This window comes from Collinsella bouchesdurhonensis (genome assembly GCF_900155365.1).
GTDB classification, from domain to species: domain Bacteria; phylum Actinomycetota; class Coriobacteriia; order Coriobacteriales; family Coriobacteriaceae; genus Collinsella; species Collinsella bouchesdurhonensis.
In genome coordinates, this window is sequence record NZ_LT699742.1 from 81,729 (window position 1) to 139,399 (window position 57,671).

The 57,671-nt window shown below is 54.6% G+C and carries 46 protein-coding genes and 4 tRNA genes (1 of these 50 only partly in view); 28 read left to right on the top strand and 22 right to left on the bottom strand.

Annotated features, from left to right (window positions below):
* Positions 1–181: 181 nt before the first annotated feature.
* The 5 genes from typA to BQ9843_RS05355 all read right to left on the bottom strand — a co-directional run bounded on the left by typA (position 182) and on the right by BQ9843_RS05355 (position 3,761).
* Positions 182–2,020, bottom strand: coding sequence for a translational GTPase TypA (typA, locus tag BQ9843_RS05335; RefSeq protein ID WP_075844198.1), 1,839 nt, complete (start codon positions 2,018–2,020; stop codon positions 182–184).
* Positions 2,021–2,118: 98 nt separating this feature from the next.
* Complete coding sequence (locus BQ9843_RS05340) at positions 2,119–2,568, bottom strand: hypothetical protein (RefSeq protein WP_022386548.1); 450 nt, start codon at positions 2,566–2,568, stop codon at positions 2,119–2,121.
* A gap of 24 nt (positions 2,569–2,592) precedes the next feature.
* Positions 2,593–3,159, bottom strand: a complete 567-nt coding sequence (locus BQ9843_RS05345) for a J domain-containing protein (protein WP_075844199.1) — start codon at positions 3,157–3,159, stop codon at positions 2,593–2,595.
* A 383-nt stretch (positions 3,160–3,542) separates the two neighbouring features.
* A tRNA-Ala gene (locus tag BQ9843_RS05350) sits at positions 3,543–3,618 on the bottom strand.
* Between the two features lie 66 nt (positions 3,619–3,684).
* A tRNA-Ile gene (locus BQ9843_RS05355) sits at positions 3,685–3,761 on the bottom strand.
* Positions 3,762–3,943: 182 nt separating this feature from the next.
* On the opposite strand from BQ9843_RS05355, the gene BQ9843_RS05360 reads away from it, so the two are divergent.
* The gene (locus tag BQ9843_RS05360) at positions 3,944–4,444 is read left to right on the top strand and encodes a bifunctional nuclease family protein (protein ID WP_075844200.1); all 501 of its coding nucleotides are present in this window, start codon (positions 3,944–3,946) and stop codon (positions 4,442–4,444) included.
* A 106-nt stretch (positions 4,445–4,550) separates the two neighbouring features.
* Here the strand turns inward: BQ9843_RS05360 and gyrA are convergent, their stop codons facing one another.
* The 7 genes from gyrA to BQ9843_RS05395 all read right to left on the bottom strand — a co-directional run bounded on the left by gyrA (position 4,551) and on the right by BQ9843_RS05395 (position 15,566).
* Complete coding sequence (gene gyrA / locus BQ9843_RS05365) at positions 4,551–7,265, bottom strand: DNA gyrase subunit A (protein ID WP_075844327.1); 2,715 nt, start codon at positions 7,263–7,265, stop codon at positions 4,551–4,553.
* Positions 7,266–7,492: 227 nt separating this feature from the next.
* Positions 7,493–9,523 carry a DNA topoisomerase (ATP-hydrolyzing) subunit B gene (gyrB, locus tag BQ9843_RS05370; RefSeq protein ID WP_075844201.1) on the bottom strand — a complete coding sequence of 677 codons (2,031 nt, stop codon included), beginning with the start codon at positions 9,521–9,523 and terminating at the stop codon, positions 7,493–7,495.
* Between the two features lie 114 nt (positions 9,524–9,637).
* Positions 9,638–10,198 (bottom strand): hypothetical protein, encoded by a 561-nt coding sequence (locus tag BQ9843_RS05375; protein ID WP_075844202.1) that lies wholly within the window; start codon positions 10,196–10,198, stop codon positions 9,638–9,640.
* Entirely contained in the window at positions 10,182–11,252 is a 1,071-nt protein-coding gene (recF, locus tag BQ9843_RS05380; RefSeq protein WP_407641412.1) for a DNA replication/repair protein RecF, read from the bottom strand. The genes BQ9843_RS05375 and recF overlap by 17 nt, the downstream gene beginning before the upstream one ends.
* Positions 11,253–11,278: 26 nt before the next feature.
* Entirely contained in the window at positions 11,279–12,379 is a 1,101-nt protein-coding gene (dnaN, locus tag BQ9843_RS05385; RefSeq protein WP_022387168.1) for a DNA polymerase III subunit beta, read from the bottom strand.
* Between the two features lie 228 nt (positions 12,380–12,607).
* Complete coding sequence (locus tag BQ9843_RS05390) at positions 12,608–14,302, bottom strand: DnaA ATPase domain-containing protein (RefSeq protein ID WP_075844204.1); 1,695 nt, start codon at positions 14,300–14,302, stop codon at positions 12,608–12,610.
* Positions 14,295–15,566 carry an ATP-binding protein gene (locus tag BQ9843_RS05395; RefSeq protein ID WP_230205608.1) on the bottom strand — a complete coding sequence of 424 codons (1,272 nt, stop codon included), beginning with the start codon at positions 15,564–15,566 and terminating at the stop codon, positions 14,295–14,297. Before BQ9843_RS05395 ends, BQ9843_RS05390 begins: the two co-directional genes overlap by 8 nt.
* 293 nt (positions 15,567–15,859) lie before the next feature.
* On the opposite strand from BQ9843_RS05395, the gene rpmH reads away from it, so the two are divergent.
* The 9 genes from rpmH (at position 15,860) to BQ9843_RS05440 (ending at position 21,109) form a co-directional block, all read left to right on the top strand.
* Positions 15,860–16,003 carry a 50S ribosomal protein L34 gene (gene rpmH / locus BQ9843_RS05400; RefSeq protein ID WP_022387171.1) on the top strand — a complete coding sequence of 48 codons (144 nt, stop codon included), beginning with the start codon at positions 15,860–15,862 and terminating at the stop codon, positions 16,001–16,003.
* 15 nt (positions 16,004–16,018) lie between these two features.
* Positions 16,019–16,348, top strand: coding sequence for a ribonuclease P protein component (gene rnpA, locus BQ9843_RS05405; RefSeq protein WP_075844205.1), 330 nt, complete (start codon positions 16,019–16,021; stop codon positions 16,346–16,348).
* On the top strand, positions 16,341–16,574 hold the full coding sequence (gene yidD, locus BQ9843_RS05410; protein ID WP_075844206.1) for a membrane protein insertion efficiency factor YidD: 234 nt from the start codon (positions 16,341–16,343) through the stop codon (positions 16,572–16,574). The genes rnpA and yidD overlap by 8 nt, the downstream gene beginning before the upstream one ends.
* Before the next feature lie 28 nt (positions 16,575–16,602).
* Positions 16,603–17,373, top strand: a complete 771-nt coding sequence (locus BQ9843_RS05415) for a YidC/Oxa1 family membrane protein insertase (RefSeq protein ID WP_075844207.1) — start codon at positions 16,603–16,605, stop codon at positions 17,371–17,373.
* A 30-nt stretch (positions 17,374–17,403) separates the two neighbouring features.
* Positions 17,404–17,958, top strand: coding sequence for a Jag family protein (locus BQ9843_RS05420; RefSeq protein ID WP_075844208.1), 555 nt, complete (start codon positions 17,404–17,406; stop codon positions 17,956–17,958).
* Between the two features lie 101 nt (positions 17,959–18,059).
* Complete coding sequence (rsmG, locus tag BQ9843_RS05425; protein ID WP_083647939.1) at positions 18,060–18,821, top strand: 16S rRNA (guanine(527)-N(7))-methyltransferase RsmG; 762 nt, start codon at positions 18,060–18,062, stop codon at positions 18,819–18,821.
* 374 nt (positions 18,822–19,195) lie between these two features.
* Positions 19,196–19,996: a ParA family protein gene (locus BQ9843_RS05430; RefSeq protein ID WP_075844209.1), complete on the top strand. Its 801-nt coding sequence runs from the start codon at positions 19,196–19,198 to the stop codon at positions 19,994–19,996.
* Positions 19,997–20,039: 43 nt separating this feature from the next.
* A complete protein-coding gene (locus tag BQ9843_RS05435) occupies positions 20,040–20,858 on the top strand; it encodes a ParB/RepB/Spo0J family partition protein (protein WP_075844330.1) in 819 nt (272 codons plus the stop codon).
* On the top strand, positions 20,858–21,109 hold the full coding sequence (locus BQ9843_RS05440; protein ID WP_075844210.1) for a hypothetical protein: 252 nt from the start codon (positions 20,858–20,860) through the stop codon (positions 21,107–21,109). The genes BQ9843_RS05435 and BQ9843_RS05440 overlap by 1 nt, the downstream gene beginning before the upstream one ends.
* Positions 21,110–21,283: 174 nt before the next feature.
* Here the strand turns inward: BQ9843_RS05440 and rlmN are convergent, their stop codons facing one another.
* Entirely contained in the window at positions 21,284–22,336 is a 1,053-nt protein-coding gene (rlmN, locus tag BQ9843_RS05445; protein WP_075844211.1) for a dual-specificity RNA methyltransferase RlmN, read from the bottom strand.
* Positions 22,337–22,474: 138 nt separating this feature from the next.
* On the opposite strand from rlmN, the gene BQ9843_RS05450 reads away from it, so the two are divergent.
* The gene (locus BQ9843_RS05450) at positions 22,475–23,434 is read left to right on the top strand and encodes a D-alanine--D-alanine ligase family protein (RefSeq protein ID WP_075844212.1); all 960 of its coding nucleotides are present in this window, start codon (positions 22,475–22,477) and stop codon (positions 23,432–23,434) included.
* A 17-nt stretch (positions 23,435–23,451) separates the two neighbouring features.
* Positions 23,452–26,343, top strand: coding sequence for a helicase C-terminal domain-containing protein (locus BQ9843_RS05455; RefSeq protein ID WP_075844213.1), 2,892 nt, complete (start codon positions 23,452–23,454; stop codon positions 26,341–26,343).
* A 2-nt stretch (positions 26,344–26,345) separates the two neighbouring features.
* Here the strand turns inward: BQ9843_RS05455 and BQ9843_RS05460 are convergent, their stop codons facing one another.
* Both BQ9843_RS05460 and BQ9843_RS05465 read right to left on the bottom strand, forming a co-directional pair.
* The gene (locus BQ9843_RS05460) at positions 26,346–27,272 is read right to left on the bottom strand and encodes a WYL domain-containing protein (RefSeq protein ID WP_075844214.1); all 927 of its coding nucleotides are present in this window, start codon (positions 27,270–27,272) and stop codon (positions 26,346–26,348) included.
* Positions 27,259–28,293 carry a helix-turn-helix transcriptional regulator gene (locus tag BQ9843_RS05465; protein WP_083647940.1) on the bottom strand — a complete coding sequence of 345 codons (1,035 nt, stop codon included), beginning with the start codon at positions 28,291–28,293 and terminating at the stop codon, positions 27,259–27,261. Before BQ9843_RS05465 ends, BQ9843_RS05460 begins: the two co-directional genes overlap by 14 nt.
* Before the next feature lie 212 nt (positions 28,294–28,505).
* Between BQ9843_RS05465 and BQ9843_RS05470 the strand changes: the two genes are divergently transcribed.
* Positions 28,506–31,733: a hypothetical protein gene (locus tag BQ9843_RS05470; protein WP_075844215.1), complete on the top strand. Its 3,228-nt coding sequence runs from the start codon at positions 28,506–28,508 to the stop codon at positions 31,731–31,733.
* Between the two features lie 132 nt (positions 31,734–31,865).
* Positions 31,866–32,093: a hypothetical protein gene (locus BQ9843_RS05475; RefSeq protein ID WP_075844216.1), complete on the top strand. Its 228-nt coding sequence runs from the start codon at positions 31,866–31,868 to the stop codon at positions 32,091–32,093.
* A gap of 5 nt (positions 32,094–32,098) precedes the next feature.
* Here BQ9843_RS05475 and BQ9843_RS05480 read toward each other — a convergent pair whose 3' ends face one another.
* On the bottom strand, positions 32,099–32,716 hold the full coding sequence (locus tag BQ9843_RS05480) for a class B sortase (RefSeq protein ID WP_195906622.1): 618 nt from the start codon (positions 32,714–32,716) through the stop codon (positions 32,099–32,101).
* A 137-nt stretch (positions 32,717–32,853) separates the two neighbouring features.
* Complete coding sequence (locus BQ9843_RS05485; RefSeq protein ID WP_075844218.1) at positions 32,854–36,582, bottom strand: SpaA isopeptide-forming pilin-related protein; 3,729 nt, start codon at positions 36,580–36,582, stop codon at positions 32,854–32,856.
* 401 nt (positions 36,583–36,983) lie between these two features.
* Between BQ9843_RS05485 and BQ9843_RS05490 the strand changes: the two genes are divergently transcribed.
* Positions 36,984–37,055 (top strand) — tRNA-Gly (locus BQ9843_RS05490).
* A gap of 111 nt (positions 37,056–37,166) precedes the next feature.
* On the opposite strand, the gene BQ9843_RS05495 is transcribed toward BQ9843_RS05490, so the two are convergent.
* Together BQ9843_RS05495 and BQ9843_RS05500 are read right to left on the bottom strand one after the other, a co-directional pair.
* Entirely contained in the window at positions 37,167–39,407 is a 2,241-nt protein-coding gene (locus BQ9843_RS05495; RefSeq protein WP_075844219.1) for a DNA gyrase subunit A, read from the bottom strand.
* A gap of 48 nt (positions 39,408–39,455) precedes the next feature.
* Complete coding sequence (locus tag BQ9843_RS05500) at positions 39,456–41,453, bottom strand: DNA gyrase/topoisomerase IV subunit B (RefSeq protein WP_040219568.1); 1,998 nt, start codon at positions 41,451–41,453, stop codon at positions 39,456–39,458.
* A gap of 330 nt (positions 41,454–41,783) precedes the next feature.
* Here BQ9843_RS05500 and purB point away from each other — a divergent pair, with 330 nt between their 5' ends.
* The 3 genes from purB (at position 41,784) to BQ9843_RS05515 (ending at position 44,784) form a co-directional block, all read left to right on the top strand.
* Positions 41,784–43,130 (top strand): adenylosuccinate lyase, encoded by a 1,347-nt coding sequence (purB, locus tag BQ9843_RS05505; RefSeq protein ID WP_022387189.1) that lies wholly within the window; start codon positions 41,784–41,786, stop codon positions 43,128–43,130.
* A 146-nt stretch (positions 43,131–43,276) separates the two neighbouring features.
* Entirely contained in the window at positions 43,277–43,573 is a 297-nt protein-coding gene (locus tag BQ9843_RS05510; RefSeq protein WP_230205609.1) for a TIGR03905 family TSCPD domain-containing protein, read from the top strand.
* Positions 43,570–44,784 carry a hypothetical protein gene (locus BQ9843_RS05515; protein ID WP_075844220.1) on the top strand — a complete coding sequence of 405 codons (1,215 nt, stop codon included), beginning with the start codon at positions 43,570–43,572 and terminating at the stop codon, positions 44,782–44,784. The genes BQ9843_RS05510 and BQ9843_RS05515 overlap by 4 nt, the downstream gene beginning before the upstream one ends.
* On the opposite strand, the gene BQ9843_RS05520 is transcribed toward BQ9843_RS05515, so the two are convergent.
* Positions 44,785–45,390 (bottom strand): GNAT family N-acetyltransferase, encoded by a 606-nt coding sequence (locus BQ9843_RS05520; RefSeq protein WP_075844221.1) that lies wholly within the window; start codon positions 45,388–45,390, stop codon positions 44,785–44,787. It abuts the gene before it with no gap.
* A 157-nt stretch (positions 45,391–45,547) separates the two neighbouring features.
* Between BQ9843_RS05520 and BQ9843_RS05525 the strand changes: the two genes are divergently transcribed.
* From BQ9843_RS05525 to BQ9843_RS05555, 7 genes are all read left to right on the top strand, one after another.
* Positions 45,548–46,273, top strand: a complete 726-nt coding sequence (locus BQ9843_RS05525) for a response regulator transcription factor (protein ID WP_075844222.1) — start codon at positions 45,548–45,550, stop codon at positions 46,271–46,273.
* The gene (locus BQ9843_RS05530; RefSeq protein ID WP_075844223.1) at positions 46,273–47,949 is read left to right on the top strand and encodes a HAMP domain-containing sensor histidine kinase; all 1,677 of its coding nucleotides are present in this window, start codon (positions 46,273–46,275) and stop codon (positions 47,947–47,949) included. Before BQ9843_RS05525 ends, BQ9843_RS05530 begins: the two co-directional genes overlap by 1 nt.
* A gap of 75 nt (positions 47,950–48,024) precedes the next feature.
* Positions 48,025–48,903: a phosphoribosylaminoimidazolesuccinocarboxamide synthase gene (locus BQ9843_RS05535; protein WP_040219577.1), complete on the top strand. Its 879-nt coding sequence runs from the start codon at positions 48,025–48,027 to the stop codon at positions 48,901–48,903.
* A complete protein-coding gene (locus BQ9843_RS05540; protein WP_040219578.1) occupies positions 48,904–49,491 on the top strand; it encodes a hypothetical protein in 588 nt (195 codons plus the stop codon). It begins immediately after the preceding gene.
* Positions 49,492–49,576: 85 nt separating this feature from the next.
* On the top strand, positions 49,577–50,857 hold the full coding sequence (locus BQ9843_RS05545) for an aminopeptidase (protein ID WP_075844224.1): 1,281 nt from the start codon (positions 49,577–49,579) through the stop codon (positions 50,855–50,857).
* 39 nt (positions 50,858–50,896) lie between these two features.
* Positions 50,897–50,969: transfer RNA gene (locus tag BQ9843_RS05550), tRNA-Lys, on the top strand.
* A gap of 557 nt (positions 50,970–51,526) precedes the next feature.
* On the top strand, positions 51,527–53,221 hold the full coding sequence (locus tag BQ9843_RS05555) for a phospho-sugar mutase (RefSeq protein WP_075844225.1): 1,695 nt from the start codon (positions 51,527–51,529) through the stop codon (positions 53,219–53,221).
* A 95-nt stretch (positions 53,222–53,316) separates the two neighbouring features.
* Here BQ9843_RS05555 and BQ9843_RS05560 read toward each other — a convergent pair whose 3' ends face one another.
* Positions 53,317–53,796, bottom strand: a complete 480-nt coding sequence (locus BQ9843_RS05560; RefSeq protein ID WP_075844226.1) for a hypothetical protein — start codon at positions 53,794–53,796, stop codon at positions 53,317–53,319.
* A 280-nt stretch (positions 53,797–54,076) separates the two neighbouring features.
* On the opposite strand from BQ9843_RS05560, the gene BQ9843_RS05565 reads away from it, so the two are divergent.
* Positions 54,077–54,508: an Hsp20/alpha crystallin family protein gene (locus BQ9843_RS05565; RefSeq protein ID WP_022387200.1), complete on the top strand. Its 432-nt coding sequence runs from the start codon at positions 54,077–54,079 to the stop codon at positions 54,506–54,508.
* Positions 54,509–54,595: 87 nt separating this feature from the next.
* Here the strand turns inward: BQ9843_RS05565 and BQ9843_RS05570 are convergent, their stop codons facing one another.
* Positions 54,596–55,426 carry an MBL fold metallo-hydrolase gene (locus BQ9843_RS05570; RefSeq protein ID WP_268258801.1) on the bottom strand — a complete coding sequence of 277 codons (831 nt, stop codon included), beginning with the start codon at positions 55,424–55,426 and terminating at the stop codon, positions 54,596–54,598.
* 55 nt (positions 55,427–55,481) lie between these two features.
* On the opposite strand from BQ9843_RS05570, the gene tilS reads away from it, so the two are divergent.
* The gene (gene tilS / locus BQ9843_RS05575) at positions 55,482–57,023 is read left to right on the top strand and encodes a tRNA lysidine(34) synthetase TilS (protein ID WP_195906623.1); all 1,542 of its coding nucleotides are present in this window, start codon (positions 55,482–55,484) and stop codon (positions 57,021–57,023) included.
* Between the two features lie 172 nt (positions 57,024–57,195).
* On the top strand, positions 57,196–57,671 hold the 5' portion of the coding sequence (gene hpt / locus BQ9843_RS05580; RefSeq protein WP_022387203.1) for a hypoxanthine phosphoribosyltransferase. It continues 73 nt past the right edge of the window; only the first 476 of its 549 coding nucleotides appear in the window; it begins with the start codon at positions 57,196–57,198; the stop codon falls past the right edge of the window.

Here is a 57,671-nt window from a genome sequence, read left to right on the forward strand (position 1 = left end):
CCGCCATACATCGCCCTCAGGAAGGACGACATGAACATATCTAAACACCGAAACGCACGATTACCCGCCACACATCGTTACCAAACGGGGGTACAACCGTACGCTTCGACGCAAAAAGGGCGGCCACCGGCATCTCACCGGTGACCGCCCTTTCAATAAGACGGACCGTGTCCGAACAACCCTACTTGCTCATATTGGCAGCGCGAACGGCGGCCTTCTTACGATCGATCGCATTGAGCAGACGCTTACGCAGGCGAATGTGCTTGGGCGTGACCTCGACCAGCTCGTCGTCGACGATGTACTCCAGCGCCTCCTCGAGCGTGAAGGTGCGAGGCGGAACCAGCTGGACGGAAATATCGGACGTGGAAGAACGCTGGTTACCCAGATTCTTGGTACGCGCAATGTTGACCACCATGTCACCCGGCTTGGAGCGCTCGCCCACGAGCATACCCTCATAGCACTCGGTGCCTGGCTCCACAAACAGCTGGCCGCGCTCCTGAAGCGTTCCGAGAGCATAGGCAACTGCCTTCTCGGTAGTCATCGAAATCATGGCGCCGTTGTTGCGGCCGCCGATATCGCCAGCGAAAGGACCATACTCAAGGAAGGTGTGATAGAACACGCCCTCACCGTGCGTAACGTTCATGATGCGGTTCTTGAGGCCCATGATGCCACGGGTCGGGATCTTGAACTCAAGATGCGTAACCGTACCGCTGGCGTCCATGTTGGTCATGATGCCACCGGCATTACCAAAGACCTCGACGACCTTACCCGAATACTCGTCGGGGCACTCGACAACAGCCTGCTCCACCGGCTCCATCTTGTTGCCGTTGGAATCCTGCTTAAACAGCACGCGGGGACGACCAACCTGGAACTCAAAGCCCTCGCGACGCATAGTCTCCATCAGAACGGAGAGATGCAGGATGCCGCGGCCGGAAACCTCGACGCCGGTCTTATCGGGCAGCTCCTCGATCTTCATGGTCACGTTGTTCTCGCGCTCGTTAAACAGACGCTCCTTGAGCTGACGGCCGCCGACGATGTCGCCGTCACGACCAACGAGCGGGGAAGTCGAAGGCTCAAAAACAATGGAAAGAGTCGGGGGATCGATCTCGATGGGATCAAGCTCAACGGGATTCTCGGGGTCGGTGTAGACGTCGCCGATATCGGTGGAATCAATGCCCACGACAGCGGCGATGTCGCCCGCGCCAACTTCTTTGCACTCAGTGCGGCCCAGATAGTCGAAGGTGAACAGCTGCTTGACCTGAGCGGTCTTTCGCTCGCCATCATTCTTGACCACAAGGATGTTGTCGCCGTCATGGATAGTACCGGAGTACACGCGGCCGATGCCAATGCGTCCGACAAAGTTCGAGTGATCGATGGTCACGCACTGCATGGCAAGAGGGCCATCCACATCGACCTCGGGAGCGGGCATGTCGTCGACAATCATGTCGAGCAGCGGATACATGTCCATGTTGCCATCGTTGGAGTCAAGGCGGGCAAAGCCGTTCATAGCGCTTGCGTAAACCACGTGCTCCATGGCGAATTCGAGCTGTTCGTCGGTAGCGCCCAGGTCGGCCATGAGGTCGAGGCAGTCGTTATACGCCTTCTCGGGATCGGCGCCAGGACGGTCGATCTTATTGATGACGATCATGATAGAAAGGCCGGTGTCGATAGCATGACGCAGCACGAACCTGGTCTGGGGCATAGGACCCTCAAACGCATCGACCAGCAACAGGGCACCATCGGCCATGCGCAGCACGCGCTCGACCTCACCGCCAAAATCGGCATGGCCCGGGGTGTCAAGAACGTTAATCTTCACGCCCTTGTACTCGATAGAGATGTTCTTGGCCAAGATAGTGATGCCGCGCTCGCGCTCCTGGTCGTTGGAGTCCAGCACGCGCTCCTGCACCTGCTGGTTGGCACGGAAGGCATCCGTTGCACGCAACAGCTTATCGACCAGCGTGGTCTTGCCGTGGTCAACGTGAGCGATGATCGCGATGTCCCTCAAGTGCTCTACACGCATACAGTTCCCCTTTGTCTACTATCGACATAACATGCAGCCAAAGCATAGGCGCTTCGACTGCGATTCGGCATAAAAAACTTCTCTATAGTAATAGAGTTTTATAGCAATGGAGGTTCTTCACCTGCGGGTTCAGGGTCGCTCCACATAAAGTTTTCGCCCTCGCCGGCATGTGAGAACAAAACATACGCCGAATAGGCGACGTCCATGCCGCATTCAAAGAAGCTCACCATGATGGCATCCTCGTAGCAGCCGTCGATATCGACGGCGCCCGTGTAGGCGATAGCATAGCGTTCGATGGGCCCCACGCCCTCTTCGCTGTAACCCTGGGCATGACCCTGCACAAAAGCCTCCGCAGCATCCAGACATTGTTCTTCACCGTCATCGGTAAATGCCGCCTGGAAGCAGTTGCTCTGAGCGTCCTCTATAGCCAGGACAACACCGGGGTCCTCCCCTTCAGCAAGGGAATCAAGATAGGCCCCCAACAGGTTACACACCATGCCATCGAGGGCTTCGGATACCGATCCGGTATCGCTTGGATTTTGTGCCATCGAGCAAGTCCCTTCCTGTTTGTCTTAGAGCTCCTGTGCCTGCTGGGCAATCTCCCGTGCACGGTCGCGCGTTCGCAGCAGCTCGAGAGAGCGCTGCTTTAATACACGGATCTGATTTCCGAGCATCACCACATCAACCCCGCCCCATAGGACAAGCATGGATGAAATGGAAAAGGCCAGCGCACCAACTGTACCACGAAGACGCGAGCTTACGAGTGCGACAACAAGGGAGATAACGAGCATGGTGATCCTGCCTTGACGCCGCTCCCTCATCGTGCGAAGGGAGGTAACCACCGCAAGACGCGCCGTCTCGGCAGCACGGGCGCGGATAGTCGCTTCGATATAGATATCTTGAGCCGTGGCGGTTGCAGAAGTAGATGCCGGGCGTCTTACCGCACGACCCCGCAAGAGTGTATCGCGCGCCTCGTTGATAACACGCATTTGCTGCTCCGCACGCTCGCGCAGACGTTTGCTCGTGCCGTACTTATCGGGATGGAGCATTTGAGCAAGCTCGCGATAGGCTGCCGTGATTTCATCTTGAGTAGCATCGCCCTCGAGCCCCAGCGCCGTCAATGCCTCTTCCCGCGTCATAGCACCTCCTAAATGCAACGATGTATCGATAGTAATTGTCACATAACGCCGGCACGAGCTTACGCGCGGCAGGTTTCTCCACTCAAAGGGTGGACAGACGCATGAGCTTTATATCTCCGGAGAATGGCGCACTCACGGGGTTCGATCCCGTGCACGGGTAACAAAAAAGCCGCAACCTCTCGGCTGCGGCCTTAATTTCAAATGGTGGAGGTTAGGGGGATCGCGCGCGGCGGGCCGCGCGGTGCGCTGCGGCGCGTGCGCGCCTTGCGTGCTGCGCTGGCGAACGCTTTCGCGTTCACTCAGCTCCGCACCCTCACGGGGTTCGATCCCGTGCACGGGCAACAAAAAAGCCGCAACCTCTCGGCTGCGGCCTTAATTTCAAATGGTGGAGGTTAGGGGGATCGAACCCCTGACCTCAGGCTTGCAAAGCCCGCGCTCTCCCAGCTGAGCTAAACCCCCACATCAGTAATAAACACCCCAGCGGCGACTCGGCTCTCGCTGGGGTGTCTATTGCGAAAGAAAAGGTGGTGGACCTGACAAGATTCGAACTTGTGACCTCCCGGTTATCAGCCGGACGCTCTAACCAACTGAGCTACAGGTCCATCGCGCGGTGACTATATTAGCCCAGGCCGTTTTTCTAAGTCAACGACTTTTTTAAAAAATTTTTTAGTTGGCTCATATATCGAAATCGCACGCGCTTTCCCCTTATTTTGGGTACTATTACTATCCGATTCAAGCAGGTGAAATATTCCTATCCCATCATCGTCTATAAGGAGGTGCCATAATGATCCGCGTTGATATCGAAACCATCGTTATGGCCGCCGGTCCACATCCGTCCCTCATCGTCCTACGCGAGCGCGAAACCTCAGAGTCAAACGAAGCCCCTCTTCGCGCCCTCTCCATCCAGACTGGGTCCTTCGAGGCCGCTGCGCTGAGCCAGGGAATTGACGGGAAGAACCCCGGACGACCTATCACACACGATTTCACCGTCAATGCCGTTAAAAAGCTTGGCGCCAAAATCGCTCGCGTTGAGATTTCCCACATGGAAACCCCGGTTTTCTTCGCCAACGTCATCATTCTCGATCAAAATGGCAAAGAGCACGCAGTCGATGCGCGCCCAAGCGATGCACTCGCTTTTGCTGTGCGCGTAAACGCCCCCATCTATGTTGAGGACGACATTATGAACCGCGCGGGCACCTTCTCATACCAGACCGACACGAACGATGAGGCGGAGCAGCAAAAATTCGACGAGTTCGTCCACACGCTCTCCCCCGACGACTTCTAGTCGACCCAGCTTTCTTACAGCAACATAAACCCTCGCCTCAAACACGAAGGGCCCATCCAATGGATGGACCCTTCTTTAGTCATCTTCTATGTCGACGATAAACCGGCTATTCGTCAATCAAATCCCCGGCAGGCTCTTCTGCCGCGCCATCGTCGCCAGAAGCCTCCTCGGGCTTTTCCTCGGCCTCTCCGGAAGCCTCAGCCTTCTCTGTAGCGCTCTCCATACGCGCAACGGCAGTCACGCGGTCGCCATCCGCCACAGTCATCATCTTGACACCCTGTGTCGCGCGACCAGTCTGAGAAATCTCGTCGGTCTTCACGCGAATCACCGTGGCTCCCTCGGTGACAATAAACAGCTCATGCTGCGGCCCCACGGTCTTCATTGCCGCCAGCTGGCCCTTGCGGTCGGTCATCTGAATGGTGAAGACGCCCTGGCCGCCGCGGTTTTGCTCAGGATAGTCGGCGACCGGAGTTCGTTTGCCAAAGCCGTGCTCGGTGATGACAAAGAGGTCGCCCGTACCGTTGGAAACCTCCATGCCCAGGACACTTGCGCCGTCTTTCATAGTGATGCCGCGCACACCGCTGGTATCGCGGCCGGTGACACGCACTTGATCCTCGCCGAAAACGATAGCCTTGCCCGCGGTCGTCGCCATGATGATCTTGTCGCCCTCGCGCACGCGGCGAACGTTGAGCAACGCATCGCCATCTTTTAGGTTGATGGCGATAATGCCATCGCGACGGCTGCGGTCGTAAGCGCTCATAACTGTCTTCTTAATCATGCCGCTGCTGGTTGCAAACAGCAGATATTCATCTTCGGGGAACTCGCGGCAAGAAATCACACTGGCAATCTTCTCGCCCTCTTCGAACGGCAGCAGGTTAACGATCGCCGTTCCGCGCGCCTGACGCGAACCTTCGGGAAGCTCGTGAACCTTAAGGCGATACACCTTGCCACGGTTGGAGAAGAAGAGCACGTACTCATGAGTACTGGCGATAAACATCTCTTCGATGACATCGTCTTCTTTCAAGCTCACGCCCGTGACGCCCTTGCCGCCGCGCTTTTGAGCACGATAGGCAGCCACAGGAATACGCTTGACGTAACCGGTATGGGTGATGGTGACGACCATATCCTCATCGGCAATGAGGTCCTCTACATCGAGGTTGCGCTCCGCCGCTGCGATCTTGGTGCGGCGCTTATCGCCAAACTTACGGGAGATCTCGCGCATCTCCTCTTTAATCACACCCAGAATCTTCTCCTCATGGGCAAGAAGGTCCTCGTAGTAGGCAATGGCGCGGCGCAGACCGTCCAGTTCTTCTTGGATCTTATCGCGCTCAAGACCGGTCAGGCGACGCAGCTTCATCTCAAGAATGGCGGTGGTCTGTTCGGTCGTGAAACCAAAGCGCTCGATCAGGCGAGCAGAAGCCTCGGAATCGGTACGCGAAGAACGGATAATCGAGATTACCTCGTCGATATGGTCGAGAGCCATGAGATAGCCCTCGAGGATGTGCGCGCGAGCTTGAGCCTTCTTAAGGTCAAAGCGCGTGCGGCGGGTAACGACATCAACCTGATGATCGATGTAGTACTGCAACATCTCGCGCAGGGAGAGACACTTGGGTACGCCGTTGACAAGCGCCAGGTTGTTGGCGCCAAACGTGGTCTGTAGCGAGGTGTACTTATAGAGGTTATTGAGAACAACCTGCGGGATAACATTCTTCTTGAGCTCGATGACAAGACGAATACCCTTCTGGTTCGACTCATCGCGCATATCGGAAATACCCTCGACGCGCTTCTCGTTAACCAGCTGAGCGATCTTTTCCTGCAGGGTGCCCTTGTTGACCATATAGGGGATCTCGGTGAACACCAGACGGTTGCGGCCCGTCTTGGTGGTCTCGACATGAGCCTTGGCGCGCACGGTGATGGAACCGCGACCAGTCTCATAGCTTTGACGAATACCGTCGGAGCCCATGATGATGGCGCCTGTCGGGAAATCGGGTCCCGGCATGATTTGCATGAGCTCGTCGACCGTCGCGTCTGGATTGTCGATGAGGTAGCAGGTCGCCTCAATTGCCTCGGTAAGGTTGTGCGGAGCGATATTCGTCGCCATGCCAACAGCAATACCCTGGCTGCCGTTGACCAGCAAGTTGGGGAAACGCGCCGGCAGGGCAACAGGCTCTGCCAGGGATTCGTCGTAGTTGGGCTGCCAGTCAACGGTGTCCTTTTGCAAATCGCGCAGGAGCTCCATGGCGGGTTTCGCCAAACGGCTCTCGGTGTAACGCATGGCAGCCGCGGAGTCGCCATCGATGTTGCCAAAGTTGCCATGGCCGTCGATGAGCGGGGTGCGCATCGAGAACCACTGGGCAAGACGCACCATCGTTTCGTAGACCGCCGAGTCACCGTGCGGGTGGTACTTACCGATTACTTCACCGACGGTCCAGGCAGACTTCTTGTGCGGGCGGTTGGGATAGATACCGCTCTCGTTCATCGCGTATAGGATACGACGGTGAACCGGCTTCAAGCCGTCACGAACATCCGGCAGGGCGCGGGCGGTGATGACCGACATCGAATACTCGATGAAGGACTGCTTCATTTCCTGACCGAACTCGGAAATCTGCAGCTGACCACCGTTGATATCCTCGCCGGCATCGGTACCGCGGTCCACGGCACCAAAGCTCTCCTCGAGCTCCGCGTCATCATCCTCTTCTTCGTCTTCGGCGTCGGGGTTATAGGAGTCGGGATCTCCGTCCTCTCCCTGTTCTGCCCGCGCGAGCAAACGGCGCAGATCGTCGGGCATGCCCTCCGACTGCTTGTTGTCGTTATTGTTCATATCTTCCGCCACGTACTACCTCCTTGGTTGGTCGTGGTTACGTTCATTCATGCAGCTGCTCAATCAACCCGTCCCAGAACTTTCACCGAGAGAAAAACGCTATCCTCCCGACAACGAAGACGGGTTTTCCAGGTGCCCGAGATTGCCTTGAAAGAGGAGGGAAGCGTACTTAGGTACGCGACCGTCGATTGAAGAGCAAGGTCGGGTGCCTGGGAAAGCCGCGCAGGTTAGGCATCCAGGAAGCGAGCGTCGTGGGCATGCTTCTCGATATACTCACGGCGATAGCTAACCTCGGAGCCCATGAGCTCTCGCACGGCGCGGTCGGCAGTGATGGCATCCTCGATAGTCACGCGCTGCAGAATACGGGTCTTGGGGTCCATGGTGGTCGAGGCAAGCTGCTTGGGATCCATCTCTCCCAGACCCTTGTAGCGCTGAACGGTGTAGCCCTTGCGCTTCTTGGTGATCTTGCCGCCCTCGGCCCTACCTTCTTCATCGCCATCGTCGGGGTTGAGGCCAAGACTGCGGATGGTATCGGCCAAGATCTCGTCTTCGGGCTGCCTGCCGTTGGGATAGACATAGTGAATCTTGTTGCGCACCTTGATGCCAAAGATCGGCGGGCACGCCACGTAGACATAGCCGGCATCGATCAACGGACGCATGTACTTGTAGAAAAACGTAAGCAGCAGGATACGGATATGGGCGCCGTCGACATCCGCATCGGTCATGATGATGATCTTGTGGTAGCGGGCCTTGGTGATATCAAAATCTCCGCCATCGCCCGAACCCGTAGTCACGCCGCAGCCAATGGCCGTGATGAGCGACTGAATGGTGTCGGAGGAGAAAGCTCGGTGATCGCCCACGCGCTCGACGTTCAAGATTTTGCCGCGCAGGGGCAAGATGGCTTGGATGTCTCGGCGGCGGCCGTCCTTAGCGGAGCCACCTGCCGAGTCGCCCTCTACAATGAAGAGCTCGGTCATCTCGGCATCACGCACCGAGCAGTCGGCAAGCTTTCCAGGGAGCGACGCGGTCTCGAGTAAGCTCTTGCGGCGCGTCGCCTCGCGTGCCTTGCGTGCCGCGTTGCGAGCTTTGGATGCCTGCTGGGCCTTCTTGACGATTTCACGACCCTGCTTGGGGTGCTCCTCAAGGTAATCGGTCAGACCGTCGGTGACGATCTTGAGCACCAGCGTACGCATAAAAGAGCTGCCGAGCTTAGCCTTGGTCTGACCCTCGAACTGCGGGTCGGCAAGCTTGACGGAGATGACGGCAGAAAGGCCCTCGCGCACGTCATCACCTGTGAGGTTGGATTCTTTCTCCTTGAGGATGCCCTGCTTGCGTGCATAGTCGTTGATCACACGTGTAAGCGCGGTGCGGAATCCTTCGAGATGCATACCTCCCTCGGGGGTGTAGATATCGTTGGCAAAGCTCATGACCGTCTCGGAATACGACGTATTCCACTGCAGGGCAACCTCGACATCTCCCATCCTATCAGTAGGAACTCCCTCTTCGGACGTTCCCTCGATATAGATGGGGTCCTTTAGGGCCTCAGGGACATCCTTGCCCTCATTGAGGAATTTGACGAAGTCGATAATACCTCCGGCATAGCAAAATTCCTCTACGCGCGGTGTGCTCTCACGCTCATCGGTGAGGACGATCTCGAGATTCTTATTCAAAAACGCCGTTTCCTGCAGGCGATTATGCAGGATGTCGAAGTCATAAACGGTGGTCTCGAAGATCTCCCCGTCAGGCCAGAAGGTCACGGACGTACCCGTTTCCTGGGAAGTTCCAACTTCCTTCATCTTTTCCACGGTATTGCCACGCGAGAACTGCATCTCGTAGATTTTGCCATCGCGCCTAACCTGTACGACCATCTTCTTTGACAAGGCATTAACAACCGAAACGCCAACGCCGTGCAAGCCACCCGACACCTTATAGGCGGAGTTATCAAACTTGCCGCCGGCATGCAGGATGGTCATAACGACCTCGAGAGTCGGGATCTTCTTGACCGGGTGCTCATCCACAGGAATACCGCGGCCATTGTCAACAACGGTGATGGAGTTGTCAGCATGCACCGTCACCAAAATCTTGGAGCAATACCCCGCCATGGCCTCGTCGACCGCGTTATCGACGATCTCCCATACCAGATGATGCAATCCGGAAGAGCTCGTCGAGCCGATATACATACCCGGACGCTTGCGAACGGCCTCAAGACCCTCAAGGATCTTAATTTCGTTGCCATCGTATGACTCTTCTTTAGCCACGCGCCAACTCCCTCTCTTTACGCAAATAGAGATAACCTTGCATATTCTAGCCTACATTCAGGGTCCTACATAAGGTACAAATAGCGCTCTGGGGCCACCAGAGGCCGAATATGGCTATTTCGTTGATTTGCGGGTCTTGTCTAGCGAAAGCCCCGCGCCCATCGCAGATTTAAGCGCTCTTTGAAGACCTTCATCCTTGATATGGGAAACACGAGCATCGATTGCGGCAACATCGGCAGAGGAAAGTTCGGCTCGAGGCAGACCTGCGCAAGGCGAGGACTTGACCTTGTTCGCAACGGAAGATGCCGCGCGCGGGGCTTCATATCCCTTTCGGGACAGTTTGAACACCAGAGCCGAGACGCGCACCCCACACGCCTCCATACGCGCACGGATAATCTCGCGCAAAACGGTGAGTTCGTTGACCCACGAGGAGCCGTCGACGTACACGATGAGCTCCCGCGTCTCGGGGACAAAGTGCAGGCCGCACACATGCTGACCCTCGCGCGTGCGGGCGCAAACGGTATTCCAGGCACGGTAAACCTCCCACGCCCGTTCTGCCTCTAAAAATGCTTCGCGCTTGGCAGGGGTTGCATCGTCGTAAATGCGGCGCCTCTCCTGCTCGAGGATGCTTCCGAGCCCCTGCGTGGCGCCAAAGCGATCACTTCTTCTCGCCATCGATATGCACCACCTTCGCGCGGTCTATAACATCGTTGGAAAAATAGCCCAGATTCGTCGTGGTGATGATCGTCTGAATCTCGCCTCGCACAAACCCGGTTATCGCCTCGCGGCGGCGCGCATCGAGCTCGCTCATCACGTCATCCAGGAGCAACATGGGGTATCTACCTAAAATATCGCTCGCCACCTCCGCCTCGGCGATTTTCCAAGCAAGCACAAGGCTTCTTTGCTGCCCTTGACTCGCAAAGTCGCGCGCTTCCCTTCCATCGATGGAAAAGGAGATCTCGTCACGATGCGGCCCCACCACCGTGATACCGCGGCGGCGCTCGTCCTCGGCTGCGCGGCCCAGGGCGCCACGGAAGAGCTCCTCTATCTCGGCACGCGAAGTCGATATGTCAATTTCTCCCACCGTCGACTGATAGGAAAGGCCGAGGGCTTCGGTGGGCGCGATGGCACGGTAGGCGTCAACCATGCGCAAGCGAATGCGCTCGAGTAGCGACAGCCGATGGGAAAGCAGGGCGGAGCCCGTCTGTACCAACGCTTCGTCCCATGCCCCCAACAAGTCGGTGGGAACGGGATATTCTTTGAGCAGACTGTTGCGCTGCTCGACGATGCGAGCATATGACGAAACCAGATGGGCGTAGCGATCGTTGAGCTGAATGCCGAAATCGTCGAGCGCAGCCCTGCGATGCGAAGCTGCGCGCTTGATCATATCGAGGTGGTCGGGGCAGAACAATATGCTTGGAACCAAGCCCCGCATCCCGGCGGCCGAAGTACGTTTGCCGTTTGAGAAGAAGCTCTTCTTTCCCTCGGAACAGACAAGCGCGTGCTCGACCCGCCGTCCCTCGCCCGTAAACGAAAGATCGATACGACAAGTGCCCTCGCCGTTGCGCACCAGCTGAGATGCCGTGGGACGGCGAAACGATTGTCCCGCCGTCAACAGCTGAACCGACTCTATGAGGTTGGTCTTCCCCACCGCATTGCGGCCGATGAGAATCGTGATATCGGGGTCGAGCTCGACATCAAATTCCTTAAAGCTGCGGTAGTTATGCACCGAAAGAGTGCGTGCGAGCACATCCATTAGACACGAACGGGCATGACCAGATAGATGTAGTTGATCTTGTCATAAGACTTAAAGACGCCCGGACGTCCCTCGGTAAGCTCAAGCGTGATCTCTTTCTCGTGGCCAAGCGCATTCAGGCAACCAAAGATGTAGCTGTAGTTGAATCCAACCATGCAGTTGGTTCCCTCAACAGCGGTCTCGATCGTCTCGCTCGCCTGATCTTGATCGCTGGAGTACGCAGACAGCGTAAGGGTGTTTGCATCGGTGTCCACATCGAAGCGAACGGCAGAGTTCGAAGGCGCAACAACGGTGACGCGCTTGAGTACAGCATTAAAAGAGGAGACGTCGAGATTGACCGAAGTCGAACAGGTATCAGGCAAAAGACCCTTATAGTCCGGGAACATACCCTCGATGCGGCGCGCCACATATGTCGTGTTCTCGGCCATGAAAACAACTTGGTTGTCGGTGGCGCCCACAGTGATGGTGCCATGGGCGGGAGCGATGGACAGGGCATCATTGAAGGCGTCGGAAGGAACAATGAGCTCAAAGCTCCCCTCGAGCGAGGAAGTCTCCACCTGCGTATCGCACACCGCAAGACGATATGCGTCGGTGGCCACCAGGCGCAGCATGTTATTTTCAACCGTCATCTGCACGCCGGTGAGAACCTGACGGTTCTTATCGGTAGAGGTGACGCGCCAAACACGCGATACCATTTCGGACAAAATGTCGGTAGGAAGTTCGACAGAACGCTCAAGAGCAAGTGTGGGGAACTCTGGGAAATCGACTGCATCGAGCGTGTTCAACCTAAAGGAGCTCTTGGCGCAGGTGATGGAAACCTGTCGATCTTCCACAACAAAGTTAACCGGCGCGTCAGGAAGCGTCTTTGTAATACTGGCGAGCATCTTGCAGGGAACAACCACGCGACCAGGTTCATCCACACGGGCGGCAACACGATGACGAATAGAGATGGTGTAGTTGCTTGTTTGGAACTCAAGAACACCGTCTTCCGCTTTGATGAGAACGCCGGAGAGGATGGGAAGTGTAGATGCACTCGCAATGCCCTTTTGTACGATGGCGAGAGCATCTGCGAGAGAAGACTGACTGACGGTGAAGCGCATCTCTATTACCTTTCTTCTATATATAGATAAATCTAATAATAGTAATAAGACGGTGGAAGAAGTTGACTACTGGCATTTTCGCAGGTAAAAGGCTTTTTCTTTTCAGCTTTCCACCTGTTGACAACGCCCGTTCTTTTCAACAGCCTGCACGCGCACGAAATCTTTCAACGCGTTCCCAGAAGTTGCCGACAAGTTTCCCTCTTCTTTTCCGTTACTTTTCAACAATGATTATGACTTAAGGATGATCTTGTTCTTGAGCTGTGCGAGCTCCTCGCCAAAATTAGCATCCTCTCGAAGTTTTCCTTCCACGACGCTGATACTGTGGACAATGGTGGCGTGGTCTCGTCCAAATACTGCTCCGAGGGCGGCCTGGGATTTCACATCACACATGTCATTTACCAGGTAGATAGCAACATGACGGGCAAACGCGATTGTTTTTTGCCTCTTTCTGCCAATCATGTCCTCATGGCTGATGTTGTAATAGCCTTCCACGACAGACTGCACGGTTTTGGGCGCAATAACCTTTCTCGCTGTATCGAAGTACTCGTTTGCCACCGCATCGATATCCTCTGCGGACAGCTCTTTTCCAGCCTGTTCTTTTTCATAAGAGAGGCTGGCGCAGCGCTCGCAGAAGCTTTCGAGCTCGCGGATGTTGTTGCCCGATACCTCCGCCATATGCTTGAGATGATCTTCGGTGAGGTGCCCTTCGTGCATCTGCAAGTTGGAGAAAATCGATGGCACACCGGCTGCGGGAAGTTCGTGCGTATTGGAAGCCATTCGCTTGCAATAGTTTTGCAAGATGAGGTACTTCATTTCGAATCCAGGCTCAGAGATAAGGCAGAGCATGCCGGAGCTAAAGCGGCTCGTGAGGCGCTCATCCATGCCAAGGTCTTTTGGCGCGCGGTCTGAGGCGATGACGATTTTCTTGTTTTCGCGAATGTATTCGTCCATCAAGCTAAAAAAGTAGTCGATGCTCGCCTGCTTACCGATGATGTTTTGAATATCGTCGATGATCAAGACGTTGGCCTCGTGATATTCGCGAAGGATGCTGTGCCCGTCGTTTTTTTGCTTGGCAACTTCGTTAATAAAGTCATCGATATAGGTCTGGCTATTGGCGTATTTAACCGTGATCTCGGGTTTGTCGACCGCCAAGAAGTTTTTGATTGCAAACAGAAGATGCGTTTTGCCCAAGCCCGATTTTCCGTAGATGAAAAGTGATGTGCACTCGCCCGGCACCTCCACGCTTGCTGTGAAACGTAGAGCGGATTGATACGCATGCCTGTTTTCCACACCTGGGACGAAGGTGTCGAAGGTGAACTTCGAGTTAATGCCCGTGGCGGGCCCGATTGTCTTTGCCTGTTGAGGTTCTTCGACAGGTGTGGTTTCACGTGAAGCAATCGGTGCCGTCTCCTGCTGTTTTATGCTGTTCATCATGCGCTGAAACATCTCGGGCGTCATCGTGTTGTTGACTTTGACGCTTGTGGGCTCTGCGTCTCGGTTGGTCCGATGCGGCATCGGTATATCGGAAAACGCGCTCGCTTGCGCTGCGAAGCCGCGGTTTTCAACTGATTTTGAAGATACGTTCGCCTCTTGGGCTGCGGGTGCTGCCGCTGGTGAATATGCTGCTTGGACAGATGCCTGGGGCACCGGCGGCTGTACTTGTGCCGGCGCGGGCATCGCGGGGACCTCGACTCTGAGTGCCATCGGTGCAAAGGTAATCTCTTCCAGATAGCGCTCTATCGTCTCCTGCTGCTTGAGCAGGTAGGTTGATGCAAACCTGCTTGGAACCTGCAGAGTGAGAGACTCGTCGTCCAGCGACACGGGGACGGATTGACCGAGCATGTTGATGAGTCGCGTGTCGAGCCCATCGCGCTGGCAAAACGAGATGATGTCATCGAGGAGAATCTGGGCCTCGTTATCCATTGTTCACATCCTCTCGGGGCATCTGTTCTTCCATCCATGCTCGGCCTGTGTCGGTGAGCATGTACTTTTGACCGTGCTTGTGGATAAAGCCCGATCTTTGAAGGTTGGAGAGCTCTCGTGACCATGTGGCCGGAGACGATCCAAATACGTGTCCTAGGTCGGTGGGTCCGCAGGTGGCGTTGGACATCAGGAAAGATAGGGCCTGCTGACCGCGGGGGCTGACAAAAATTGCATTCGCCTGCACTGCCGGCCCGCCCATTGTGGGCATGCCCATTGCGGGCGTTGCCTGCTGGTATGCCTGTTGGGGAACCGCTGGGTATCCTTGCTGGGGAAATCCCGGCGTCGTGTATCCCTGTTGAGGAAATCCCTGCTGAGGGTAGGCGGCGGGGATGTATGCGCCTTGCATTCTGTAGGGTTGTTGATACGGGGGCTGCATGCCCTGCTGGCCATATTGCATCTGATATTGCCATGCTCCCGGCTGCTGCGGCATCATCTGCTGCCATTGCTGCTGCATGCCCGCGGTGGGCATCCCCGGCGCCCCCATTGCCCCTGTCGCTCCCGCGCCCGTGGACATATCCATGGGGTGAGGTACCGCGCCCCTGATTGCCCCCGATGTATGGGACATCGAGATCTCGTTTACACGAGCCGGGTCGAGCGTGACTGTCACCACGGTTCCGCCATTGAGGTTGTCCTCGATAGAAACGATCCCCCCTGCATTTTCAAGATATTGTTGAACCAGGGGAAAGCCCGCTCCCGTGCCGCGGATATAACGCTTTTGGTCGCTATCGGCAGATGTGATGCCAAACTCGAAGGCTAGCTCTTTATCCTCGATTCCCGGTCCCTGATCTGCAAAACGAATTGTGTTTCCCCCATCGAGAATCGAGATGATCGGTTCCATGAAATGGGCGTGGATGAAGTTTTCCACGATTTCACGGATAACCATCACCGAGATGGAGCCGCCTTGCTCTTTCATATTTTTATACACCGTGTTGGTGATTTCCTCGAGGTAGGGGCGTGTTGCCTGCGGGGAGATGACAATGACGCGCGGTGTCGAGAACATATCGTCATAGATAGCGATGCGCGTGGCGTAGCTCACGCTCGCGGTCTCCTCCTGCTCGGAGGCGTGATGTTGTTGCGCTTTACCGGTGAGATGGGCGTTATCGGGTGCCGGATCCCCCGAGTCCACAAAGGGGTAGAAATCGTCTGACATCGTTTTCTTTCTCAACAGTTTTCTCGTGTCTTCAAGGATAGCAGCAACGTGCATAAGGTTTTTTCAGTTTTCAACAACTTTTCCCAAATGGATGAAAAGTGAAAAAACGCAATGAAAAGTTATCAACGCTTTCAACGTGAGCTGTTGAAAACTTGAGAAAAAAGCATGAAAAAGTGTGAAAACAATCGTTGAGTGTTTTAAAAGGTTTGAAAAACGTGAAGAAACCTATGGTGACTTGGGTTCTTTTAGATTCTTTTGATTGACATCGGCGCATCATATTCCCTACAATTTCAAAGCTCAGGTGTCTAAATCGTGAACTCACGAAATGCAGCAGGAGGATTTTTACCATGAAGCGTACTTACCAACCTAATAAGCGCAAGCGTGCTAAGACTCACGGCTTCCGTGCTCGTATGGCTACCAAGGGCGGCCGCGCCGTGCTCGCTCGCCGTCGTGCCAAGGGCCGCAAGCGTCTGACCGTCAGCGATAAATAAGCGCATGCTTCTCGCATGAGGACATTGAAGTCTCGAAAAGATTTCGAGCATGTGTTCACGCAGGGGAAGCGGTATAACCATCCCCTGATAAGAATGGTTATATGTGGTTCAAGCAACGAAGGCGATCCAGGTCGGGTCGCCTTCGTTGCTGCCAAAAGGCTGGGTTGCGCCGTTGTGCGCAATCGCTCTAAGCGCGTTTTGAGAGAAGCCGCACGTACGTGTCGCCTACCGAGAGATGGGTACGAGATCATTCTATTTGCAACCCCCAAGACCCGCACATCCTCTCCCGCAGAGATGACGGCGGCTCTTGAGTCCTTATGTGTTCGGGCTGGTTTGGATGGATAGTGCGCGTCGGTCGCCTCTTCAGCGCGCGGCCATAGCGCTCATTCGGTGCTATCAGCGTTATATTTCACCCCTCCTACCCGATTCATGTATATACTTCCCCACATGTTCGCAATATGCTGTCGAAGCTGTGGGCAAGTATGGTGTTCTTAAAGGCTGCTGGCTTGGATTGCGCCGCATTCTTCGGTGCAATCCCTTGCATGACGGCGGCTATGATCCCGTGCCGTGAGGCATGATTCGTATCGGAGGATTATTACATGTGGGATTGGATCGTTAACGTCCTTTTTCAGATTCTTGCGTTGATTCAGCAGTTTGCTGTCGACTGGGGTCTGTCCATCATCATCTTGGTTGTCATCATTCGTTTGCTCTTGACGCCGCTGATGATCAAGTCGAGCAAGTCTACCGCTCGCATGCAGGTGCTTACTCCTAAGATTCAGGAGATTCAGGAGCGCTATGCCGACGACCCACAGCGTCAGTCGCGGGAGATGCAGAAGTTTTACGCCGAGAATAAGTTCAGCCCCTTTGGCGGCTGCTTGCCTTTGCTGATTCAGATGCCCATCCTGTGCGCCCTGTTTACGCTTCTCCAGCACCTTGGTGATTACTTTGACGGAGAGACCTTCTCCTTCTATGGCATCCTTCCCAACCTTCAGACCTCTGTTGCCGCTACCTTGCCTCAGGGTTTTGGCGTTGCCGCACCGTATGTCGTCGCGTTGCTGCTTTTTGCCGTTCTGACGCTTATTCCGCAGCTCTATATGTCTCGCAACCAGACGGGCGCTCAGGCTCAGACCGTAAAGACCACGGCCATCATCATGTCTTTCTTCATGCTGTTCATTGGCTGGAGCCTTCCTGCCGGTGTTCTTCTGTACTACGATGTATCCTCCGCTTGGCAGGTTGTCCAGCAGATCTTCGTTACCCAGAAGGTTATCGATAAGGCGAAGGCCGAGGAAGAGGAGCGTATGGCCAATGCTCCTATCGAGGTCGATGTTGTTCGCCGTGAGCACAAGCCGCGTCCGCACAAGAAGAAGTAATTATTAGGTACCTAATAATTGGAGTGTTTCATGTCTGATATCAACGAGGAAACGTCTACTGAGTATTCAGGTGACTATCCGGAAATCGCCGCAGCATATAAAGCAGGCGAAGAGCTCACTGATGAGCAGCTCGACACCATCGCTGATGTTGCTATCTCTATTCTTCGTTCTATCCTTGGCTATTTTGACGCTTCCGATTCCCCCATCGATGAGTATGAGGGTGATGAAGGAGAGCTCATTCTCGATGTGACCGCCCCCGATCTTGCGGTTCTTATCGGTCGTCATGGCCGTACCCTGGAATCCCTTCAGACGATGTTTTCGCTTCTGGTGAGTCGTCGTCTTGGGTTCCGCTATCCGGTTTCTGTTGACGTCGAGGGATATAAGAGCCGTCGTCATGACAAGGTTATTTCCATGGCTCACTCCGCTGCCGCACGCGCAGTGCGTCAGCATTCCACTGTTAGCCTTCCGCCTATGAGTGCTTATGAGCGTCGTCTTGTTCATATCGCTCTTCGTGAGAACAAGAAGGTCGATACTCACTCCGAAGGTTCGGACCCCGAGCGTCGTGTTGTTATTACCGTGGCATAAGTATTTATTTATATGCTTGAAAGAGGGTCAGTAATGACCCTCTTTTTTTGACTGAAATTCTTGTTACACTGATTTCAGTCAAAATTGATTAAGGAGTAGCTATGTCTGGTCGCCCCATCGTTCTGCAAGAGCTTGAGTATACGGACCAGGAGATCAAGGTTTTGACGGAAAAGCTCCTTGATGCCTGTTCGAGCTTTAATATCACTCTTACTTCTCGACAAGCTCAAGATTGTCTTATGCATCTTCTCTATGTTGAGCAGGTCAATTCTTACATTAATCTCACGCGTATTACCGATCTTGATGAAGCGATTATTCTTCATCTTCTTGATTCTCTTGTCCTTGCTCGGTATTTTGATTCCTCTGATCTTACCTATCTCGATATGGGCACTGGTGCTGGTTTCCCAGGTATTCCATTGGCTATTGCTACCGGGGCCACGGGGACGCTTATTGACTCTGTCGGAAAGAAAATAAATGCTGTTAACGCTATTATTCGGAAGCTTCAGCTTGATCGGGCAACTGCTGTTCATACTCGCATCGAGGAATATGCGATTCAAAATAAAGGATGCTTTGATATCGTTGTTGCAAGAGCTCTTGCAAGCATGCCGATCCTTATTGAATATGCAACCCCTTTTTTACGTGAACGAGGACGTCTCATTATTTCAAAAGGCAACCCAGAAGATAATGAGTTGGTTTCTGCCCAGCAGGCTGCTTCCATCTGTGGTCTTACATTGGTTCGAACCGATACATTTGACCTTCCTTTTGATTTAGGTCATCGAGAATTTTTCTTGTTTGAACGTGTTTCCAAGCCCTCCATTTCCTTACCTCGTCAAAATGGAATGGCTCGTAAGAATCCTCTTGCATAATGTTTCACGTGAAACAATCAAACGAGACTGTTTTTTATCATTGATTTAGTTTATCTTTGCTAAATCCAGTAAAGCACTTGGATCTATATACGAGCGCTTATTTTTATTCAGTTAAAAAGAACAAGTTGATCAATTAAATGATGGAGCTCTAATGCACGAACCCTATAGAGACTTTAGTAACCTTCTCTGTTCTTGCGGTTTATGCACTGCGGCTTATGAATATTCTCTTGCATGTTTGTTTCACGTAAAACATAATGAGCAATAGAAATTGAATTGTTTCACGTGAAACATGGGTCTGATGGTTAGAAACCAATCGTTTCGCATGAAACAATATGATCACTCAAAATGAAGTTCAATTAAACAAGGAGGGTGACGTGGGCTTTAGAGACGTTAAGCGATCTAAAAGCGCAAAAAACACGCGTGTAATTGCGATCATCAATCAAAAGGGTGGCGTAGGTAAATCCACTACGGCAGTAAATCTAGCGGCAGCGCTCGGTGAGCAAAATAAAAAGGTGCTCATTGTGGATTTTGATCCGCAGGGAAATACAACAAGCGGCTTTGGAATCGATAAAGAGCAGCTTGAGGCGTGTGTTTATGATTCGCTTCTTCATGATGTTCCCGCTGAGGAGATTATTCAGTCCACCGAATGTAAGCGAGTGTTTGTAATTCCTGCAACTATCCAGCTTGCTGGTGCAGAAATTGAACTCGTTTCTGCAATGGCGCGAGAAACACGCCTTAAGGATCTTCTAGAACCGATTGTTGATGAGTTTGATTTCATCTTTATCGATTGCCCTCCGTCACTTGGACTTCTAACGATTAATGCATTGACAGCGGCAGACAGCGTGTTAATTCCAATTCAGTGTGAGTACTACGCGCTCGAGGGAGTTACAAAGCTTCTGGAGTCGATGCGCATGGTTAAAACGCGTATCAATAAAGAGCTTGAAACCTACGGCGTTCTTCTGACGATGTACGATTCTCGTACTTCGCTTTCAAATCAGGTTGTTGATGAAGTTAAGGGATTCTTTGGCGATAAGGCGTTTAAAACCTGTATTCCGCGATCTGTAAAAGTATCCGAGGCTCCCTCTTTTGGAATGCCAGTGATTACTTACGCACCAAACAATAAGGGTTCTAAAGCATACATGGATCTTGCCAAAGAGGTGATTCGTCGTGCCTAGTCCTAAGAAGAAACAGGCGCTTGGTCGTGGTCTGAACGCTTTAATGGGTGAAGCTCAAACTGAAACCGGGAGTGTTGCGTCTGATACGCTTATAGATATCACTAAGATTCAACCCAACCCCAATCAGCCTCGCACGCATTTCAATGAGACTCTTTTGCAGGAGCTCAGCGAGTCTATTCGGGAGAATGGTGTATTGCAGCCGTTGCTGGTTCGCAAAAAAGGACAGAAATACGAAATCATTGCTGGAGAACGTAGGTACCAGGCATCGAAGTTGGCCGGTATCGAAAAGCTTCCCGTGATTATCAAAGACGTTGATGATCAAAAGATGCTTGAGCTTGCTTTGATTGAAAATCTGCAGCGTTCAGATTTGAATCCCATCGAAGAGGCTAAAGGATATAAGCAGCTTCTAAAGGAAAGCGGAATGACTCAAGAAGCCCTTTCTAAAGCTGTTTCGAGGTCTCGTTCTGCGATCACCAATTCGCTTCGCCTTCTCGATCTTCCTGATGAAGTGCAGCAATTTCTCTTTGATGGAAAGATGACAGCCGGTCATGCGCGAGCAATCCTCGCAGTTCCCTTTGAGGATGCTAGGATTCGTCTTGCTCAGAAGGTTGTAAATGAGGGATTGTCTGTTCGTGCGACTGAAAACCTTGCTCCGTTGTTTTCTGTCGGAGAAGAGCCTAAGAAGCCTAAATCTGTGACACCACAGTCGTACAAGAAGGCGGCACGCGCTTTGCGTCAAGTTTTTAATACAAACGTTAAGGTGAAGTCGTCGCGTGGGAAGAACAAGATTGAAATTGAGTTTAAAGATGAGGAGGAACTCTCGCAGATTCTATCCGTTGTTATGAATAGTGCGGAGGAATAATGAAAAAGATAATTGGATATCTTGGCCTTGGTGCAATTGTTGTTGCTGGATCGCTCTTTGGCTATAAGATTGCGACTGATAACGAGTTTCGCGGACGATTGACGCGCGGAGCACAAGATATGTATAAAGAATCAAAAAAGAAGGTTGATAGTGTTACGGAAGATGTAGCATTAAAGACAGCGCAAATGACCAAAAATCCAAAGGTAAATCAGGACTGGGTTTCCAACCAATGGGATATGATCGGTTATTAAGGTACCTTACTATATACAAGCTCGTTTATTAAGTTGAGTGAATAAAAGGGATGAGGGCATCAGCTCCATCCCTTTTTTGTAATCAATCCCGCATGGATAACAGAGTGAGCAAAGAAAAAAATGCCGTCGCTCAATCGCGAGCGGCGGCATTACATGTTTCATGTGAAACGATGTTTAAGATTCGTTGCTCTTGAAGCGACGCTGCTTAAGCTGGCCGCACGCGGCATCGATGTCTCCCCCGCGTGAATTGCGGATCGTAGTTTCAACACCGTGCTTGGATAGACGACGCTGGAGCTCTTCGACCTTTGAGATGGGAGAAGGCTTGAGTGGGCTGCTCACGATGTTGTTCAGTTGGATAAGGTTGACGTGACAGAGTGTCCCCTCGCAGAACTCAACAAGAGCATTCATCTCGGGATTGTTGTCGTTGATACCGTCAATCATGGCGTATTCATATGTGGGCCTACGGCCAGTCTTTTCGACATAGAGCTGGATTGCTTCGTGAAGACGCGGCAGAGTGAACTTTTTAACGCCGGGCATCAACTGGTTGCGCGTAGATTGAATGGCAGAGTGCAGGGAAATGGCGAGGGTGAATTGCTCGGGAAGGTCTGCAAAGCGACGGATTCCGGGAATAATACCGCTGGTAGAAACGGTAAGATGGCGTGCTCCGATAGCGAGGCCCTCAGGGTCGTTAAGGGTGCGAAGCGCTTCGAGAACGTTATCAAAATTATTGAAGGGTTCGCCCTGCCCCATAAAGACGACACTAGTCACGCGCTCGCCAAAGTCCTGAGAAACGTGAAGAACCTGGTCGACAATTTCGCGGGCTGTAAGGGAGCGAGTGAGGCCGGAGAGTCCAGTTGCGCAAAAGGCGCAACCCATTCCGCATCCAGCTTGGGTCGAGACACAGACCGAGAGTTTATTGCGCGTGGGCATACCGACCGTCTCAACGGAAACGCCGTCAGAGAACTCAAGAAGATACTTACGCGATCCATCGCGGGAAACCTGCTTAACGATTTCCTTGGGAGTGTTGAAGCAATACTCTTCCTCGAGCGCAGCACGGAGAGTTTTGGGAAGGTTCGTCATTTCGTCAAACGAACATACGTTCTTAATAGAAATCCACTCATGCAGCTGCTTAGTGCGAAATGCGGGCTGACCGCATGACGAGACAATCTCGGCGAGTTCGGCATAGGTAAGATCACGAATATCCCGTTTACGGACAATCTGCTCCATGATGCCCCTTTCAATACGCTACAAAACAAAGTTACTTCTACAATAAAGTATCTCTGCGAAATAAAAGGAGCAGGGAGGCGCGAGATACGTAAAAGTACATCGTGTATGAGGTCTTTTTTGCTGTTGAGTGGGGGAACGATGCAAACCCAGGCCATCGATAAGAATCTTCGCATTGCAGTTCTTGCGGGGGGGAGCTCATCGGAGCGAGAGGTTTCGCTCAAATCGGGTGAAAATGCAAGAGATGCCCTGCGGGCAGCTGAGTTTAAGAAGGTTGACCTGCTCGATCCGGCAGACAAAATGTTTATAGACTGCATTCGCGACTACGACTTGGCGTTTCTTGCCATGCATGGAGCCGGTGGCGAAGATGGGGAGATTCAGCACGTTCTCGATTATCTGGGTATCCCCTACACGGCGTCAGATGCGTTTTCGAGTGCGTGCGGCGCGGACAAGGACGTCTCAAAGCTCATCTATGCCAATGCGGGCATTCCTATCGCAAAGGGCGTTACCTTGAAGAAGGACGATCCCATAACCGTTGAGGATATCGTTGCGGTTGTGGGGGAAGAGAGTTTCGTGAAACCAGCGGTAAATGGATCGAGTTACGGCATCTCTCTTGTTAAAAATCCTTCGGAACTGCCTTGTGCCATTGAGAAGGCGTTTAAATACAGCGACAAGGTTCTTATCGAGCAGCGCCTCGTGGGCACCGAGATTACCGTTGGAGTATTTGGGGACAGCGAGACGCTTAAGCCCCTTCCGGTTGTTGAGATTTGCTGCCCTGAGCAGAGTGATTTTTACGATTTGGATGTGAAGTATGTCGACCCCACCGATATTCATCGCATTCCTGCCAGGATTAGCAAAGAAGATTACGAAAAGGCGCAAGATCTAGCCTGCCGTGCCCATGAGGCTTTGGGTTGTTTTGGCATTTCACGCAGTGACTTTATCGTGACGTCCTCAGGACCTGTTATTCTCGAAACCAATACTATTCCCGGCATGACCGATGCCTCGTTGTTCCCAGACGAGCTGCGTCATGCCAACATCGAGTTTTCCGATGCTTGTGCGAGCTTGGTTGAGATGGCTCTTGCGCGAGCGGGAAGGCGATAAGGAGAAATACAGCCCTTATGCTCATGAAAGACGCGGTTTTACCCGGTACACCCGATTATGTGATCGAAGCATACGAGACGCTCGCCGATCGCGCGAAAACGCGTTCTTTTGGACTGATAGAAGATGATGTGATTGTTCTCGATACCGAGACGACCGGACTTTCGCTGCAGGACAATAAGCTGATTGAGATATCTGCAGCCCGCATGCACGGCCGCGAGGTGGTAGAGAGATTTGATACTTTTGTTCATCCGGGCTGCCCAATACCGGCGGAAATCACGCGATTGACAAGCATCACCGATGCCGATGTTGTCACCGCGCCGAGTGCCGAAGAGGCAGTAGCGGCGCTGGAAGAGTTTGTTGGGGGATGCCCCGTCATCGCTCATAACGCGACATTCGATAGGTCCTTTATCGAATCGGTAAAGGGCGGAGTGCGCGTAAGTGACATCTGGATCGACTCCCTTGCGCTTTCTCGTATAGCATTGCCGCGTCTTGCTTCCCACAAGTTATCGTTTATGGCCGATCTGTTTGGTTGCGATGCGGTATCTCATCGTGCGGATGCGGATGTTGAGGCGCTGTGCGGTGTCTGGCGCATTCTTCTTACGGCGTTGGCCGACTTGCCTGCGGGTCTTTTATCTCATCTCGCCGACATGCATCCAGATGTCAGCTGGTCGTACCGTCCGATTTTTTCCTATCTTGCGGCGGAAAATCCGGGTGCCGCTTTCTCCCTGGTGGCGGAGAGACAGCGTGTTGTTCATGCCGATCTCTCCCCCGAATGCGTCGATGCTGATGATGCGCCAAACATCGAGATGCCCTCGCGTGAAGAGATTGAGGCGGAGTTTCTTCCCGGCGGTAAAGTCGCATCGATGTACGAGGGGTTTGAAGCTCGCGCCGAGCAAGTTGAGATGGCGCAGGAGGTGCGCGATGCCTTTGCATTGCGCGGACATCGCGTTATTGAGGCCGGAACAGGCGTCGGCAAATCGATTGCATACCTTTTGCCCGCGGCGGAGGCGGCAAAACGCAACCATATCACCGTTGGCATCGCCACAAAATCGAACAATCTGGCCGATCAGCTCATGTTCCACGAGCTTCCCAGGCTAGCCGCACAATATAATGGCGACCTTTCCTTTACCGCGCTCAAGGGTTACGACCACTACCCCTGTTTACGCAAGCTTGAACGTCTGAGTCGCTCATCGAGCGAAATCAAAACGGATAAAGACCCGGCGGATACTCTCACGGCAATTGCGGTTATTTATGCCTTTGCCTGCCAATCTCCCGATGGGGACCTTGATGGAGTGGGCATACGCTGGCGCAGTGTGAACCGCGGCGATCTCACAACTGCATCGCGTGAGTGTGCGCGACGCCTCTGTCCGTTCTTCCCAGACGGTTGTTTGGTTCATGGTGCACGCCGCCGCGCGGCCCGTGCCGATATCGTGGTCACAAACCATTCTCTTCTCTTTAGAAATGTCGCGGCGGACGGAAAGATTTTGCCTCCCATTCGTCACTGGATTGTCGATGAGGCCCATTCGGTGGAGCGTGAGGCGCGCAGACAGTGGGCTCAAACGGTTTCTGCCGATGAATCCCGGACGGTCTTTGAGCGTTTGGGTGGCGAGCGCATGGGCGCCCTTGGGCAGCTGACGCATCAGCTTGCCGGGTCGGATGCGGCGACGCTCTATATGGGTCTTACGGCAAAAGCGGTGGTGAGCACGCGCCGCGCTTCGCTTGCCATGGTTAATTTATTTGATGCTGTCCGTGACCTTTCGCGTACTCAGCGCGGGGGTTCCTACGATATGGTCAACCTTTGGATCGGTCCCGATTTGAGGGAAAGCGCGGCATGGGACGAATTCCTCGCCCCGGCAAATACGGCGCTTTCTGCTCTCGATGAGGCAGCAAAGAATTTAGCCTCACTGGTGGAGGCCGTGGTTGCAGATAAGCCGGACCTTGTTGTTGAGGCTGCCGACGGCGCACGCCGCCTTAAAGAGATGAAGGAAACCCTTTCCCTTATCGTTGAGGGTACCGACGAGCGCTATGTGTTCTCGCTGCGGGTGAATCGTCGCCTCAAGGCGGGTGGAGAAGCGCTTTCTGCCGAACTTCTTGACATCGGGGAAGCGCTGGCAGAGCGTTGGCTTCCGGAGATGCAGTCGGTCGTGTTTACTTCTGCAACTATTTCGATTGCGGACAATTTTTCTCACTTCACAAAGTCTGTCGGCCTCAATCGTCTTCCCTCGGGATTAACCAAGACCGTGCATTTGGATTCAAGCTATAACTTTGATGAGAACATGACGGTTGTGGTGGCGGGCGATGTTCCCGACCCGCGAAGCCGCGATGCGTATCTTGATACCTTGGAAAAGTTGCTCGTCGATGTGCACCTTGCCATGGGCGGATCGGCACTGACGCTATTTACCAATAGGCGAGACATGGAAGACCTCTATGCTCGCGTGGAACCAAAGCTCGCGGCAGAAGGCCTGGAGCTTGTGTGTCAACAGCGCAATTCTTCGCCGCGCTATCTTCGCGATCATTTTATTGCAGAGAAATCGTCGTCTCTTTTTGCCTTAAAAGCATTTTGGGAGGGTTTTGATGCCTCGGGTGATACGTTGCGTTGCGTGGTGATTCCCAAGCTCCCCTTTGCGAGCCCCACCGATCCGTTGGCTCAAGAGCGAGATCTTCGCGAAGAGCGGGCCTGGGCACAGTATGCATTGCCCGATGCGGTGCTTGAGGTTAAGCAGGCGGCGGGGCGTCTTATCCGTACGTCCTCGGATGTAGGGGTCCTTGTGCTTGCCGATTCCCGTCTGGTGACAAAGGGATACGGGAAGAAGTTTTTGCAATCGCTTCCAACTTCTGGATATCAAAAAATCGAGTCCAATCAGGTTGGACGCTATCTTGAGTTGTGGCGGCGCGCGAGGTCGAAGTAATCTTACGGTTCGGGGAGGATCAAGCGCTCTGCATAGGATATGAATTCCGTGCGCAGCTCTTGGGGCTCCAAGATCAAAAGGTTGCCCGCTGCAGCAAGAACCTGGTCAAACAACCAAGATTTAGAGGCCAGATATATTTCGAGTACGACCGTCTCGTCATCTTGGTCTTCGGTGCGCATGATACCGGACCAGGTGATGAGGGGCAGGTAGGACTTGTTGCATCGCACCAGCGCCCGGACACCTGATTTTTCGAGACTTTCCTGTATATCGGTCCGATCAAACGGGTGATGTATCGCCGATTCTTCCGTCACCTCGAGAGAGGAGATGCGGTCGAGGCGGTACTTACGCTGTGCGTCCTGCTCGACATCCCAAGCATCGAGATAGGTCGCCGATTCCTCGCTCACCAGACGGTAGGGATCGATGGTGCGAACATGTGGCTCCTTTTCATCGATAGAGCGATACCCCATACGGAGTCGCACGCCATCCTCGATCGCTTCGAGTAGTTTTTGATAGAACGAACCGTAGCGCGCTGGTTCTGCTAGGGAAATCATCTGGGTTTGGAGTTGCGACGGGTCATCGAGTGCCGCCTGGATGCGAAGACGGGTGCTTTGATCGATATTCAGCGAGGCGAGAACATATCTCAATACGGCAGCGTCATTGATAGAGAGCCTCAGCGGCACGAGGCGGGCGGCATCTCCGCCGAGAGATATTGTTTTTTCGTCCATATCGATAATGGCCCTCACGCCAGTGGAGCGGTCCGAGAGGCTCGAGACGATTTCGACGATTCGATCGAGATCGGAAACTTGGACCCCTAGTGCAGAACAGGCACGGGCGATGGATACCGATTGGTTTGGCGCAGCGGTGAGCAGTTGAAGGAGTCTGATGCCGCCGGCGACGATTTGATCGGCTTTAAGTTTAGATTCGGCCATGGGCCTCCACCGCCTTGGTGATTGTTGAGTTCCAAAGGGAAACGAGGGACGCCGGGGAACAGGGACGCATGCCAAGGGAGGCGTTTTTAAGGGCCATGGCTACGGCGGCGTCTGGATTTTTCACTGCGATGTTCCAGCGCAAGGATTTATCCGGCTGTATTTCAAGCGTTCCCCTTCCATGTGTGAGCACCTCGATTTCTCCAGCTACGGATTGTGCGGGAAAAGCGAAGGTCGCTTGAATTTCCTCCTCATCGCCTAAATCGAAGGGGAGAAACTGAAAAGCGCTGAGGGAAAAATCATGGGGGATGGTGTAGGATCCGCGGGGCTTGTTCATGCGTGTGACGCGGTCGGTGCGGAAGGTTCGAACCTTGCCGGAAAGGTTGTCGAGACCGACGAAATAGCACTGATTTGCCTGGTTAACAACGCCGTAGATCGATACCGTTCTCTTGGATTCTTTCCCCTTTGCATCTCGATAGCAGAAGGGAAGGGACTTTCGTGAACAATAAGCTGCCCACACGGTATCGAGCACGTTTTGAATCTGCTCGTTTACCTGCTCGACATCATCGACGCTCTCGTCCTGCTCGGCATCGGTATCGATTGCCGCTGCGACGGCTCGGATGCGCAGCAATGCGGAGCGGAAGGATATCTTTGTACGCGCCAGATACTCATCGACGGCATGTACGAGCATATCGGCGTCATCTTGGGTGACGACGGCTGTATCTATATGGGTGCGTTCGCGGTCGATCTCCCAGCGGCTCTCTTCGGTTTCGCTGGCTCCACTCTCTTTAACTTCACGGATGTGGACACCGTACTCTTCGAGTTTTTTGCGATCGCGTTGGAATTTTTTCTTTTCGCTCTCAATACCCGCCATTCCATACCCAAGATCGCTATCGGTGATGATCTCGGTGGTTGTGAGGGGTCTCGAGGTGCAATTTAGGATAAAGAGTAGGTTGAGAATGCGCCGAGCGGATTCATTGCGCTCATTTGAGCCATCCATCGAATGAATTGTTGTTTCAGCCATAAGATGCGCAACCCCTTCCGCAGCGGACCATCTCGTCGCAACGGCACCATTTTAATCGATATGGAGTCTCGCGGGGAAAATGTGCCAAGGGGGCTGGCATCCGGGCTCGGCGCTGCAGCTAGAGATAAGTAAGGGTATACTTTCGCCTATACAGGCTTACCGTGGGAGCGGTATGCCTGCATGCATTAAGCAACCGCGATATGGAGCCCTACATGGCTAACAGTAAAAAATATTTGAATCATCTTCTGCAGCGCACGGAGATTACCCCTGCCTGCAGCGAGGAAGAACGCACCGCTGCAGATGTCATCGCACGTATTTTCACCGACCACGGTTTTAATCCCGAGATACAGGAATTTACCGCTTCTTCGTCTCGAAAAAACGTTTCTGCCATTGCGGGAATCGTACTGTTTGTTGCCACGCTTTTTATGGGAATCGGCGGGGCATTGGGTATTTTTGGCTTCCTGCTTGTTCTTGCGTTGGGCGTTCTGTACGTGCTTATTCGTTTGGATAAGATCTCTGTCCCTGCGATTGGGGCAAACGGTCTTTCTCAAAACGTTATCGCCTATCATCAGGCATCTGGCCCCCTTGCTTCTCCTCGCAATCGTCCGGTTGTCGTAGTTGCGCATTATGATTCTTCTCGTGCCGATCTTTTGAGCCGCGAACCGTTTGCAAGCTATCGTGCGCTTATCAACAAGCTCTTCCCGGTTGCTATGGTGCTTCCTGCAGCCGTTGCCATCCTTCGCCTGCTTCCTCTCCCGGGTGCTCTCAAAGCGGTACTTTGGGTTATTGCCATCCTGTTCTCCTTAATTCCCCTTTTGCGTTCTGTTGCGTTTCTTTTTGATCGCTTTGCCATGCCCTACACCACGGGTGCAATCTGCAACAAATCCTCCGTGGCTGCCATGCTGGGCGTTATGGACACGGTTGCGCCGTCGTCTCGTGCCGATGAATTCCCGGAGGATGTCCCATTTGAGGAGTATTTGGATTCGCTGAGCGGTGCGTATCAGAGTTCCTATACGGCAGAAGTCGAGGACGAGCCTCTTTACCAGGAAGAATCCGGGCAGGCAGAGCTTGGTGATGCTGAGGCGAGCACTGCAGACGAGATGCCCATTTCGCAACCGCAGTTGCCCGTTCAGGAGGAACCGGTTGTTGCTTTTGAACAGCCGGAGCAGGATTCCTCGGTGGCTACCGAGGAGACTCAGGCTGACGATGAGACGGTCGACGATACATTTGCCAATGACGATCTCTTGCCGGTGGATAGTACTCCCGCTGCGACCGATGCTGTTGCGGATACTGTTGCAGATGCTGCGGAGCAGGCGCCGGTCTTGCCTCTTAACGCTGCTGGCAATTTGCGATTTGGCAAGGACACCATTCGTGCTCTGGGCATGATTCCTGCCGAGTGCGACCTGGAGTACGATGAGGGTCAGTTCCCCGTGGATGAGCCCGCTGCCGCTTCGGTGGATAATCTCGTTGTTGCTTCCGTGGATGAGCCTGTTGTCGCTTCCGTGGATGAGCCCGTTGCCGTTCCTGTCGAAACGCAGGGTGAGGAAGCGGTCGAGGAGACTCCCGGCGCGGTTTCCGACGAACATGCCGATGCCGTTGCTGCGCCTGTCCCCGCTCCCGCGGTCGTCCCGATTGCTCCTTCGCTGTTTGACGAAGAGGTGACCGAAGAAGAGGAGGTCCTCGCGATTCCCGCCGTTGTGGCAGAGCTTGCCGATGGCGAGAATACAGAGACTGATGAAGCCGCAGATGAGCCGGCTGTCTTTGATGAGCAGGTTGAAGAACAGGCCGATGAAGAGTCCTTCGACGCCTCACAGACGTCGATTGTTCCGCCCATTCCAAACGAGCTTGTTGAAGATCAGCCCGTCGATGCCTCTCAAACTTCTATTGTGGCTCCCATTCCGGATGAGCTTGTTGAGGAGACTCCCCTGCCTGCCGCCTCCGAAGAACAGCCGCTTGTGCTTACGGGCGAAGAGGATTTTGAGGAGATCATCCCCACTGATGATATGGAGATTGTCGAGGCCGATTTTGAGCTGGTCGAGGACGAACCTCTCCCGCTCGATGAGGTTGATCAGCCTGCGGAGGAGTCTGAGGACGGCATCGCTGCTGAGGATGTTGCCCAACATGAGGCGGACGAGGTCGAAGAGGAGCAGGTGCTGCCCGCGCCCGATGAGACGGTTTCCGTTGATATGGCTCAGGTAATGGATGAGCAGGAAGATAACGTTGAACAAGGGAACAACGACGTGCCTTTGACCGATGGCTCCGAAGGGACCACTGTCGAGTCTACGCAGGTCTTTGTTCCTGTAGAGGAGATTTCGGCTGGGGGCACACAGGCCATCCCCGCGCAGTCTCAGGGGACCCAGGCCATGCCTGTACAGCATCAAGGAACCCAGGCTATGCCTGCACAGGTCGAGACCGTCGATTCTTTGATGGCGCAGATTACTCCCGCACCGGCTCCGGCACCGCGTCCCCAACGACAGCTCAATATTCCGTCGCTTGATTCGGTTCCTGCATCCCCCGCAGTGGCGTCAACTCAAATCCCGCCGGTGACTCCGACGGTTCGTGCGAACCCCATGGCAAATCGGTCTTCGCTTTTTGACCTGCCCGATCCTTCCGCCAAGCCGGTGGATCCTTTCTCCTCCATTCCGGCTCCAGTTGACATGGACCAGCCCGTCGCGGCAAAGCCGACGTTTACCGTTATTGATTCGACTGATGTGGTGTCGCCTGTCCCGCAGCAGCAATTCGAGACCATCCATGCGGTGACTCCTGTGTCCGCCACTCCTGCCAAGAAGCGTCGTGGCTTGTTTGGACGCAAAAAGAAGGAAGAGACCAGCATGAGCGATTGGCTCGGCGTGGATGAGGACTTCGATGCGAAGCGTTCTGGCCGCGACATTGGTTCGTGGGATAACTTCGAAGGCGACGATGGCTGGAAGGGCGGTGCCGCTGGCGAGGGAAATGAGGATGAGCTTCGCCAGGCAGTGACGTCTTTGGGAGACGACGAGCTTTTGGGTCACGACATCTGGTTTGTTGCAACCGGCGCTACCGAGAACGACAATGCCGGCATGAAGGCGTTTCTCGATGAGCATCGCGACAAGCTTCGCGGTGTCTTTATCATCAACCTCAAGTGCGTGGGCGCCGGCCAGCTCTCCATGATTACGACTGAGGGCGAACATCGTACTTTGAAGGCCGACAGGCGCATCACGGGTCTCTTCTCGCGCGTGGCGTCCGATTTCCATCGTCCGCTCGCTTCGGTCGAGATGCCCTATGTCGACACCGATGCGCACGCCGCAATGGAGAGGAGCCTGCGCGCAATGACGCTTGCTGGCGTTGAGGGGTCGAGTTTTGCTTGCGCTTACACCGAGCAAGATCATCCCATCAATCTTAATGCCGACAACGTTAACTACGCAGCCGATTTGGTTACCGAGGTTATTCGTAGATCGTAGGCTGTTGTCAAACAAAGATTGCTCGCCCGCTTCCTTATGGAAGCGGGCTTCTTTTTGAATCGATATCGCATATGCTGCATGCGCCTTTAGAAAAGCTGCTACGATAGCCGTATCCAAGTTTCAGGAGGAACCGTGCTTTCTTTTATTCGTCGCCATTGGGTCGCCTATACCGTAGGAGCTGCACTTGCTCTTTTGCTCGGTTTTGGTGCTGCTTGGTTTGTTGGCGTTAAATGCTCGACTCCTGAAGACGTCCGTGCCGAACGCATCAAGGCAGAGCAAGCCGCAACTCAAGCCGACAAGCAGCTTGAGAAGGATACGGCTGGTTCAAACGAAGTATCGGATACAGGCTCGGCGCTCTAAACATATCAGCGTGAAAAAACGATAAGCGTTCGCTCTTGCTGTCCTGCTACTGCATTCGAGCAGGTGGCGAGTGTTAGGACTTGCCGTGCTTTATGGGCGTCTTCCTGAGCGGTTTGGGCTTTTGTTTCTGCCTGGTCAAGAATGAGGGAGAGCCAGTTGCGCATTTCGTCGGCGTCCGGCCATGCAAATCGCTGAACGAGTTCGTAGTTTTTCTCGACACGCAGTGCACAGAGCGGCTTAAAGCGAAAAATAAGGTTATCGACGGTTTCGATATTCGCCGACCCGAGTGTCTGAAACACGTTGCTCTTCCAGGCTGATGCGAGGCTGCTGAACATCAGTTTGGTCGATCCAAGATGATGGCCAAAGACCAAGACATGCTGGGAAGAGACTGTACACCTGTCGTCAATGAAGGGGCACCCTGCTACGTCCTTTTGATTCCAAAAATTATGATGGAGATACCAATCTTTGTTTTTAGGTGATGCCTGAACGAGGGGATAGGATACCGCCGTGTTCTCAACGACGAGCCAGCCCGCGGCGTCTTTGTTTTGATCAAGCAGGTTGGCTACCTCTTTGCTCGAGGCCGAGGTTGCGGTCGAGGTGGAGCGAGGCGTTGCGTTTGCCACCGCGGGCGTCTTGCTCTGCAGCTGCCTGTAAGCGAGCTGAGATGCAAGACGCTGTGCGGATTCTATCCCAGCGGAACCGATCCAAAGGAGCGATGCGACGCCGCAGGATGCCAGAAACGCTCTTCGGGTTGTGCATATCATCGTTTAGTCCTGCTCGATTTGCGCACGATGCTGGGGAAGAGGATGACTGCTATAAAGGCGAAGCTGCAAAGGATACTTGCAAGCAAGGGGATTAAATCGGAGTCGACACCGGTTTGTGCAAGAGGCCGCCCGATGATCTGTTTAACCTTATCTTTATCGTGATCCTCAAGGTTGGGGCCTCCGCCGTTTCGGTAGAGGTCGATAACCGCACTGTTGAGAAGAGAGCTCCCGCCTTCCCATCGCTTTTTTGTTGAGAGCTGGATAATCGCGGGCGCAAGGTCGCCTTCTTGTGTCTTATTGGGGGCTTTATCGTAGGAGTCGTTTTCGCTCTTTAGATCGGAGCGCGTCCATCCGTCCTTTTGCGTGGTAAACGAATCCGCAACGCTGCCGAATTCAAAGCGAATTGCGCAGATGTGCTGGCTCTCCTTAAGATCAAGATCGAGAACGTCAAGAATCCTTGCTTGTGTAGCGTCGATATTTTGCTCCCAAAGATGCCAATGTGAATAGTCGAGCTTGCGACCTTCGCCTTCGAGCCAAGGATTTTCGTGACCGTCTTCGAGGGTTGCGTTGGCGTTTGATTCGTTGAGGTAATCATCGTCGTTGGAAAGTTGATACCAAACGTTGAGTTTGCCGTCGTAATCCCCTTGAGCGACGGGCGTTATCACGCCGGTTACTTCTGCCATTCCTTGAGCTACGCAATCGAGCGGATCGGTAACCGTGCATTCGTCGACCCAGGTGTTGCTTGTGTTTCGCATATCAAGCAAATACGTATATACACGGCCCTCGCCTGCTTCCGTGAGGCGCTGTTGGCGCTTGTCAATTTCTCCAGTGATTTGAATGGGCTGGTCATACATGGCAATAGCTTGGATTTCGCCGCTTTCCTCAACGGTGAACGTGATGCTTTTTGCTACATCGTGTCCTTGGGGCGACTGCGTCTCGGTGAGTGTATAAGATCCTGGCGCAAGCGCTTCAATCCGATGGGGCTCAGTGGTCGAAGTCCATTCATCGACGATAGTTCCGTCGGAATCGGTGACGGTAAGATGCGCGCCGGCAAGCTCGCTTTCGTTGGTGATATCTCGTTTTGAGACATCGATTTTAGTGAAATCGTTTTCGATAACAATCTTATAGGACTCCTCGCCATCGATACGTCCGTATTCGTCAACGGTGAATTCGCGAATAAGGGGATCGAGAAGAAAGCCGTTGGCCGTGTTTGTTTCCTTGATGCGCCAAATGCCAGGCTGCAGGTGAATCGCGCGGCAGATGCCGTTTTGATCGGTCGTGATCGTAAGCGGCAAACAACCCTCTTTGAGTTGGGGAATATCGTGGGAGTCGTTATGGTCTTTGACGATGTCGTTGCTTTCGGCGGGTTTGCCGGGCTCGGGTGTCTGCTCGTCTTCCAGGCGCCAGAGGGTGAACTGCACGCCGGGGACAGGTGCATCGGTCCCTGCTTTTATCTTTTTGATTTCAACCGTTGTCGGTATGTTCGATATCGCACAGCTTGTACTGACAAGCGGGGTGTCTTGGTTCTCGTAGGTAAGCGTGAAAACAATCGGGTTGCTTGCGAGCACATGGCCGGGTGCAGGTTTTGTTTCAACAAACTCATAGGTTGCCTTACCGTTGCCGAGTGGGAGTTTTGTTGTCGTTGTACGTCCTTCTTCGTTGGTTTTTACATGGTCAACAACGGTCCCCGCGCTCAAGAGGACCGATCCGTTCGGGGCGATAATATCCTCATGAACGCGCACATCAAACTCGGCTTCACCAAGAGCCGCACCGTCTTCGGAGCAGGTTTTGACAAGCTGGGCGATTCCTGTGGCGGGGGAGTTGGCAACAGTGGCTATGCAAAGCGGCTCATCACCACTAATTTCGATTTGTACGTCTTCTCCGGCAAGGACATAGGGCTGCGCTGCTGTGATTTCTCGGATGTAATACGTTCCCGTTGCTAGTTGCTCGGGCAGCGTGACGCTTCCGTCGTCGCCCGTGGTAAAGGTGTCGATGCTTGATTGGGCCGGATACCAGACACTTTGGGAAATAAGGTTCTTGTTGTTGTCGAGAAGCTGGAAAGAAAATCCGGCAAGAGGAATGCGTTCCCCGGATTTTGCATCGACCTTAACGATCTGCAACCGACTCATCTTTCGATGGTTGTTGATGATGTACTTCAATGTGCAATTGTCGATTATTTGGTCAGCAGCGATCGTCCAATCTTCAATTGCTGCAAAGCCGTCGGGGATGGTCTGCTCATCCTCGTGGATGGTATAGCCCGCGGGGTCGTAGGGAATCGCCCCATGAGCGACGTGGGAGTTCGAACCGTTCCCAAACCATGCGCCCTTACTTGTGGCATATCCGTCTTTATCGGTTGTGATCGATCCGATTGCTTTGCCTGTGGTATTGGAGATGATCTGGAAGCACACCCCCTCAGCAGGAATCTCTTGCTTCGAGGAGCCCTCATCGCCTTCGTCTTTGAATTTTGCAATCTCGATATCAAATGCGACGGGTATCTCATCAAAATCGCTTTCGGGGATGAGTCTTAACGTGGCGTTTTCATCAAGATTGTCGGCCCCAACATGGTAGATGTGGTCTTCTGTGTCTAGGAGATAACCTTGCGGAGCTTTAGTTTCCCGTACATGGATGGTACCGAGAGGGATGTTTTCAAACGAGGCAACACCTTCTTTGTTCGTGGTAGCTGTCGCATGAAACCCTGGCGCGCTATCCGAGGTTAGCTCATACTCCGCCCCTTCGAACGAGCATCCTGCCTGTGCCGCACCTGCGCTTATGGCGTCATGTTTGCAAACAACAAGGGTGAACGTACCAGGTTTGTCGGTGGTCGAAACAAGGCTGTTGAGCCCTGCGGTTGTAAATTCGATTCGTTCTTCGTTTATGGCAAAACCCTTTGGAGCCTTTGTTTCCTGGGCATAGTAGGCAGTATTGGGCTTGAGGGCAAGTTCGGCGTGTCCATTTGCATCGGTGACAACGGTGTCTGCTAGTGAAGAATCTGATGCGTGATAGATTGCGTACTCTGCCCCTTCAAGTGCGTACTCTTCGTTATTTGCGCTGATGCTTGCGTCTGCAGAGGTTTTCGAAAAAATCACGCGGGTCTTTTTCTCGCTGGTGACGAGACTTTGATATCCAAACGTTTTATTCTCGCCTTTTGGTGTGCGATTGATCCATAGGATAGCGCACCCCTCTTCGATACCTCCTCCACCAGCTTGAGCATAGACGATTGCCTGCTGGTAGAGGTTCCAAGAGGCTTCTTTGATGTGAGGGTCTTTGATGGCTTCCCATCGTTCCTTATAAGCTTTGTTTCCATGCCAGGGAGGGTCGTATTTGGGAACAAAATTGAGAAGGTCAGGCCGTTTGTCACCAATGGCAAGCCAGATTGCTGCCATAGTGGCAGATTCAGACTTGCCTTTATCGAGTCCCGCAACCGAAGTGACGACTTTTCCGTCGTATCCATGATAGGCAACGTAGTCGAGCTCGGGGATTTTTGGCGAACCGTATCGAGTGAGTTTTTGGCCCACTTCGGGATAGGAAAGAAATCCCTGTGCGCAATAGGCGACGTTTTGTCCTTCGACGCGAATGAGCTTGCCGTGTCCGTCAGAGGAGTTGGGGTTGTGAACCAGGTCGCTTACGGTGATGGAGTCGCTGTTGGCGTGCGCGCCGATGAGCGCACTGCCAACAGCGCATGTCGCTCCGAGAAGGGCGATAGCGAGAACAACGAAAAGCGGCACCGGTCTGCGGCGTCCTATGGAGCGGTTGTCGTTCGTGTTGCGCCAGGGGAATCGGCGTGCCTTGCTGTGATTCACAATCGTCCTCCCTCGAATCGATGGGAGTCGAGCGTATAAGGACACATTCCCCGTTAGTTCCATCTATGCTTACAAAAGAGAACGCATCGATTCCCCTTATTCTTGCCAGTTTCTAACAAGGCAGGTGAAACGGGGTAAATATCAGCGGTGTTAAGCCCCTTAGCTTTGATTGCGACGACTGTCATCACAAAAAGAGGCGCGCATCTCCATGATCTTCGATGGGCTCTCGGTCTTCTCGCGCAGTTTTATCGTGGACTGGTACGTTTCTTGCTCCATAGGAACAATGCAGGTTATACTAACTACCGCGCATTCACTGCGTCGTATATGCGGGCATCGCCAAGTGGTAAGGCATCAGCTTCCCAAGCTGACACTCGCGGGTTCGAGTCCCGTTGCCCGCTCCCATTCGAATTTCAGGCACGGTAACGTTTCGCTACCGTGCCTTTTTGATAAAGTGCCGAGACTCGAACCCGACAGGGTGCGAGCGCCTACAACGGCTGTTTTGTCGCGCCCTAGTCAAACAAGCTCGGCATGTCGTTTTCCTTCATGAGAGCGCCGGCAGACGGCAAGGCCTGTGCGCAGAATCGCTCCGTCGAGGCTTCGCTTCCCAGGAAGTCTTCTGCCGCGCCCACAGCGGTGACGATACGATTCTTCTTTGCCGTGAACGCCTGGACGCCCTGGGTGCTGGTGGTTGTTTTGGTCTTGAGTAGCGACGTGTTGAAGCTCATTAGGCGGCCGTCGTTTGAGGCAAGCGCCAGGTCGCGGTCCTCCTTGAGCACCTGGGCAAACAGCAGTTTGCTGCCGCCGTAGATGGCATTCTTGAGGCGCTTGCGGTTGGTTTTGGTCACATAACCGGCAAGCGCGACGCGCACGACGCGGCCATTCTCGAAGACAAACAGCACGTCTGCCTTGTAATCCTCGGGGTCGATTACCCAGATTACAGACTCGTCGGGGTCCATCTCAAGATCGGTGGGCAGATAGGAGCCAAGCTGTGCTGACTTGGTGTCCTCGAACGACGCAACCTTGCACTTGTACACCTGGCTCTTATCGGTGAATACCAGCAGCTCGTGCGTATTGGAGGAGGGGAACTCGATAAAGGGCTTGTCCCCGTCTTTGTACTTGAGGGCGGCGCCCGTCTTAAGCACGCGATCCGTTAGTTTCTTGAGGTAGCCTTCGTGCGAGAGCATGATCGTAACCGGATATTCCTCGACCTCCGGCTCCAAACTCACTTCGATGACGTCCGCAGGATCGATCCTGCCCGTGCGGCGCGGCATCACGTACTTTTTATTAACCGCGGCAAGCTCGTCGCTGATGACCTGCTTGATTTTATCCTCGCTCGACAAGATATCCTCGAGCTCGGCAATCTCGCCTTCGAGCTTCTCGATATCCTTGGTGCGGTTGAGGATGTACTCCTCGTTGATGTTGCGGAGCTTGATTTCGGCAACAAACTCCGCCTGGGTCTCGTCGATATCAAAGCCGCGCATCAGGTTGGGCACGACCTCAGCCTCGAGCTTGGTTCCGCGGATGATGGCGATGGCCTTGTCGATATCGAGTAAAATCGCCTCGAGGCCATGCAAAAGATGTAGACGCTCGGACTTCTTGCCCAGGTCAAAGCTCACGCGGCGACGTGTCGACTCCACGCGCCAGGCAACCCACTCGTGTAGGATTTGACGCACGCCCATGACGCGCGGGTAACCGTCGACCAGCACGTTGAAGTTGCACGAGAACGAATCCTGCAGCGTGGTTGAGCGATAGAGTTTGGCCATGAGCTTGTCCGGGTCGACACCGCGTTTGAGGTCGATGGCGATGCGCAGGCCCGAAAGGTCGGTCTCGTCACGGATATCGGCGATCTCTTTGACCTTACCCTCTTTGGAGAGCTTGATGATGCGCTCGATGATGACGTCGGTTTTAGTGGTGTAGGGGATCTCGTAGACCTCGATGATGCGCTCTTCGGGAATCCAGCGCCAGCGCGAGCGAATCTGGAAGCTGCCAAGTCCCGTCTCGATGATGCGCTCCATCTCCTCACGGCGATAGATGATCTCGCCGCCCGTCGAGAAGTCGGGCATGGGCATGTATTCGAGCAGGTCGCAATCGGGATCTTCGAGATAGTGCATGGTGGCGCAGCAGACCTCGTTGAGGTTAAAACCGCAGATGTCGGACGCCATGGCAACGCCGATGCCCTTGTTGGCCGAGACCAGGATGTTGGGGAACGTCGTGGGCAGCAAGCGCGGCTCTTTCATGGCGCCGTCGTAGCTGTCAACAAAATCCACCGGGTCCTTGTCGATATCCTTAAAGATTTCGGCGCAGATGGGAGAGAGCTTGGCCTCGGTGTAGCGCGAAGCGGCGTAGCTCAGGTCACCCGAATAATATTTGCCAAAGTTGCCCTTCGACTCCACGAAGGGAGCGAGCAGCGCTTCGTTGCCCGTGGCAAGGCGCACCATCGTTTCGTAGATGGCGGCATCGCCATGTGGGTTGAGCTTCATGGTCTGACCCACGATGTTGGCGCTTTTCTGACGCTCTCCCTTGAGCAGGCCCATCTTGTACATGGTGTAGAGCAGCTTGCGGTGCGAAGGCTTAAAGCCATCGATTTCGGGGAACGCACGCGAGACGTTGGTGCTCATGGCATAGGGCATATAGTTAGTCTCGAGTGTCTCGGTAATAGGCTGCGCGGTGACCTCAGAATGCAAGCCGATGACGTTGGCGTCGTTGACCTGCTTCTTTTTAGGCTGAGTTTTAGTTTTCTTCTTTGCCACGATTTCCTCTTGTTGCTCTTCTTGGGCCGTTTTGATGTGCGCTGTGCCTTATTGCAGGTCCAGCTGGTCTAGATACTCTTTGCCGTGCTGTGCGATATGGCGCTTGCGCCCCTCGTCGTCGTTGCCCAGCAACAGGTTGAACATGGTTTCCATCTTCGTGACGTCTTCGGGTTCCACCTTGATCAGGCGGCGCGTCTCGGGGTTCATGGTGGTGAGCCACATCATGTCCGGATCGTTCTCACCAAGACCCTTTGATCGGTTGATGGAGCACTTCTGGTCGCCGATTTCTTTTAAGATGCCGTTCTTTTCGAGTTCGGTGTAGGCAAAGTAGGTCTTTTCCTTGCAGTTGATCTCGTAGAGCGGTGACTCGGCGATATAGACATAGCCCTCGTCGATGAGCGTGGGCACCAGGCGATAGAGCATCGTTAAGATGAGCGTTCGGATATGGTAGCCATCGACGTCGGCATCGGTACAGATGATGACCTTGCTCCAGTTAAGATTATCCAGGTCAAAGGAACCGAGGTTCTTGATGCGCTTATCTTTGATTTCAACGCCGCAGCCCAGCACGCGCATGAGGTCCATGATGATGTCGGACTTGAAGATGCGCGGATAATCCTCTTTAAGGCAGTTGAGGATTTTGCCGCGCACCGGCATGACACCCTGGAATTCGGCATCGCGCGAGGTGCGGATGGCGCCTGCTGCCGAGTCACCCTCTACGATGTAGACTTCACGGCGGGTTTTGTCTTTCGAGCGGCAGTCGATGAACTTCTGCACGCGGTTTGCCATATCGGTCTTCTGTTGCAGATTGGTTTTGATGCTCTGGCGAGTTTTTTCGGCATTCTCACGGGAGCGCTTGTTGATGAGCACCTGCTCCATGATCTTGTTGGCGGCATCTTTGTTCTCGATCAGATAGGTTGAGAGTCGCTCTTTGAAGAATGCCGTCATGGCCTGCTGGATAAAGCGGTTGTTGATGGCCTTCTTGGTCTGGTTTTCGTAAGACGTCTGGGTGGAGAAGCAGTTGGTCACCAGCACCAGGCAGTCCTGGACGTCTTGCCACTTAATGCCGCTCTCGTTTTTGTTGTACTTGCCCTGTTGCTTGATATAGGCGTCGATTGCGCTGGTCAGGGCACTGCGGGCCGCCTTCTCGGGCGAACCGCCATTTTCGAGCCATGATGAGTTGTGGTAGTACTCCTGCATCTGGAAGGTGCGGGAGAAGCACAGGCATGCCGTGATCTTAACGTTGTAGTCGGGCAGGTCCTCACGGTCGCGGCCGCGGCGATCCGCCTCGATAAAGAAGGGCTCGGTGAGATAGTTGGCGCCGACCTTCTCGAGCACGTAGTCTTCGATGCCGCGCGGGTAGCAGAAATCTTCCTCGGTAAACTCGCCGTCGTCGCCCTCGATGCGCAGGCGGAAGGTCACGTTGGCGTTGACCACGGCCTGGCGGCGCATGGTCTCACGGTACCACTCGTGGGGGATGTCGATCGAGGTAAAGACCTCGAGGTCCGGACGCCATTTGATGGTGGTACCGGTGCGCTCTTCATCGGTGGGTTCGACCTCAAGCGCCTTCTTCTTGGTCCCTACAACCTTGCCCTTCTTGAAGTGCAAGGAGTACTTGTTGCCGTCGCGCCAGACCGTGACGTCCATGTATTCGGAGGCGTATTGGGTTGCGCATGAGCCCAGGCCATTGGTGCCGAGCGAGAAATCGTAGTCGCCACCCTCGTTGTTGTTGTACTTGCCGCCAGCATAGAGCTCGCAGAAGACGAGTTCCCAGTTAAAGCGCTTCTCGGAAGGGTTCCAGTCGAGCGGGCAGCCACGACCGTTGTCTTCTACCTGGATCGATCCATCACGAAAGGCGGTAAGGGTGATGAGCTTGCCAAAACCCTGGCGGGCCTCGTCGACCGCGTTGGACAAAATCTCGAAGGCGGCGTGGGCGCAGCCGTCGAGGCCGTCCGATCCAAAGATGACAGCGGGGCGCAGGCGCACGCGCTCCTCATCTTTGAGCTGACGGATGCTGTCGTTACCATAGTTTGCGGTGTTTTTTGCCATACTCGCTCTTTCGGTGTCCCTTAACCGGTCCTCGACCTCGGCATTGCGCGAGGCGTCCTTGCTATTACGTTATCGCATGCTGGGAATCAGGTTGAAATTCTCAGAGAAAGTGCAGCACTGCTGGAAGGCGAATCCCATGTTGCATCCTGAACCCGAGGCGCTTGCTCGGCATGCAGATGATGGTATCGTACACTCTCCGACGCTTTCGGGCCAAAGCGCCATATCTGTGCTCGTATTGCTCTTCGGGCGTTTTTATAGAGCGCGTCAGCCTTTTTGCGTCTACGTCGTACAATATGTGCGTTACGTGCCAATAACCAAAAAGGAGCCGCAATGATCGACCGCTATACCCGTCCCGAGATGGGCCATATCTTCTCGCTGGAGAATAAGTACGCCGTCTGGCAGGAGATCGAGGTTCTGGCCTGCGAGGCTCAGGCAGAGCTCGGCAAGATCGGCATCACCAAAGACGAGGCCAAGTGGATTCGCGATCACGCCAACTTCGAGAAGGCTAAGGTCGACGAGATCGAAGAGGTCACCCGTCACGACGTCATCGCCTTCCTTACCAACATGAAGGAGTACATCGACGCCGATGTCCCGGCCGATGCTCCTAAGCCCAGCCGTTGGGTCCATTACGGCATGACCAGCTCCGATCTGGGCGATACGGCGCTTTGCTATCAGCTCACCCAGGCCTGCGACCTCATTATCGAGGATGTTCAGAAGCTCGGTGAGATCTGCAAGCGTCGCGCCTTTGAGGAGCGCGACACCCTCTGCGCCGGTCGCACCCACGGCATCCATGCCGAGCCCATGACCTTTGGTATGAAGTTTGGCTCTTGGGCATGGGAGCTCAAGCGCGATCTTGACCGCCTAAAGGATGCTCGTAAGAACGTGGCCTTTGGCGCCATTTCCGGTGCGGTGGGAACCTACAGCTCCATCGACCCGTTTGTCGAGGAGTACGTCTGCAAGAACCTGGGTCTGGTTCACGATCCGCTGTCCACGCAGGTTATCTCCCGTGACCACCATGCGTATCTCGCCGGTGTTCTTGCCACCACCGCAGCCACCTGCGAGCGTATTGCAACCGAGGTCCGTAACCTGCAAAAGACCGATACCCTCGAGGCCGAAGAGCCGTTCCGCAAGGGCCAGAAGGGCAGCTCCGCTATGCCCCATAAGCGCAACCCCATCACCATGGAGAAGGTCTGCGGCCTTTCGCGCGTGGTGAAGGCAAACGCACAGGTTGCCTTTGACAACGTCGCCCTTTGGCACGAGCGCGATATCTCGCACTCCTCCGCCGAGCGCGTGGCCCAGGCTGATTCCTTCATCGCCCTTGACCATATGTTCCAGTGCCTCATTCGCGTGATTGACGGCCTGCAGCTCTATCCCAACCGCATGATGGCCAACCTCAACAAGACGCGTGGCCTTATCTTCTCTTCGAAGGTCCTGCTTGCCTTGGTCGATACGGGCATTACGCGCGAGGACGCGTATGCCATCGTGCAGGAGAACGCTATGGCTACGTGGCACGAGGTGCAGGACTGCGTGAGCGGCCCCACCTTCAAGGAGCGCCTCGAGGCCGATCCGCGTTGTACGGTCAGCCAGGAGACCCTCGATGAGATCTTTGATCCTTGGGATTTCCTCACGCGTATCGGCGTGGTGTTCGATCGCCTGCAGGAGCTGGATTTCGCGTAAAGATTCTCTCTAAAGACGACTGTGGAGCCGCTGCGTACAGTTCCTTACGTAAAGGTCTGTGCGCAGCGGCTTTTGTGTCGAACCCCTGATATCGCCATAACTGCGTGTTCACCTTTACAATGGGTACAACCAACGAACATGTAGACATGAGTAACAAAACGATGGGAGAACATATCATGATCGAGTTCGACTTCACACCGCACGGCGTTTGCTCGCGCAACATTCACGTTGCCGTTTCCGACGATGCTCAGACCGTCGAGCACATCGAGTTCACAGGTGGCTGCAACGGCAACCTCAAGGCAATCTCAAAGCTCGTTGCAGGCCAGCCGGTTCAGCAGATCGTCGATCTTCTTGCTGGCAACACCTGCGGTCCGCGCCCAACATCTTGTGCCGACCAAATGACTTTGGCGCTTAAAGAGGCAGTTGCCAAGGCAAACGCATGAGCTTAATTAGTAAATCGGGCATAAGCCGAAGAGGGTTTCTTGGCGGCGGCATGGCTGCGGCCGCCGCGACCCTGCTTTCTGCCTGCAGCGGAAAAAAGGATAAGGACGACGAGTCGAAGGGCGCCACGGGTGAGCCTCAGGTGCTCACCGATGATTCCAAGATCATCGACGCGTTGGATGAGTACGAGAGCGTAGACACAACCCTTACCGCTGCGTACACCTGGAACCTTCCCGTGGGAACCGTTCCTTTTTACAGCCAGGGCTCTTGGTCTGCCGCCATGTTTGCGCCCGAGTCTGCTGCCACGCCCAATTCGATTGGAGTGTTCTCGCTTTCTTCCGGGTCTCCTGTCACGCTTCGGTCCAAGCCGGTTTTGGGCGCGGGCTACGAGTTTTACGACGTGCGTGTGGGCACGGGGGTGTTCTGCTGGGTAGAGATCAACTACTCTTCGTTTGCCTGGTCTTTGTATGCTCAGGCTTTTGCCGAGGGCCAGGTCTCTGGCGATCCGCAAAAGATCGACCACGGCAACGCCGATTGGGAGCCCCCGATGTTTTCGCCGTATGGCGCGTGCGTAATTTGGCAAAAGATGCCCAATTCCTCTGGATCAAAGAGCACGTCTTCCAGTAAGTGCTATCAGTGGAGTCTGGTCGATGGCAGCAAGACCACGCTCTACACCTCGCCTGGCCGCTTTGCCACCCATCCGCGGGTGTCAAACGACATCCTTACCATTTCGCCACGCGTGCATGAGGATGAGGGAACCTATTACGGTATGACGGCGCTGAATCTTGCCGATTCCGCCCATGCCAAAATCGATCAGCTCGTGCTGCCGGCAGGGGTTCGTCCTTTCGAGGCAGCTTATCTGAACGACGTGTTTGCCTTTGCTATCGAAGCGAGCTATGACGGTGCCGGTAGGCTTGGCAACATGGGAACGTTTATCGGGCGCGAAGGAGGTCCCTTCGTTTACATTTCACGCGAGCCCGCGGCGGGTGTGTGCGGCAAGGGTACGCGTTTTTGTCTGAAGACGCGCTCCTCGACATGCATTGTCGATACCGACGCTCAGGAGTACTCGGTGGTGGCGTGCCCCGATCGTTCTCTCGATTACGGCGACTACCCCGCAAGCGAGGGCGCCACGGACAATTTGGTTACCTTCGCCACCATTAAGGATGCCCAGGGTATTCCCGAGAGCGTGTGCGTGCGCGTGTTTTCGTTATAGCTAGCGTTTGTTTAGGCGTTCGTTTGCCACATCGACGATTCGCATGAGTTCAAGGGTATCAAGGGGCTGTATGGGCTGAGGATTCTCGCCATGCGGCCCTATGTATTTTTCCATCCATACCACGTCAAGCCATCGGTCGAACTTGTTGGCGCATTTGATGAAGCGCGCCCGTTCCTCGTATCCGTGTCTGCGATGAAATTCGACCGAAGAATCGTTTTCGCCGGTTATGCATGCTTCGCTGTTGGTAATGCCTTGAGCTGCCATACAGGATTCCAGGGCGCTGAGTAAAATGGAGCCGGCTCCATGCCCGCGCTCTTTCTCGGCAAGATAGATGGAAGTCTCGGCCGACCACTGGTATGCGGGACGACTTTTGAACGCGCCGTAGTAGGCATATCCAACGGCACGGCGTTTTGACTCATCCCCATCCGTTTTCTCAAGAACGAGGTAAGCGTAGCGTTTTTGCGCCTGCTCGATGCGTGCTGCGAATTCTTTGACACTGGGGACGTCAAACTCGAATGTCACCGTGGTCTCGCGAACATATGGAGCATAGATTGCTAGCAAATCGGCAGCGTCAGAGGCCTGTGCCGGACGAATGTGAAGAGTCATGACATCTCCTGGAAGAAATTTGAGAATCTGGGAACAATGTACTCCAGATGCTACCGTTGCCCCAACAACGGACAGCGTTGACACATGAGCGAAACGCAAATGCGTTTTGTGCGTTAAAATAACGTAGTTTACGGACTTTGAGACAAGGAGGCCTGATATGGCTTCAGATGCAAGGAAGATCCTTCTGGTCGAGGACGAGAAGGCCATCCGCGATGCTGTCGCTGCATACCTCGAGCGCGAGGGCTATTGGGTCGTCGGCGTCGGTGACGGTCAGTCCGCTGTTGAGGAGTTTGAGAAGCACCAGTTTGACCTGATCGTGCTGGACCTCATGCTTCCCAAGCTTTCGGGCGAGCGCGTGTGTCGTGCCATTCGCGACACCTCCGATGTGCCCATCATCATGCTCACCGCGAAGGGCGAGGTCGAGGACCGTATCATCGGTCTCGAACTTGGTGCAGACGACTATTTGATTAAACCGTTCTCGCCGCGCGAGCTTGTCGCTCGCGTGCGTGCCCTCTTCCGTCGTACGCACATCGCCGATGAGCCGCAGGTTGAGGTTCTCGATTTTGGCGATCTGGTCATCGATATTTCCGGTCATAAGATTTTGGTCGAGAACAAAGAAGTCGACCTCACCGCTTCTGAGTTCAAGCTGCTCACCACCCTGGCTCGTCATCCCGGCCGCGTGTATAACCGCATGGAGCTTGTCGAGAAGGTTTTGGGCTACGACTTCGAGGGCTATGAGCGCACGATCGACAGTCATGTCAAGAACCTGCGCGCCAAGCTGGGCGATGATCCCAAGAAGCCCAAGTGGCTCTACACCGTGCATGGCGTGGGCTATCGCTTTGAGGCTCCGCAGGCCACGGCAGACGAGGGCGCTCAGAAGTAATGCTTCCCGCTCATATCGTCACCGGACAAAAACATAAGTCAGATAACGAGGCGAATTCCCGCGCAAGCTGGAATACGCCTCGTTCCGATTCGCGCTCGGGCTTGAGCTACGGCTCCCGCATGGCGCTTTCCTTTGCCCTCACATCGCTGATGACGGTGCTCATACTGGTATGCGTCATCATGGTGGTGTGGGGCAGTGCTTTTTCTGAGTATACGCGCGCCAACGTGATCGACCTCGCCAAGCTGACGAGCGAGAAGCTCGCCGACAGCTATGAGCAAGATGGCGAGTGGACCGTCGACACGCTGTATGCCATTGCGCAATCGAGCTCGATATCCGACGACATCGGCCTGCAGGTCCTCGATGCCGAGGGGACCATTCTTTACGACGATACGTGGCCGGTTGCATCGGTTGCCGCCGACGTGAAGAAATCCGAGGCCGAACCCGTACCGGATACGGGGTCCGCGGAAGAGGGCTCTGTTGTCGCTACCGATCAAGGGTCTGCCGGGCAAGCGGCCGCAACGTCAGCGGAGGGTTCCGCCACCGCTGCGGAAGAGGACGAACCAAAGATCAAGTTCGATCGCCATGGCCTGATCTCCACCGCTCCTACCGATGAAGAGGGGGCTATCACCGAACCCATTACCACTTCTGATGGCAAGGTAGTGGGTAAGGTTCGCCTGTGGGTCCTGGGCAGCGATGTGTTGCTCACCAAGACCGATACTGCCTTTAGGGAGAAGACGATCGACGCCATGTTCCTGGCCGCGGCGATCGCTGTTGCCATTTCTGTCATGATCGGCCTATTTGTATCCCGTATGCTCACGAATCCCATTCGTCGCATCACCGGAACGGCGAAACAGATTCGCGATGGCGATCTGTCCGCGCGTACTAATATGCGTGGCGACGACGAGATCGATCAGCTGGGTGAGACGTTTGACGAGATGGCCACTTCGCTTGAGAAGGACCTCAAGCATGAGCGCCGTCTGACCTCCGACGTTGCCCATGAGCTTCGTACGCCGCTGATGGCAATGCTTGCCACCGTAGAGGCTATGCAAGATGGCGTGTATCCTACGGATAACGAGCATCTCGAGACGGTTGCATCCGAGACGCGCCGTCTGGCGCGCCTTGTGCAGCAGATGCTTGACCTTTCGCGCATGGAAAACCATACGGCGCCCATGAACATCGAGGCTGTCGATATGGTCGAGTTAGTGCGTGGGATCGTCAACGCGCAAGAGCCCCTGTTCCACGAGCGCGACCTTCGCTTGCGATTCGCGGACGAGACGCAGGGCAAGATGCCCTTTATCAAGGTTGATCCCGATATGATCACGCAGTGCGTGATTAACCTCATGAGTAACGCCATACGCTACACGCCCGAAGGTGGCTGGGTGATCGTGACCGTGGGCCTCGATCGAAAGCATCTGACGATCTCGGTGTCGGATACCGGTATTGGCATTGCCAAAGAGGATCTGTCTCGTATCTTTGGTCGTTTTTGGCGCGCCGATGCTAGCCGTGCCCGTGAAGCGGGCGGCTTGGGCGTGGGTCTTGCCGTGACCAAGCAGATTGTCGAGCGTCACCATGGATTCATTTCGGTGGAGTCGGAACTTGAAAAGGGTACGACTTTTACGATTCATTTGCCGCGTGAGCAACAGCAGCAGCCCTCTTCTACTACAATAGAGCGTTAGCTGCGGCTCAAGGCTTAGTCCGCTGCCGCTGTATTCCAATAAAGCCTACTTGAGGAGTTGACTTTCGTGAGCACGATGGATCTTCGTCCCGATTCCCGCGGCAAGGTTCGCGATATCTATGATGCCGGTGACAACCTGTTGATGGTTGCTACCGACCGTATTTCCGCTTTCGATTTCATCCTGCCCGATGAGATTCCCTTTAAGGGTGAGGTTCTGAACCGTATTTCTAAATTCTGGTTCGATAAGTTTTCTGATATCCTGCCCAACCACATGGTGAGCATCGACCCGGCAGATTTCCCCGAGGAGTTCGCTCAGTATCGTGATTATCTGTGCGGTCGCGCCATGCTGGTGCGCAAGGCCGAGCCGATTCTTGTCGAGTGCATCGTGCGCGGCTATCTGACCGGCTCTGGCAAAAAGACCTACGACCAGGACGGCACTGTATGCGGCATCAAGCTGCCCGCCGGCCTTACCGAGGCCTCTAAGCTTCCCGAGCCTTTGTTCACGCCCTCTACCAAGGCGGCTATTGGCGACCACGACGAGAACATCTCCTACGAGCAGTGCGTTGACCTGGTGGGCTCCGATATCGCCTCTCAGCTGCGCGACTACTCTTTGAAGATCTACACCGCTGCTGCCGAGTACGCGGCGACCCGCGGCGTGATTATTGCCGACACCAAGTTCGAGTTTGGCATCATCGATGGCAAGGTTACCCTCATCGATGAGTGCATGACTCCCGACTCCAGCCGCTTCTGGCCTGCCGATTCCTATGAGGAGGGCAAGGTTCAGTCGAGCTTTGACAAGCAGTATCTGCGCAATTGGCTCCGTGCCAATTGGGATATGACCGGCGAGCCCCCGCACCTTCCCGAAGAGGTGCTTGAGGGAACGACCCAACGCTACCGTGAGGCTTTCCAGGCTATCACGGGTGAAGAATTTAAGCCCATGAAGGAGAACGCGTAAGTGAGCACCCGTAGTCCCCAGAACGAACGTAACACCAATCCGGACGCCAAGCCCGGCTATATGCGCAAATCTGCCGCTTCGGCAAAGCCCGCTCGCTCTGCTGCGAGCTCGGTGCGTGTCGTGCCCGCCAGCTCGAAGGAGAAGCGCAAGCAGGCCGAGCGTGGCGAGAGCCTTGCCGGCTTGAGCAAGGAAGAGAAGCGCGCCCGCAAGCAGGCCGAGCGTCTGCAGGAGGACCGTCTCTATGCGGCCTCCAACGCGTTGATGCGCAAGGATGAGGATTATTCTCGCCGCCGTAAGTTCTTCTGGGTGCTGCTCGCAGCTGGTCTCATTGCTATCGTCATCGTGTGGCTCATGATCGGTACCACGAGGGGCCAGGAGATGCAGACGACCCAGATCGTCGGTATCGTTATCGCGTATGCGTGCATCCTCGGTGCGTTTATCTACGACCTGGTACGCATTCGTCCTATTCGCAACGCATGTCGCAGCAAGGCCGAGGGTCTTACCGAGAAGCGATTGAATAATTTGATCGAGAAGGACGCGGCTGAGCGTGACGCCAAGAAGGCAAAGCGCGAGAGCAAGAAGAAATAGCCGAGCCTGATATAAGGTTGGTATCATATGGGCGCGTCGTGCAGCAGTGCGGCGTGCCCTTGTTTTGAGAATCCAGGGAGTGGATATGAAATCATACGGGTTGACGGCGGCCGATGCACGCGTGGGAATGATAGCGCTGCGTCCGACCATCGAGCGTTATGCACGACTGATCGTGCGCAAGGGCGTGAATGTTCGCGCGGGGCAGGAGGTTGTTATCAATGCTCCGGTAGAGTGCGCAGAATTCGCGCGTCTTTTGGTGGCACAGGCCTATGCAGCCGGCGCCTGCCATGTAACCATGCTTTGGCATGACGACGCCGTGCAGCGTCTGACGTACGAGAACGTTGACGCGGCGTATTTTGAGCAGGTGCCGCAGTGGCAACGCGAGCAGTTGGATTCTCTCGCCCGCGATGGTGCATGCTTCATTTTTGTTGAGGGTACCGACCCCGAGGCTTTGCGCGGAATCGATCCCGCGAAGCCTGCGGCTGCCGCTCGCGCACGCAACACGCAGTGCCGCGAGTATCGTCGTGGTCTGGACTTCAACATCAACCCTTGGTGTATCGCAGGTGCTCCCGTCGTTGCCTGGGCACAGCATGTCTTCCCCGGCGTTGACGATGAAGTGGCGGTCTACCTTCTGTGGAAAGCGATTCTTTCCACCGCCCGCGCCGACGGCGCCGATCCCGAGAGCGATTGGGAGCTTCATGACGCAACGTTCGATAAAAACCTGCGCTTCCTCAACGAGCATCATTTTGATGCGCTGCACTATACGGCCGAAAACGGCACCGATTTGGTTATCGGTATGACCGATCGTCATCTGTGGGCCGGCGGTCGCGGTGAGACCCCGCAGGGCCATCCGTTCTTCCCGAATATGCCCACCGAGGAGGTCTTCACCTCTCCGGACTGCGAGCGCGTGGACGGCATAGTGTATTCCGCTATGCCGCTCGTTCGCCATGGCAATAAGATCGAAAACTTCTGGATGCGTTTTGAGGGCGGCCGCGTGGTCGATTTCGACGCTGCGGTGGGTCGCGATACGCTTGCGAGCATCATTGAGACCGATGAGGGCGCTCATCGCCTGGGAGAAGTTGCCTTGATCTCAAAGAATACGCCCATTCGTCAGAGCAACACGCTGTTTTACGACACGCTGTACGACGAGAACGCCAGCTGCCATCTTGCTTTGGGAATTGGTTTCCCGGAGTGCTACGAGGGTGGCTACGAGATGGATCAAGACGAGCTGCGCCGTCGCGGTGTCAATACATCTGCTACACACGTCGATTTCATGATTGGTACCGATGATTTGGACATTATGGGAATCTGCGCCGATGGCACGGAGGTTCCGGTATTCGTGAACGGCCAATGGAGCTGGGAATAACGCGATCATAGCGCCCAAGCGTGGTACAATGCCAAACGCGGACCGTTAGCTCAGCTGGCAGAGCAGGGGACTTTTAATCCCAAGGCCCAGGGTTCGAACCCCTGACGGTCCACCCTTTACAAGATAGAGCCCGGAGCACGCGCCCCGGGCTTTTTTGTTACCCGACCATGGGTTCGAACCCTGTTCAGGGGGCGGAGCTGAGGAAACGCGTGAGCGTTTTCCAGCGCAGCCCGCAAGGGCGCGCAGCGCCCGCAGCGAGTCGCGCGGCGCCGCCGCGCGGGAACCCCTGACGGTCCACCCTTTACAAGAAAAAGCCCGGAGCACGCGCCCCGGGCTTTTTTGTTGCCCGCCCATGGGTTCGAACCCTGTTGCCGTGTCCCTATTCCAAATGAAGCAAAAAATCCCATTTAAAGTGGTTCGTAGGCAATCTAAATGGGATTTTCTGCTTCATTTGGGATGACGGGGTGACGCCCCGGCATCGTCGGGTCGTCACCCCGTCATCCCGCTGTCGTGTCTATCGTGCCTTTGGCGCCTGCGCGACGGGTCCAATAAAACTCAGCTGACAGCCAAATGGGACGCGCATAGAGAATAGAGCTCATGAGGATAGGGCATCTGCCGTATCATTAACAAGATGCCCTATAGGCTCAATTAACGGAAAGGTAGCGACTGATGGCTGATGTTTACGCTTTGCTCGACACATGGATCGAGCATGTGAAGGATCCAGAGCTGCTCGCTGAGCTCACCAAACTAAAAGAAGACGGTGATACCGGAGCTATCACCGATGCGTTTTTCCAAGACCTCGAGTTTGGAACCGCTGGTCTTCGTGGAACCATCGGCGCTGGCACCAATCGGATGAATATCTACACGGTCGGTCGTGCCACGCAGGGCTTTGCCGATTACCTCAACCAGACGTTCGATAATCCTACCGTTGCCATTGCCCGTGACAGCCGCAACAAGGGCGAGCTTTTCGTTAAGACAACGGCGTCTATTCTGGCTGCCAACGGCGTGACGTCCTACATCTATCCCAAGATTTCGCCCGTGCCCACCCTTTCTTGGGCGACGCGCTACCTCAATTGTTCGGGCGGCATCTGCATGACGGCAAGCCATAACCCGGCGCCGTATAACGGTTACAAGGCATATGGTCCGGATGGTTGCCAGATTACCTCCGAGGCCGCGGCGGCTATTTCTGCGGCGATGCAGGCTACCGACCCCTTTGCCGACGTCAAGACTATGGATTTTGACGAGGCGGTGGAGCAGGGTCTTGTCAGGTGGATTGACGATTCTTGCCTCGATGCGTACTACGATGCCGTGGTCGCTAAGTCCGTCAATAACCTGACCGACGAACAGGTTGCCCAGGCTCCCCTCAAACTTGTCTACACGCCGCTTAACGGTACCGGTTTGATCCCGGTCACCGAGGTCCTTAAGCGCGTTGGCGTGACCGACATCACCATCGTTCCCGAGCAGCGCGATCCTGACGGCAACTTCCCCACCTGCCCGTATCCCAATCCGGAGATCCGCGAGGCGATGCAGAAGGGCATCGAGCTATGCCAGGAAGTCAAGCCCGATCTTTTGCTTGCAACCGATCCGGATGCCGACCGCGTGGGCGTGGCATGCGCCGACGGCGACGACTACACGCTCATCACCGGCAACGAAATGGGTGTCTTGCTGCTTGATTACATCTGCAAGATGCGTCTTGAGCGCGGCGAGGATCTTTCCCATAAAGTGGCGGTCACCACAATCGTATCTTCTGCCATGGTTGATGCCCTTGCTCAGGAATACGGCTTTGAGATGCGCCGCTGCCTCACCGGCTTCAAGTACATTGGCGACATCATTACGGGTCTTTCTGACACAGGTGAAGTCGACCGCTTTATCTTTGGTTTTGAGGAGAGCTACGGCTATCTCTCGGGCGACCATGTACGCGACAAGGACGCTGTCAACGCGTCGATGCTCATCTGCCAGATGGCTCAGTACTACAAGCTTCAGGGTTTGAATCTGGTTCAGGCCATGCAGGAGCTCTATAAGAAGTACGGCTACTATCACAACCGCACGGTTGCTATTGCCTATCCGGGTGCCGAGGGCGCCGACAAGATGGCCTCCATCATGGTTAACCTGCGCAACGAGGTTCCTGCCTGCATTGCAGGTATGAAGGTCGAATCCGTTGTCGATTACAAGGACGGCGTGAATGGCCTGCCGAAGGCCAACGTGTTCGAGTACGACCTTGAGGGCGGCAATAAGGCAATCGTTCGCCCGAGCGGCACCGAGCCCAAGATCAAGCTGTATATCTTTGCTACCGGCAAGGATGCGGCGGAGGCCGATTCGCTGCTTGATGCTATCGAGAAGGGCGGCCGCGAGCTGCTTTCGTAGCCAAGGCGGCAAAGAACAAAAGAATGGGGGCGGAAACGGTTTTGTACCGTTTCCGCCCCCTGTTTTATCGACAGCATATGCTCTCGGCCGCGTCCTTAATGGAAAACGAAGACTTTGAGAAGAATCGCCACCACGACAACGATGATTGCGGCCAGAAGAAGGCGTCGATTGCGTTTGCGAGCGCGCTCTTGGCGGGAAATAAAAATCGATTTACCTGGCTTTGGCGTCTGCAGATAACGCTCGTAATGCACCGTGGCGCGTCCGCCGTCGCGTTCCCTGCTCGCATTTGGAGAAAGGTGTCCGTTTTTCTCATATCCCGTGGGAGAAAGATATTGAGGATCGCTTGTGGCGGTGCCCATATGCTTGCGACCCCCACGTGCCTGTTCGAGTGTTACATAGCGTTCGCGCGTGACGTAGCTGGGCTCAACATCGTCGATGGGGGATTGAGTGATATGCGGCGTTTGACGGCGATAGGGCGCTTTTGCGGCAGGCGGGTTCGGCAACGGCTGCTCGTCGGGGGCCAGCGTATCGTCGCTTTGAGGGTAGCTATTCAGTCCGTCGTCAATGTCGTCCATATCACACCTTAGTGAAGCCCGTATCCACGTACATTCTAGGATTTTTGAAAGTGCTTTCGATATGGGGCATAGATCAAAAAACGAATTTAACGAATTTCACAACAAGGCGGTAGAGCGACGTAAATCTAAGTCTACGTAACTTAGATTTGATGATAGTGTGACGCTTAAAAAATCTGAAATAGGTTGTTTAGAACAGAATTGTCAGGGCATAACAGAAGTGTTCCAAGAAGCCGCGAGTCATATGAATGGCGCGTGGCAATCACAAAAGGAGTGATTCATTATGGCAAGCATGGTTCCTTATCGTTCGGTTTTTGGTATTCGTCCGACCGTTCCGGCTTCGCTGTTTGATGCTTTCGACGACATGATGGATTTGACTACTCCGCTGTCCTCCAAGGCATTCCCCATCGATGTTGAGGACAAGGGCGACGGCTACGAGGTCAAGGCCTACTTCACCGGCGTTTCGAAGGACGATATCGACGTCGAGCTTAACGAGGGTCGTCTTTCCATCTCCGTGAACGTCGAGGACAAGGAGGAGGACAAGGACAAGAACTTCTTGCAGAAGGAGTTTGTCTCTTACAGCGCGACGCGCGGTGTCTATCTGAAGGACGCTTCGAGCGAGGGCCTTTCTGCAAAGTATGCTGACGGCATTCTGACCGTCTCGGTGCCCAAGATTGTCGAGAAGAAGAACGTCACGAAGATTTCCATCGACTAGCTAATTACGGCAAAAGACATGCGCCTGCCTGGCGCGTTTGGGGTCCGGCTTTTAGGGGTCGGACCCTTTTTGTTGGCACATGGCGTGCTACCAAATGCTGATGGGGCGGTTTTGACCCGCTGCGCGAATGTGAACTGGCTCCCCTGCCGTGCGGACGAGCGTTGCAGAAGATCCAAGCTCGTTATCGAGGGTTGCCCCGAGAGATTCTGCAAATGCCCGCACGGCGAGACTGGGACGATTGTTTTCCTGCGAGATATGCATGGCGATGACATGCTGCGTGTGGGAACCAACCAGGGCGGGAAGGGCATCGGCAGCCTGTTGGTTGGAAAGGTGCCCTGTTGATGAGATGATGCGGTCTTGCAAAAAGCGGGGATAGGAACCGCAGCGGAGCATGGGAACGTCATGGTTGCTTTCGATCGCCAGGATGCGAGCGTCGGGTAGCGTGGCCTTGGCGCCCTCGGTGATGATTCCCGTATCGGTGATGTATCCGATGGAATCATCCTGGTAGGAAAACCTAAATCCCATAGGACCTGCGACGTCGTGCGAGGTGGAAAAGGTATCGATACGCATCCCAGTTACGTTGACGGCACAGCCGGGTTCGACGGGGGTGAAGGGAAGCTCTTCGAGCGCGGGCTTTGCACAACGCGTTTGCGGGCTGCAAAACATGGAGCCCGACCAGTTCTTGCACCAGACGGCGAGCCCCTTGATATGGTCGGAATGTTCATGGGTGAGTACCAGGGCTTTAACGTCTTCAACACGAAGCTTGAGCTCGTCCATGCGCTTGAGCACCTCGCGCCTCGAAAGACCGTCGTCGATCATGACGAGTCCTTGCGGTCCCTCTATGAACGCGCAGTTGCCCTTCGACCCCGAGGCGAGGATATGAAGGTGGAGAGGGTGATGCTTACCAAGTGAGTTCAAGATGCCTCGAGGCCTTCCAAAAGATACAATGTGTGCGGTTCCAAGGAGGTTTTTGATGCCAACGGTGTCTCAGCACTATAACCTGACGACGGGTGATGTCTCAGCTTTAGCATCGGATGATTCCATGCGTGTCGCGCCGCCCGTGGTGCTCATGGTATCAGGTGGCGCAGACTCTACGGCGCTTCTTTTGATGGCGTGCTCGTCGCGGCTCGATATCGCAGACGGTCGTGGCTGCGCCCCCATCGCGCGGGAGAGGCTGCACGTGCTGCACGTTAACCATCACTTGCGCGGTGAGGCTTCTGACGGCGACGAGATGTTCGTTCGCGATTTGTGCGAGCGTTTTGGCCTGCCTCTGTGTGTGGAGCACGCTTCCTTCGAATGCCTTGAGGGGCAAAATCTCGAGGCAGCAGCGCGGGAGGTTCGCTACGCGGCGGCTAAGCGCTACGTGCGTGAGCTTTGCCGAGAGGTTGGCGTCCCCCGTTCTGCCGCTCGTATTCTTACGGCGCATACGGCGAGCGATCGTGCCGAGACCTTTTTCATGAACGCCATCAAGGGATCGGGGCCGGCCGGACTATCGAGCATCCCGCGCCGCCGCAATATCGTCGTGAGGCCCTTGATTGACAAAACCCATGATGAACTTTGCGATTACCTGCGGTGCGCCAACCAGCCTTGGCGTGAGGACGAAAGCAATAACGATACATCGTACCTGCGTAACTTCGTGCGCCATAACGTGATGCCGCTTGCGCTTGAGCGCAACGGAAACATCGCATCTACCATTGGCTCGACCTGTGACATCTTGGGCGATGAGGATGCTTTCCTATCCCAGCTTGCCTCGACGGCGCTTCGCTCTTGCATTCGTCGCCAACAGGAGGGGCTTGTGGTCCTTGATGGCGATCGTCTTGCTGCGGCGGAGGTAGCGATTGCGCGCCGCATGATTCGCCTTGCAATTCGTATGATTGATTCCGAGGCGCGCCTTGAGATGCGTCATGTCGAGGCGGTCCTTTCCTGCGTTGCCGCTCGCTCGGGGTCGCGCACGCTGCCGGGAGGCATCGACGCGCGCATGGAGTTTGGCACCTTGGCCCTGCGCACGGCTGCTGCGCGCGAGGCTGCTCCCGTGGGATGGCTAAGTGTTCCGGGAACCATGGCGTGCGGTAATGGATGCGTGCTCGAAGCGTCGGTTATCGAGTTGCCTGCGGTGATTGATTTCGATGCTACGATTCGCGCCGCCGCCCATGATCTCAATGGCTTTCCGGTTCTTCTTGCCGATGCCGAGGCGCTTGGGTATGGTCCTGCCGATACGGCATCGCTTGCAGAAAAACGCGGGGCGGTTTCTTCGACTCGCGTAAAGGTATGGGTAGATTCTGCCGTCGCGGGAGATGTGATGTGCCCGCTGGGCATGCACGGACGCTCAAAGAAGGTTTCGGATATTCTCAACGAGGCAAAAATACCCGTTTCCGAGCGAGCTGCCGTGCCTGTTGTTCGTACCGGTCCCGCCTGCTCGATCGTTTGGGTTGCCGGAGTGCGCGCCGACGACCGCTTTAAGTGCACCGCTGCCACCCGCTATGCCGTGAAAATCGTGCTCAAACGAATGGAGTAACATGGGTGGCGGCACATCAATATGTGTCTTACGCGTGACTGTGCGTCACAGGGCAACTCCCTCTGGTATGCCTGCGTAAACTGCGCGTAAAATGGACGTTCATCGTTCGCATGCGAATAAACGTGCGTTTTGATGAATATTTTTAGGGATTCACGAGCCAGAAAGGACCGTCATGGAAGCCATGCATCCCGATGTCGATCACATTCTCTTTACCGAGGAAGAAATCACCGCAATGGTAAAGCGCGTCGGTGCGCAGATCAGCGAGGACTACAAGGATAAAGACCTTGTGCTCATCGCCGTTCTTCGCGGCGCCGTTGTGTTCATGGGCGACCTCATGCGCGCTATCGATTGCCCGCTTGCCATCGACTTTATGGCCGTGTCGAGCTATGGCGACGGCGCTAAGTCGTCGGGCATCGTTCGCATCGTCAAAGACCTCGATATCGATATCAAGGGTCGTGACGTGCTGATCGTCGAGGATATTCTCGACTCCGGTATCACCCTTAAGTATCTGATCAAGAACCTGTCGAGCCGCCAGCCCGCCTCCATCGAGGTTGCCACCTTCCTTTGGAAGGATATCGAGGGTAAGCAGGCTGCCATCAATCCTAAGTATGTGTGCACGCACTGCCCGGACGATTTTGTGGTGGGTTA

Bases quoted from the DNA above. Each gene is read 5' to 3' on its own strand.
- typA (WP_075844198.1), bottom strand. From the start codon at position 2,020: ATGCGTGTAGAGCACTTGAGGGACATCGCGATCATCGCTCACGTTGAC.
- BQ9843_RS05340 (WP_022386548.1), bottom strand. From the start codon at position 2,568: ATGGCACAAAATCCAAGCGATACCGGATCGGTATCCGAAGCCCTCGAT.
- BQ9843_RS05345 (WP_075844199.1), bottom strand. From the start codon at position 3,159: ATGACGCGGGAAGAGGCATTGACGGCGCTGGGGCTCGAGGGCGATGCT.
- BQ9843_RS05360 (WP_075844200.1), top strand. From the start codon at position 3,944: ATGATCCGCGTTGATATCGAAACCATCGTTATGGCCGCCGGTCCACAT.
- gyrA (WP_075844327.1), bottom strand. From the start codon at position 7,265: ATGAACAATAACGACAACAAGCAGTCGGAGGGCATGCCCGACGATCTG.
- BQ9843_RS05375 (WP_075844202.1), bottom strand. From the start codon at position 10,198: ATGGCGAGAAGAAGTGATCGCTTTGGCGCCACGCAGGGGCTCGGAAGC.
- dnaN (WP_022387168.1), bottom strand. From the start codon at position 12,379: ATGCGCTTCACCGTCAGTCAGTCTTCTCTCGCAGATGCTCTCGCCATC.
- BQ9843_RS05390 (WP_075844204.1), bottom strand. From the start codon at position 14,302: ATGGATAACGAGGCCCAGATTCTCCTCGATGACATCATCTCGTTTTGC.
- BQ9843_RS05395 (WP_230205608.1), bottom strand. From the start codon at position 15,566: ATGCACGTTGCTGCTATCCTTGAAGACACGAGAAAACTGTTGAGAAAG.
- rpmH (WP_022387171.1), top strand. From the start codon at position 15,860: ATGAAGCGTACTTACCAACCTAATAAGCGCAAGCGTGCTAAGACTCAC.
- rnpA (WP_075844205.1), top strand. From the start codon at position 16,019: ATGAGGACATTGAAGTCTCGAAAAGATTTCGAGCATGTGTTCACGCAG.
- yidD (WP_075844206.1), top strand. From the start codon at position 16,341: ATGGATAGTGCGCGTCGGTCGCCTCTTCAGCGCGCGGCCATAGCGCTC.
- BQ9843_RS05415 (WP_075844207.1), top strand. From the start codon at position 16,603: ATGTGGGATTGGATCGTTAACGTCCTTTTTCAGATTCTTGCGTTGATT.
- BQ9843_RS05420 (WP_075844208.1), top strand. From the start codon at position 17,404: ATGTCTGATATCAACGAGGAAACGTCTACTGAGTATTCAGGTGACTAT.
- rsmG (WP_083647939.1), top strand. From the start codon at position 18,060: ATGTCTGGTCGCCCCATCGTTCTGCAAGAGCTTGAGTATACGGACCAG.
- BQ9843_RS05435 (WP_075844330.1), top strand. From the start codon at position 20,040: ATGGGTGAAGCTCAAACTGAAACCGGGAGTGTTGCGTCTGATACGCTT.
- BQ9843_RS05440 (WP_075844210.1), top strand. From the start codon at position 20,858: ATGAAAAAGATAATTGGATATCTTGGCCTTGGTGCAATTGTTGTTGCT.
- rlmN (WP_075844211.1), bottom strand. From the start codon at position 22,336: ATGGAGCAGATTGTCCGTAAACGGGATATTCGTGATCTTACCTATGCC.
- BQ9843_RS05450 (WP_075844212.1), top strand. From the start codon at position 22,475: ATGCAAACCCAGGCCATCGATAAGAATCTTCGCATTGCAGTTCTTGCG.
- BQ9843_RS05455 (WP_075844213.1), top strand. From the start codon at position 23,452: ATGCTCATGAAAGACGCGGTTTTACCCGGTACACCCGATTATGTGATC.
- BQ9843_RS05460 (WP_075844214.1), bottom strand. From the start codon at position 27,272: ATGGCCGAATCTAAACTTAAAGCCGATCAAATCGTCGCCGGCGGCATC.
- BQ9843_RS05465 (WP_083647940.1), bottom strand. From the start codon at position 28,293: ATGGCTGAAACAACAATTCATTCGATGGATGGCTCAAATGAGCGCAAT.
- BQ9843_RS05470 (WP_075844215.1), top strand. From the start codon at position 28,506: ATGGCTAACAGTAAAAAATATTTGAATCATCTTCTGCAGCGCACGGAG.
- BQ9843_RS05500 (WP_040219568.1), bottom strand. From the start codon at position 41,453: ATGGCAAAAAACACCGCAAACTATGGTAACGACAGCATCCGTCAGCTC.
- purB (WP_022387189.1), top strand. From the start codon at position 41,784: ATGATCGACCGCTATACCCGTCCCGAGATGGGCCATATCTTCTCGCTG.
- BQ9843_RS05510 (WP_230205609.1), top strand. From the start codon at position 43,277: ATGAGTAACAAAACGATGGGAGAACATATCATGATCGAGTTCGACTTC.
- BQ9843_RS05515 (WP_075844220.1), top strand. From the start codon at position 43,570: ATGAGCTTAATTAGTAAATCGGGCATAAGCCGAAGAGGGTTTCTTGGC.
- BQ9843_RS05520 (WP_075844221.1), bottom strand. From the start codon at position 45,390: ATGACTCTTCACATTCGTCCGGCACAGGCCTCTGACGCTGCCGATTTG.
- BQ9843_RS05525 (WP_075844222.1), top strand. From the start codon at position 45,548: ATGGCTTCAGATGCAAGGAAGATCCTTCTGGTCGAGGACGAGAAGGCC.
- BQ9843_RS05530 (WP_075844223.1), top strand. From the start codon at position 46,273: ATGCTTCCCGCTCATATCGTCACCGGACAAAAACATAAGTCAGATAAC.
- BQ9843_RS05535 (WP_040219577.1), top strand. From the start codon at position 48,025: ATGGATCTTCGTCCCGATTCCCGCGGCAAGGTTCGCGATATCTATGAT.
- BQ9843_RS05545 (WP_075844224.1), top strand. From the start codon at position 49,577: ATGAAATCATACGGGTTGACGGCGGCCGATGCACGCGTGGGAATGATA.
- BQ9843_RS05555 (WP_075844225.1), top strand. From the start codon at position 51,527: ATGGCTGATGTTTACGCTTTGCTCGACACATGGATCGAGCATGTGAAG.
- BQ9843_RS05560 (WP_075844226.1), bottom strand. From the start codon at position 53,796: ATGGACGACATTGACGACGGACTGAATAGCTACCCTCAAAGCGACGAT.
- BQ9843_RS05565 (WP_022387200.1), top strand. From the start codon at position 54,077: ATGGCAAGCATGGTTCCTTATCGTTCGGTTTTTGGTATTCGTCCGACC.
- tilS (WP_195906623.1), top strand. From the start codon at position 55,482: ATGCCAACGGTGTCTCAGCACTATAACCTGACGACGGGTGATGTCTCA.